The organism is Flavobacterium glucosi (genome assembly GCF_048286535.1).
Lineage (GTDB): Bacteria > Bacteroidota > Bacteroidia > Flavobacteriales > Flavobacteriaceae > Flavobacterium.
In genome coordinates this window covers 631182-675472 of the sequence record NZ_JBLVPK010000001.1, presented here as the reverse complement: position 1 = coordinate 675472, position 44291 = coordinate 631182, and the positions used below count along the sequence as shown (strand labels likewise).

Annotated in this window: 34 protein-coding genes (1 of these 34 only partly in view); 22 read left to right on the top strand and 12 right to left on the bottom strand. The window is 35.0% G+C overall.

From position 1 onward, the window contains the following. From ACNQGD_RS03145 to ACNQGD_RS03135, 3 genes are all read right to left on the bottom strand, one after another. Positions 1-1425 (bottom strand): IPT/TIG domain-containing protein (locus tag ACNQGD_RS03145; RefSeq protein ID WP_417998261.1); only part of this gene is annotated, 1425 nt, incomplete at its 3' end. Between the two features lie 14 nt (positions 1426-1439). Next, the gene (locus ACNQGD_RS03140; protein ID WP_417998260.1) at positions 1440-1979 is read right to left on the bottom strand and encodes a hypothetical protein; all 540 of its coding nucleotides are present in this window, start codon (positions 1977-1979) and stop codon (positions 1440-1442) included. 1177 nt (positions 1980-3156) lie between these two features. Then, positions 3157-4023 (bottom strand): alpha/beta hydrolase, encoded by an 867-nt coding sequence (locus ACNQGD_RS03135; protein ID WP_417998259.1) that lies wholly within the window; start codon positions 4021-4023, stop codon positions 3157-3159. A 351-nt stretch (positions 4024-4374) separates the two neighbouring features. Here ACNQGD_RS03135 and ACNQGD_RS03130 point away from each other — a divergent pair, with 351 nt between their 5' ends. Continuing rightward, complete coding sequence (locus tag ACNQGD_RS03130) at positions 4375-4773, top strand: FimB/Mfa2 family fimbrial subunit (protein WP_417996679.1); 399 nt, start codon at positions 4375-4377, stop codon at positions 4771-4773. A 77-nt stretch (positions 4774-4850) separates the two neighbouring features. Here ACNQGD_RS03130 and ACNQGD_RS03125 read toward each other — a convergent pair whose 3' ends face one another. Beyond that, entirely contained in the window at positions 4851-8303 is a 3453-nt protein-coding gene (locus ACNQGD_RS03125) for a methylmalonyl-CoA mutase family protein (RefSeq protein WP_417998258.1), read from the bottom strand. Between the two features lie 285 nt (positions 8304-8588). Here ACNQGD_RS03125 and ACNQGD_RS03120 point away from each other — a divergent pair, with 285 nt between their 5' ends. Then, the gene (locus tag ACNQGD_RS03120) at positions 8589-9296 is read left to right on the top strand and encodes a DUF4197 domain-containing protein (protein WP_417998270.1); all 708 of its coding nucleotides are present in this window, start codon (positions 8589-8591) and stop codon (positions 9294-9296) included. Between the two features lie 125 nt (positions 9297-9421). Further along, entirely contained in the window at positions 9422-10276 is an 855-nt protein-coding gene (purU, locus tag ACNQGD_RS03115) for a formyltetrahydrofolate deformylase (RefSeq protein ID WP_417998257.1), read from the top strand. Between the two features lie 113 nt (positions 10277-10389). On the opposite strand, the gene ACNQGD_RS03110 is transcribed toward purU, so the two are convergent. Together ACNQGD_RS03110 and ACNQGD_RS03105 are read right to left on the bottom strand one after the other, a co-directional pair. Continuing rightward, a complete protein-coding gene (locus ACNQGD_RS03110; RefSeq protein WP_417998256.1) occupies positions 10390-11046 on the bottom strand; it encodes a VOC family protein in 657 nt (218 codons plus the stop codon). Positions 11047-11357: 311 nt separating this feature from the next. Beyond that, positions 11358-12143 carry an alpha/beta fold hydrolase gene (locus ACNQGD_RS03105; protein ID WP_417996683.1) on the bottom strand — a complete coding sequence of 262 codons (786 nt, stop codon included), beginning with the start codon at positions 12141-12143 and terminating at the stop codon, positions 11358-11360. Between the two features lie 106 nt (positions 12144-12249). On the opposite strand from ACNQGD_RS03105, the gene ACNQGD_RS03100 reads away from it, so the two are divergent. Then, entirely contained in the window at positions 12250-12399 is a 150-nt protein-coding gene (locus ACNQGD_RS03100) for a hypothetical protein (RefSeq protein ID WP_417996684.1), read from the top strand. On the opposite strand, the gene ACNQGD_RS03095 is transcribed toward ACNQGD_RS03100, so the two are convergent. From ACNQGD_RS03095 to prfA, 3 genes are all read right to left on the bottom strand, one after another. Next, entirely contained in the window at positions 12394-13200 is an 807-nt protein-coding gene (locus ACNQGD_RS03095; protein WP_417998255.1) for an ABC transporter substrate-binding protein, read from the bottom strand. The genes ACNQGD_RS03100 and ACNQGD_RS03095 overlap by 6 nt on opposite strands. 72 nt (positions 13201-13272) lie before the next feature. After that, complete coding sequence (gene pyrF, locus ACNQGD_RS03090) at positions 13273-14115, bottom strand: orotidine-5'-phosphate decarboxylase (RefSeq protein WP_417998254.1); 843 nt, start codon at positions 14113-14115, stop codon at positions 13273-13275. 150 nt (positions 14116-14265) lie between these two features. Continuing rightward, a complete protein-coding gene (gene prfA, locus ACNQGD_RS03085; protein WP_379859166.1) occupies positions 14266-15342 on the bottom strand; it encodes a peptide chain release factor 1 in 1077 nt (358 codons plus the stop codon). A gap of 351 nt (positions 15343-15693) precedes the next feature. Between prfA and ACNQGD_RS03080 the strand changes: the two genes are divergently transcribed. The 14 genes from ACNQGD_RS03080 (at position 15694) to ACNQGD_RS03015 (ending at position 35893) form a co-directional block, all read left to right on the top strand. Then, complete coding sequence (locus tag ACNQGD_RS03080; protein WP_417998253.1) at positions 15694-16374, top strand: hypothetical protein; 681 nt, start codon at positions 15694-15696, stop codon at positions 16372-16374. A 332-nt stretch (positions 16375-16706) separates the two neighbouring features. Next, positions 16707-17567 carry an AbiJ-NTD4 domain-containing protein gene (locus tag ACNQGD_RS03075; protein WP_417998252.1) on the top strand — a complete coding sequence of 287 codons (861 nt, stop codon included), beginning with the start codon at positions 16707-16709 and terminating at the stop codon, positions 17565-17567. 319 nt (positions 17568-17886) lie between these two features. Further along, on the top strand, positions 17887-18969 hold the full coding sequence (locus tag ACNQGD_RS03070; protein ID WP_417998251.1) for an L-dopachrome tautomerase-related protein: 1083 nt from the start codon (positions 17887-17889) through the stop codon (positions 18967-18969). Between the two features lie 221 nt (positions 18970-19190). Further along, a complete protein-coding gene (locus ACNQGD_RS03065; RefSeq protein ID WP_417998250.1) occupies positions 19191-19619 on the top strand; it encodes a hypothetical protein in 429 nt (142 codons plus the stop codon). Between the two features lie 243 nt (positions 19620-19862). Next, positions 19863-20447, top strand: a complete 585-nt coding sequence (locus ACNQGD_RS03060; protein ID WP_417996691.1) for a fasciclin domain-containing protein — start codon at positions 19863-19865, stop codon at positions 20445-20447. Between the two features lie 342 nt (positions 20448-20789). Beyond that, entirely contained in the window at positions 20790-23090 is a 2301-nt protein-coding gene (locus ACNQGD_RS03055) for a DNA topoisomerase 3 (RefSeq protein ID WP_417998249.1), read from the top strand. A gap of 170 nt (positions 23091-23260) precedes the next feature. Continuing rightward, positions 23261-23740: a DUF6265 family protein gene (locus tag ACNQGD_RS03050; protein ID WP_417998248.1), complete on the top strand. Its 480-nt coding sequence runs from the start codon at positions 23261-23263 to the stop codon at positions 23738-23740. Positions 23741-23930: 190 nt separating this feature from the next. After that, complete coding sequence (locus ACNQGD_RS03045; RefSeq protein WP_417998247.1) at positions 23931-26078, top strand: TonB-dependent siderophore receptor; 2148 nt, start codon at positions 23931-23933, stop codon at positions 26076-26078. A 61-nt stretch (positions 26079-26139) separates the two neighbouring features. Then, positions 26140-27288, top strand: a complete 1149-nt coding sequence (locus ACNQGD_RS03040) for a PepSY-associated TM helix domain-containing protein (RefSeq protein ID WP_417998246.1) — start codon at positions 26140-26142, stop codon at positions 27286-27288. Positions 27289-27550: 262 nt separating this feature from the next. After that, a complete protein-coding gene (locus tag ACNQGD_RS03035; protein WP_417998245.1) occupies positions 27551-29056 on the top strand; it encodes an ankyrin repeat domain-containing protein in 1506 nt (501 codons plus the stop codon). Positions 29057-29144: 88 nt separating this feature from the next. After that, positions 29145-29627 carry a DUF2271 domain-containing protein gene (locus ACNQGD_RS03030; protein WP_417998244.1) on the top strand — a complete coding sequence of 161 codons (483 nt, stop codon included), beginning with the start codon at positions 29145-29147 and terminating at the stop codon, positions 29625-29627. A gap of 150 nt (positions 29628-29777) precedes the next feature. Further along, positions 29778-31973, top strand: coding sequence for a PepSY domain-containing protein (locus ACNQGD_RS03025; protein ID WP_417998243.1), 2196 nt, complete (start codon positions 29778-29780; stop codon positions 31971-31973). Positions 31974-32215: 242 nt separating this feature from the next. Then, complete coding sequence (locus tag ACNQGD_RS03020) at positions 32216-33217, top strand: FAD:protein FMN transferase (RefSeq protein ID WP_417998242.1); 1002 nt, start codon at positions 32216-32218, stop codon at positions 33215-33217. A gap of 459 nt (positions 33218-33676) precedes the next feature. Further along, positions 33677-35893 (top strand): TonB-dependent siderophore receptor, encoded by a 2217-nt coding sequence (locus tag ACNQGD_RS03015; protein WP_417998241.1) that lies wholly within the window; start codon positions 33677-33679, stop codon positions 35891-35893. Between the two features lie 152 nt (positions 35894-36045). On the opposite strand, the gene ACNQGD_RS03010 is transcribed toward ACNQGD_RS03015, so the two are convergent. Both ACNQGD_RS03010 and ACNQGD_RS03005 read right to left on the bottom strand, forming a co-directional pair. Next, a complete protein-coding gene (locus ACNQGD_RS03010) occupies positions 36046-36423 on the bottom strand; it encodes a hypothetical protein (RefSeq protein WP_417998240.1) in 378 nt (125 codons plus the stop codon). 255 nt (positions 36424-36678) lie between these two features. After that, the gene (locus ACNQGD_RS03005; protein ID WP_417998269.1) at positions 36679-39312 is read right to left on the bottom strand and encodes a valine--tRNA ligase; all 2634 of its coding nucleotides are present in this window, start codon (positions 39310-39312) and stop codon (positions 36679-36681) included. 229 nt (positions 39313-39541) lie between these two features. Between ACNQGD_RS03005 and ACNQGD_RS03000 the strand changes: the two genes are divergently transcribed. Then, positions 39542-39928, top strand: a complete 387-nt coding sequence (locus ACNQGD_RS03000; protein WP_417998239.1) for a DUF1573 domain-containing protein — start codon at positions 39542-39544, stop codon at positions 39926-39928. A 61-nt stretch (positions 39929-39989) separates the two neighbouring features. Here ACNQGD_RS03000 and ACNQGD_RS02995 read toward each other — a convergent pair whose 3' ends face one another. Continuing rightward, positions 39990-41321 (bottom strand): PDZ domain-containing protein, encoded by a 1332-nt coding sequence (locus tag ACNQGD_RS02995; RefSeq protein WP_417998238.1) that lies wholly within the window; start codon positions 41319-41321, stop codon positions 39990-39992. A gap of 127 nt (positions 41322-41448) precedes the next feature. Between ACNQGD_RS02995 and ACNQGD_RS02990 the strand changes: the two genes are divergently transcribed. From ACNQGD_RS02990 to cysS, 3 genes are all read left to right on the top strand, one after another. Beyond that, positions 41449-42654 (top strand): pyridoxal phosphate-dependent aminotransferase, encoded by a 1206-nt coding sequence (locus tag ACNQGD_RS02990; protein ID WP_417998237.1) that lies wholly within the window; start codon positions 41449-41451, stop codon positions 42652-42654. Between the two features lie 231 nt (positions 42655-42885). Continuing rightward, entirely contained in the window at positions 42886-43557 is a 672-nt protein-coding gene (folE, locus tag ACNQGD_RS02985) for a GTP cyclohydrolase I FolE (RefSeq protein ID WP_417992675.1), read from the top strand. A 124-nt stretch (positions 43558-43681) separates the two neighbouring features. Next, a protein-coding gene (cysS, locus tag ACNQGD_RS02980) for a cysteine--tRNA ligase (RefSeq protein ID WP_417998236.1) crosses the window boundary here: on the top strand, positions 43682-44291 show its start. The gene runs 869 nt beyond the window's last position; only the first 610 of its 1479 coding nucleotides appear in the window; its start codon is at positions 43682-43684; its stop codon lies beyond the right edge, outside the window.

The following is a 44291-nucleotide window of genomic DNA, read 5'->3' as shown; positions in this document are numbered from 1 at the left end:
GGTTCTGGTTTGTGAACGTAGACAACCGGTGATTACCACTGTTGCATCGGTGAATGTTGGACTTACTGAACCACAATTATCCGTGGCGGTGGCTGTTCCTAGCGCTGCAGTAATAGCGTCTGCTGTTGGATTACAACCCAAGGTGCCGTTGGTTGGAGTTCCGGTAGCCATGATCACAGGTACTGCTGTATCTGGTGTTACCGTAAAGGTACTTGTACAAGTCTTAGTTGCTTCGCAGTCACTGGTCACTGTCCATGTAACTGTCGTAGATCCTCCACATTTACCTGGTGCTAAAGGAGTTATAGGACTCCTTGTTAATACAGGATTAGCACCACCACTTGTACTAAAAGTTGCAAGCCAGGCATTAAATTTTGTATTAATTTGGTCTTGTGTCTGACAACCCGTTTCAGTTACAACTGTTGGGCAATTAAATAGTACCGGATTTGAAGGAGGCCCTTGAATCGTAAGATTTGCTTCCGCTTTACATCCTAGGTCATTACCCTCTACAGTAACTGTATAGTCACCAGCTACAAGATTTGGAAAGGAAACTGTTGTAAATGGCGTGAAATTTATAACTATATCAGGATTAGTTGACCCCACTTGATGCAGTGTATATTTATAAGAGGTATTACCACTTGAGGTTGCATTAACTACAAGATTAGTAGTACCTCCAAAACATGTAATAGGAAGAAATGATGTTGTTACATCTACGTCTGTTATTACGATAGAGGCACTACATTCAGAACTACCTCCAGGAGCATTAACTCGTAAAACACCCAGGATTTTCCCCGTGGTTGTTCCCGGAAACAATACTGCTGTTAAAGTTCCTGAATTTGTAACAGGATTATAAACAAAAGGCGTATTAGATATAATCATTGCTCCATTTGTAGTGTTATCCGGCCCCGGAGGGAATGTTAAGATAAGCTCAGGAACAGGAGGTGTTGATGTTTGATCATTACCACTATTTGCAATTTCTACTGTAAACGTCAGATTTGTACCAAAACACGCTTTAAGAGGACCCACTATGTTACATGATGGTGGTGGTAAAAATACAAAATTAACGATTTCAGCAGTTCCTGCAGCAGTAGTTACAAAAATCCTACCGCTCTCACCTGATGACGAGACTACAGCTGTAATAGTACTGGAATTCACAACGGTAAATGAGGTGGCCGCTTGTGTCCCAAATTTAACTGATGTAGCACCCGTAAAATTGGTTCCTATAATGGTAACCGTTGCTCCCGCTTTGGCAGAAGCCGGCGAAAAACCTGTAATAGTGGGAACTTGCGCATAAACCATCTGAACTGATGTCATCAGTAAAAACAGCACCATCGAAAAGAATCCCACTTTATTATTATTTTTTTTATTTGAATGATCTGATTTTTTATAACAGTCACCCAATTCTTCAATTTTGTTAGAAATTTCCATAATGTAATTTTTTATCATTTATATTTTAAATTTCGACTTACAGTAACTGATTTAGTGCAGGTGCAAGATTCACTTAAACCTCCATCTAAACCAGGATTTGTGACGGTAAGCTTTATGGTAAAGCTTCCTCCTTTAGTACCTGCTTTCACCTGAATATTTGACGTGTCCTTACCTGAAACTATAGTAGCCTCAGGTACGTTTTCATCAATTTTCCAAGAATAAGTAGTGGTAGGAGCAGAGTTAAAAACATCAGAATTGATGCTTACTATGCTGCCTCCTCCAGAATCAAAATACCCCCTTAACGAACCTGAAAGATTACAGGAAGGTTGTTGAGCATACAGAAAGCTCGTAAAAAGAAAAAGCATAACAAGTAAAAACATACTTGAAATAACATTTTTATTCTTAAAAGTTTGCTCAAAAAAATATTTACTTGTATTAGTCAGTGAATAATTCACTCGACTTAAACCCATCTTAAATCCATTTTCATCCGCAATCAAGACATCATCCCGATTACTGAAAAAAGCTAAAAAATTTAATAAAACATGTTTTTCCATAATAATATTATTTTAAAGTTTTAAAACCACACTATTAATTAAAAAGTTAGGACAGTAGAAACAGGGCTACAGAAAATAGAATGTGTTTTTTAATCACGTATGTATCTGATACCATTGTTATTTAGGCAAGGTAGGTCTGCAGATACAGATCGAGGTAAAACACTAAAAGGAAATAACATAAACACCCCTCAGAAGAATTCTGAAGTTTTCAATCAGCCAAAGAATATTTTATAGAATTGAACTATAACTAAATCCTTTAAATAACCAGACAGTCGCTTAAAAAGCAACCCTAAAACTCTAATCTAAAACAACTAGCATTGAAATTAAAAAATAGGATGAAACAAAAGTTTTCAGACTTGGGGAGAAAACTTGCAGAAAACGAAACACCTTCATAAACGTATTAATGAAGTACTCCATCGTTCAAGGGATTTTTATTGCGGGGAACAATAACTAAACTCTTTTAATAACCGGACAATTGCTAAAAAAGCAACCTTAAAATTCTAATCTAAAACAAGTAGCATTGAAATTAAATTAATAAAATAGGTATGAAACAAAAATTTTCAGATTCGGGGAGAAAACTTGCAGAAAAACGAAACACCTTCAAAAAAAATTTACAAAGCACCCCATTATCCAAAGGATTTTTTATTACGGGGTAACAAAAAATTCTATTGTTAACCAGAAAGTTACTTTATAAAAAAAACTTAAATCATATAACTTTTTTACTGAATCAAAGTTAAGTATTGCATCAAAAAAAGGAAAAAAAACAACCCTAAAAAAGACAACATTCTCTTATTATCGACAAGAGACACTATTGGCTAAGAAAAGGTTTACAACTATGATATATTAACACTTAATTACTCGTTAACTAATTGATAATTAATTAATTAAGTTTTTTATTGTTTAATTTTTGTTAAAAAAAAATAATGTTAAAAAACAATAAAACACTTTAACACATGGATTATTAGTATTGATTTTTTACCCAAAATTGTATTAAAATATTCCTAATCGTAGAGTCTTAAAAATGATTCCTGTTTTGAAGTTTCAGAAACTATATAAAGGCTTTAAAACATTGATTTTTATTCTTCAAAACAATTTAGCAATCTAAAAAACGACAAAGAAAAAGACCCTCCATTGCTGAAAGGTCTTTTGTATAAAAATTACAATTGAATTCTAATTCCTACTTTACAACAACGGTATTGTTTCTTAAAATTTTACTAAAAAATAATACATGTGAAGGCAACGCATTTTCCCAATATTCCCAAGTATGCGCTCCTGGACGTTCCGTATAATCATGGGAAACTTTATTATAAACAAGTCTTCGGTGTAATTCTCTATTGGATTCAATCAAAAAATCATCTACTCCACAATCTATAATCAATTCCAGTTTGTTACTTTTTATTTTATCAATCATATTTAAAACCGCATTTGAGGCATACACTTCCTGTGACACTCCCTCAATTCCAAAAACAGGTTCCATTAATTTAGTAACTCTTTCCTTAGATTCCGGATTAATCATGCTCCCCATATCTACTGCTCCGCTCATACTGCCCGCTGCACAAAACAGTTCCGGGTGTTTTGTGGAAAGATACAATGCCCCGTGACCTCCCATAGAAAGTCCTGTAATTACGCGTCCTTTTCTGTCGTTTATTGTCCGATAGGTATTATCTACTTTCTGAATTACTTCTTTGGTGATATACGTTTCAAACTGACTTCCTTTATTAATAGGACTATCAAGATAAAAACTGAAAGTTTCCCCTTCCGGCATTACAATTATGATATTATATTGATCGGCTAAATTGTGCAATAAATTCTTATCGGGAGTTTTAGACAACCAATCATTAAAATGTCCATAAGCACCATGCAACAAATAAAGCACGGGATAACTACCCTTGCTTTTAGCATAAGAACTGGGCAATACTACCGCAGCTTTGTAGGTTTTATTCATAGCTAAACTCGGGATTTGTAACGTATCGGCTTTAGCACCATAAGATAATGCAGCGTGCCCAAGAAGGAAAAATAAAAATAGAATCTGAAGTTTTTTCATTTGAAAGTTTTTTTGGTGATTGAAAAGTAAATATACACTTTTTCAGAAATACCTGCTTTATCGTTTAAAAATCGAATACACTTTAGAAAAAAATTGATTCCTTTAGAAATGCGTACTATAATATTGATGTGTTTTTATGAAACAATTTAATTCCTAATTAACGCTCCATTAAAGATTAAACAATATATACTTTTTTAACACAAATAGATCTTTAAGTTATTGAATTTCAAGCACAAAGAAATCATAATGACAAAATAGCATCTAAATCAGAAAATCCAGTTCTATTCTTGAAGCGATTCTTACTATAATTTTACAATAGAAATTTTAACTATTAATTTAAAAACTAGAATTATGAAAAACATTTTAAAATTAAGTTTATTGTTGATAGTAACAATGACTAACATGAGTATGTATGCAATTGATAAAGATTTTTTACTTAATGTAAAAAAAGGAAAAGGAAATGAAATTAGCTTTACTGTAAACCAAATTAAAAAGGCTAATGTTTCTATTTATGATGATGCCAATAATTTAATCTACACCGAAAAAGCTACCGGTGAAAAAGGAATCTCAAAGACCTATAATTTAGATGAATTTCCCGTGGGAACGTACTATTTGGTTGTCGAAAACAGCCTAAAAAAAGTAAAATACGAAATTACTATCTCGGAACAAAAAACAATTTTAACAACAAAAGCAATCTCGGAAGTGTACAAACCGACAATGAAAAATCGAAATTTGGCAACTATTAATTAGTCCTCTGTCAGAATAGTATTAAAAAAGGCTGTCTTTTGGGACAGCCTTTTTCATTGATTATAAATATGAATTACATACTACATATTTCTTCTATACTGCCCACCTACTTCAAACAAAGCCGAAGTGATTTGTCCCAAAGAACAAACCTTAGTTGCTTCCATTAAGTGTTCAAATAAATTTTCGTTTTTAATGGCGGCTTCCTGAAGCGTATTTAAATGTTCCTTCACTACATCCTGATTGGACTGGTGTAAATGGTTCAACATATCAATTTGGTATTGTTTTTCTTCTTCTGTGGCACGAATTACTTCGGCTGGGATTACTGTTGGAGAACCTTTAGAACTCAAGAACGTATTCACGCCAATAATTGGAAATTCACCCGTATGTTTCAAAGTCTCATAATACAAACTTTCTTCTTGAATTTTACTGCGTTGATACATGGTTTCCATAGCACCAAGAACGCCACCACGTTCAGTAATACGATCGAATTCGAGTAAAACTGCAGCTTCCACTAAATCCGTTAATTCTTCGATGATAAAAGCTCCTTGAATTGGGTTTTCGTTTTTGGCCAATCCTAATTCTTTATTGATGATCAACTGAATCGCCATGGCACGACGCACTGATTCTTCCGTAGGCGTTGTTATTGCTTCATCGTACGCATTGGTATGCAACGAATTACAATTGTCATAAATGGCATACAACGCTTGCAAAGTGGTACGAATATCATTGAAATCTATTTCCTGTGCATGCAAAGAACGACCTGACGTTTGAATGTGGTATTTCAACATTTGCGCGCGTTCATTAGCGCCGTATTTATTTTTCATGGCTTTCGCCCAAATCTTACGTGCCACACGACCGATAACTGCATATTCCGGATCAACTCCATTCGAAAAGAAGAACGATAAATTGGGTCCAAAATCATTGATACTCATCCCACGGCTCAAATAATATTCCACATACGTGAAACCATTCGAAAGTGTGAAAGCCAATTGCGTAATCGGATTTGCACCAGCCTCAGCAATGTGATATCCTGAAATAGAAACCGAATAAAAGTTCCTGACATTCTTAGTAATGAAATATTCCTGTACGTCACCCATCAATCGCAACGCAAATTCCGTAGAGAAAATACAGGTGTTTTGGGCTTGGTCTTCTTTCAAAATATCAGCCTGAACGGTTCCACGTACTTGAGACAACGTTCTTGCTTTTATTTCGTTATACACCTCCAAAGGTAAAACCTGATCCCCGGTTACGCCCAAAAGCATCAACCCTAAACCATTATTCCCTTGAGGTAAATCACCTTGATAATGCGGCCTTTCAACTCCTTTTGCTGCATAAATTTTGTTGATTTGTACCTCAACTTCTTTTTTAAGACCATTTTCTTTGATGTAAAACTCACATTGTTGGTCAATCGCCGCATTCATGAAAAAACCTAACAACATGGGCGCTGGCCCATTGATAGTCATACTCACCGAAGTCATCGCATGAACCAAATCAAAACCAGAATATAATTTCTTCGCATCATCCAAACAGCAAATAGAAACTCCGGCATTACCGATTTTTCCATAAATATCAGGACGTACATGTGGATCGTTTCCGTATAAAGTTACGCTGTCAAAAGCTGTTGACAATCGTTTTGCAGGTAATCCTGCACTCACATAATGAAAACGCTTGTTCGTTCTTTCCGGTCCGCCTTCTCCGGCAAACATACGAGATGGATCTTCTCCTTCCCGTTTGAAAGGATATAAACCAGCGGTAAAAGGAAATTCTCCAGGAACATTTTCCTGCAGACACCAACGTAAAATATCACCCCAAGCTTTGTACTTTGGTAGCGCAATTTTCGGGATTTGAGAATGGGAAAGCGACTCTGTATGCGTAGCCATTTTTATTTCCCTGTCACGAACTTTAAACGTATAAACTGGATTCTTGTACTTGTTTACTTTCTCTTCCCAAGTCAAAATAATTTCCCAATTGTATGGATCCAAATCCATTTTTACTTTATCAAATTGATTCAGTAAAAGATTCAAAAATATTTTGTCCTCAGCAGCACCTGGTTTCTCAGATTCCAAAGCACTTGGTAAAACTGAATCGTCATTAATTCCTGCTTTGTTTATTTCAGGTATTTTTTTGGTTACCGTTTCAATCGTTTTGAAAATTCCATATAATTTCTGTGCTACTTGTTCTTGAGTTACCGCAGTAACATCATATTTTCGGTTGCTTTCGGCAATTTCAGATAAATAACGCGTTCTGTGTGGCGGAATAACGAAAATCTTTTCGCTCATTTCACGCGTGATTTTGAACGTAGATTTCAAATCAGAATCCGTTTTTTCATGGACTTTATCCATTATCGCTTTGTACAGCGTATTCATTCCCGGATCGTTAAACTGCGAGGCAATCGTCCCGAAAACCGGAAGTGTATCTAAATTAGCATCCCATAAATTATGGTTGCGTTGGTATTGTTTTTTAACGTCTCTTAAGGCATCCAGAGAACCGCGTTTGTCAAATTTGTTTATTGCTACCAAGTCGGCAAAATCAAGCATGTCGATTTTTTCCAATTGCGTTGCCGCACCAAATTCCGGTGTCATTACATATAAGGATACATCAGAGTGATCCATGATTTCCGTATCCGATTGACCGATTCCTGAAGTTTCCAGAATTATGATGTCATAATTTGCCGCTTTGATCACTTGAATCGCATCGGCAACATATTTAGACAAAGCCAGATTTGATTGGCGTGTGGCCAATGAACGCATGTAAACTCGAGGACTATTGATGGCATTCATTCGGATTCTATCACCTAACAAAGCACCGCCTGTTTTTCGTTTTGATGGATCGACAGATATTAATCCGATTGTTTTCTCTGGGAAATCGATTAGAAAACGACGTACTAATTCATCCACTAATGATGATTTTCCAGATCCACCGGTTCCCGTGATTCCAAGAACGGGAGTTTTACAATCCAGATTCTTTTTTTGGATGGTTACCAAAGTTTTGGCAGCAACATCCGGAAAATTCTCTGCTGATGAAATGATTCTGGCAATTGCTTTTGGATTTTTTTGTTCCAAATGTTTTATTTCATCTGTAAGTGTATCTCCAACAGGATAATCGGATTGTTGTACTAAATCATTTATCATACCCTGCAATCCCATAGCACGTCCGTCATCTGGCGCATAAATTCTGGTGATTCCATACGCTTGTAATTCGGCTATTTCTGAAGGCAGGATTACTCCGCCGCCGCCGCCAAATATTTTAATTTGCCCTGCTCCTTTTTCCTGAAGCAAGTCGTACATGTATTTGAAATATTCGTTGTGACCTCCTTGATACGAAGTTATTGCAATTGCATTCGCATCTTCTTGAATCGCTGTATTGACAACTTCTTCCACACTGCGGTCGTGGCCCAAATGGATTACCTCAACACCGGTAGACTGAATGATTCTACGCATAATATTGATTGCGGCATCGTGACCGTCAAAAAGAGCTGCAGCGGTTACAATTCTTACTTTATTGTTAGGGATATATGGTATTTGTTGTTCCATTTTATGAATATGATAATTTAAGACTGCAATTTACAATTTTATTTTAAAAATTATTTGATGTTCTTGCTGGTTGTTGATAAATTAGGCAGAATTTTGTTATTTAGCCCCGATTGCAGCGGCATCCCTCGCTTTTTTTGGCGAGGATACAGCAAAAAGCGGGACAAAACGTGATTAATAAACTAAAGTTTGTGCTCCTAAAGAATAGTTGGCTTTGTTTTTGAATAAGTAGTATTTTTACAAAAGCCAAAGGGCAAACACACGACGTAAACTAATAAAATAATTATGATGAAGAAAATTTTAATTTTAGCGGTAGCAATTTCGCTTTCGAGTTGTGCCGAAATGCAACAAGTCATGAATCAATTTCCACAAACGCAAGGAATTGGCAGTGTTGATATTGCAGGCGGATTGAAGGAAGCGTTGAATAATGGAATTTCTAAACAAGTAACCAAATTGACAGCCACCGATGGTTTTTTCAGAAATGAAGCTGTAAAAATTTTATTGCCAGAAGAATTGAGAAAAGTAGACGCTGGTTTAAGAAGAATTGGATTGAGTTCATTGGCTGATGAAGGGTTGAAAGTATTGAATCGCGCTGCTGAAGATGCGGTGAAGGAAGCGACTCCAATATTTATAGACGCCGTTAGAAATATGACTTTCATGGATGCCAAATCGATTTTGATGGGAAATGAAAGTTCGGCGACGAATTATTTACAGAACAGTACTTCGACCGCTTTGTATGGGAAATTTAATCCGGTGATTAAAAATTCATTTACTAAAGTAGGTGCAGATAAAGTTTGGACGAACATTATTACCAAATACAACAGTATTCCTCTTGTAAATAAAGTAAATCCTGATTTGACGGATTATGTGACCAATCAAGCGTTGAATGGCGTTTTCAAAATGGTTGCTGTTGAGGAGAAAAACATCAGAACCAATTTGAGTTCCAGAACTTCTGTTTTATTGCAGAAAGTTTTTGCAATGCAGGACAACAGATAGATTGAAATTGGGCTGTTTTTTTTTAAACATAAAACAGCCTAATTCAACTTTTATATAAAAATAAATACATTTAGTTTTGAAAAATATTATTCATTACTACCAACAAAGCTGAAAACAGAACGCTAATGCAGAAAATTACAATCCTAATCCATTGCAAAGATCAAAAAGCAATTATTGCCTCCGTTACGAATTATATTTCTGCTATTGATGGTAATATTATCTATTTAGACCAACATGTTGATGCCGATGAAAATGTATTTTTCATGCGTTTAGAATGTGAATTCAGTGCCAAAAATTGGAATATTGAAGCGATCAAAACTGATTTTCAAGCTAAGTTAGCGACTCCGTTTAATATGTCGTGGGAAATGTATACCCAAGACGAAAAACCAAGAATGGCTTTGTTTGTTTCTAAATACGACCATTGTTTGTATGATATTTTAGGACGCTACAGCGCTGGTGAATTGCCTCTTGAAATTCCTTTGATTATAAGCAACCATGAGGATTTGAAAGCAGTGGCGGAACGTTTTTCTATTCCATTTCATTATGTTCCTTTCACGAAAGACATTAAAACCGAAGGTGAACAAAAACAGTTGGATTTATTGAAAGAATACAACATTGACTTTATTGTTTTGGCGCGCTACATGCAAATTATCACTCCCAATTTGATTGCGCAATACCAGAATCAAATTATCAATATTCATCATTCCTTTCTTCCCGCATTTCCTGGAGCAAAACCGTATCATTCTGCTTTTAAACGCGGTGTAAAAATCATTGGTGCTACCAGTCATTATGTGACCGAAGGATTGGATGAAGGCCCGATCATCGAGCAGGATATTGCCCGAGTTTCGCACAGCCATTCTATAGAAGATTTTATTATGAAAGGGCGCGATCTGGAACGTATGGTTTTGGCTAGGGCCATAAAATTGCATGCCGAGAGAAAAACAATGGTGTATGACAATAAAACGGTGGTGTTTTCTTAATATCCTCACCCCAACCCTCTCCAAAGGAAAGGGGGCCGAAAACCCATAAAATTAAATAATTTATTCATATGTAAATGCTCACTTTGATGAGCATTTTATATATATCGTATTTTTTAACCTGAAACTTCAATTTCCTTCGTTTTCCCATTATTGTCAAATACCACTTTGGTCCAAAACGATTTTGCTTTTTGATGCGTTGGATACCAATCCCGGTTTTCTTCCACAAGGATAAAAAGCCCTGTATCAGTTCCCAAAACGATGAACTTTTCTAGTTTTGGTTGTTTTGAAAATACCGAAAGACCGTATTTATTAAACATTTCATCACTGAGTTTGAAAACATTTTTAGTAACAAAACCTATTTCGCTTACAGAAAGAATTGACGAACCATCAAATGGTTTTTCTGAAGCATTATCCAAACTGAGACGGGCAATGAATTCTAAAATATTTCCATTATTGTCATAGAAATAAAAAGACTTGGCATTCCAATTATAGAAATCGGCAATTTTTTCTGGTGGAACAACCTCTAGAATTTCTGTTTTCTTTTCTATCCAAGCAAAGGCTTCCAATAGTTTATTATTGGGTATATCAAAAGCAAAATGATATACTGGCTTGATGTTCTCAGAAGATCGAAACGTTAGTTGTGTGGCACCGGCTGCAAAGGAAACACTCGAATTGTTTTTCGAAACTGTTTTCAACCCGACTATGTTGTTATAAAACAACTCTGTTTCCGTTATACTATCTGTCAATAATTCCAGTTCGAGAATATTCATCGTGTTCAAATAAAGTAATTTATCTTTTTAACAAATACACCTAAACGTCCAGCAGCTAAATCACTATGAATTTCTAATGGTATTCTTTAAACCCGCAGAAACTCTATAGCCTCAGATGGCGTCAAAATCCTTAAGTAAATGCTCTAGAAATAAAGTTATAAAACTTAACTTATGTACAACAAAGTAATAACAAAATCTTAACAGCAAAACATTCCCTTATGGGTGATCTTTGCAGAGTAATAAACTGGTTATTTATTATTTTGGTTTTGGTTAGTTAAAGAATTGCCTGCATTTATAATGCAGGCATTTTTTTATTTAGCCGTATTTATAAAAGAAAGAACTGCGTCATTGAAAGCATTAGGTTGCTCCACATTTACTACATGTCCACATTTTTCTATTACAAAGAGTTTTGACGATTTATAATGATTTTCGACAACTTTCCTAACCGATGGCAAAAACATATAATCTTCTTCACCCATAACATAAAGCGTCGGAATATTCAACTCAACCTGACGGAACCATTTCAGCACTGGATTTATTTCGGCGGTGAGTTTAAACCACTTGATAAATTCTTTCTGGTATAATTTCTTGGCCTCATTAATAAAAAGAACACGAGATTGCTTGTGACTTTTTTTAGGCATAATGACAAAGGCAAAAAACTTATATAGAACCAAATAAGGCAATACATATTTAAACATATTTCCCAATCGCATCAATACTTGAGAACGGAAATTCATTTTCAGGATTGCACCGCCAAGAATCATGCTTTGCACGCGTTCCGGATACATTTCTGCCAATTGCCGGATGAGTATGGTACCCAAAGAAATCCCTATAAAATGTGATTTTTTAATTTTTAGAAAATCTAAAACTTCCAGAATATCATTGGCCAAAGCCGAAAAAGTATATTTCTGTTTGAAAGCCGTTTTCAAAGTGGGTTTTGATTCCCCGTGACCTCGTAAATCCAATAACAATACATTATACTGCTTTTTAAAATCCCGAATTTGCTTAAACCAAATAGAAGAACTTCCTCCGGCACCATGAACAAAAGTTACCCATTCATCGGTATTTTTATTTTCGTAAATGGTATAATTAATCACGTGTTTTTTTTGTAAAAATAGGATTTTAATTTTAAATCTCAATCTTAACAAAAAATAATGCTAATTTAAAGATTGTATACCGTAAATTTGCAAAAAAATTACACCGATGATTGGATTATTGAAAGAGAAAAGTGAAATAGAAAAGCTTAAAAGAGAATATCAAATACTTGCTGAACTAAATTTCAACATAGAAAAAAATACTACAAAGCCTACCGTAGCAACAGAAGAATTAATTTTAGAGGAATCCGAATTATAATTTTTGATGCATTTTTTTAAAATAGTCAAACGCTTTTAACAGTCTGCTTCCATACCAAGAAAACATTTCGCCATCAACAAAAACCGTTTTTGCATGATGCGTATGTCTTCCTATTTCAAAAGCATCTTCCTCTTTAAAAGGATACGGCTCTGAGGAAAGAAAAACCAAATCCGGATCACCTTCTAAGCGCATCTTTTTGAGTTCGATTTCCGGATAACGCCCCGAAATCTCAGGATTTTTATCGTAAATATTCTGAAAATGATTCAGTTTCAGTAATTCATTGATGAAATTATTGGAACCCGCAACCATAAAAGGGTTTTTCCAAATGAAATATGCTGCCTTTTTTACGGGTATATCTTTGACGAATTTTTTAAAATCGCTCAAGGCAAAAGCCAATTTATCGTTCCATTTCTGGGCTTCGGTTCTGCAATTGAAGAGCTGACCAAAGTCAGTAATCATTTGAAAATTATCTTCAATCGTGATGATATTCGTCACCCAAACCGGGCAAATTTTACGCAGTTCCTCCACAATTTCTTGTGTATTTTCCTCTTTATTACAAATGATGATATCCGGTTGCAACAATCTGATTTTCTCAAAATGCACTTTTTTGGTTCCGCCTACAATTTTCTTAGTTGACTTAAAATGATACGGATGCACGCAGAATTTGGTAATCCCAACAATTCGGTCTTCCAAACCTAAATCATACAATAATTCCGTTTGAGATGGTACCAGCGAAACAATCCTCTTAGGTGAAGTTTCAAAATGATGCGAAGTCCCGATTTGGTCAATTAGCGTTTTCATGTTTTTTGTTTAAAGGTTAAAGGTTTAACGTTCAAAGTGGAGCAACTTTAAACGTTAGACTTTAAACAATCATTAACCTAATATTACTGCCATTTCCTGTTGCATGTTCAACGCTTCTGCTCTTGCTTTTTCAACAAAATCAGTCCCGTTTGAAGCATAAATAATCGCTCTGGAAGAATTAATCAGTAATCCTACATTGGCATTCATACCGTATTTACAAACTTCAGATAAACTTCCGCCTTGCGCGCCCACTCCGGGAACAAGCAAGAAACTATCAGGGACAATTTTACGAATTTCAGTAAAATATTCGGCTTTGGTAGCTCCTACAACATACATCAGGTTTTCGCTGTTTTTCCACGTTTTAGACGTTTCTAATACCTGTTTGTACAATTCTTTAGCTCCGCTCCGTTCGGCTTCGCCTCGGGTTCCACCTACGTTTAAGGTCTGAAAATCAAACGCACCTTCATTGGAAGTCAAAGCCAGCATAATCGTGTGTTTGTTTTCGAAAGCCAGAAATGGCTCCACCGAATCTTTCCCCATATAAGGAGCAACAGTAACGCTGTCAAAGTTTAAATCCTCAAAAAAAGCTTTGGCATACATCGAAGACGTATTACCAATATCACCCCGTTTAGCATCAGCAATCGTGAAGATATCCGGATAAGTTGAGTTGATGTAATGGATTGTTTTCTGCAATGACATCCATCCTTTTAAACCATTCGCTTCATAAAAAGCAATATTGGGTTTGTAAGCCACCGTTAAATCATGGGTCGCATCAATTATCGCTTTATTGAATTCGAAAATGGGATCTTCCAGTTCCAATAAATGTTGTGGAATTTTATTCAAATCAACATCTAAACCTACGCATAGAAACGATTTCTTGATTTTGATTTGGTCAATAAGTTGTTGTGTAGTCATTCAAATGAAAAGTTTAAAGTTTAAAGTTTCAGGTTGCTCCACTTTGAACCAAATTATACTCTTTTGTTCGTTTTAATATTAAAAAAAATGCCAACACTTAAACTCAGTATGGCATCTTTTCTTTAATCTTTATTCTTGCTTCTATTTTCTTTAGAAAACTTCGCTGGCTTCTTTCAATTTTTCCATGTTGTTGACTAACGCTAACTCGTCAACAATTTTCTGAATGTCACCATTCATGATATTTCCTAAATCGTACAAAGTCAATCCTACACGGTGATCGGTTACACGACCTTGTGCATAATTATAGGTACGGATTTTAGCCGAACGGTCCCCAGAACTTACTTGAGAAGTACGTGTAGTAGCATCTTCCGCTTGTTTTTTGGCTAATTCCTGTTCGTATAAACGGGAACGCAAAACGCCAAATGCCTTGTCTTTATTTTTATGTTGTGATTTTTGATCCTGACATTGCGCCACTAATCCGGTTGGAATATGCGTCAAACGTACCGCTGATTTGGTTGTATTTACCGATTGTCCACCTGGACCTGACGAACAGAAAAAATCCACACGCACATCATTCATATCGATTTGTACATCAAATTCCTCTGCTTCCGGCAATACCATAACAGTCGCTGCCGAGGTATGCACACGTCCTTGCGTTTCCGTTTGCGGTACCCGTTGTACCCGGTGAACACCAGCCTCAAACTTCAAGGTTCCGTAAACATCTTCACCGGTAACTTCAAAAATCACCTCTTTGAAACCACCCGAAGTTCCTTCATTCATATCCACAACTGAAGTTCTCCAACCTCTGTTCTCACAATATTTGGTGTACATACGGAATAAATCCCCTGCAAAAATACTCGCTTCATCCCCACCCGTTCCGGCGCGAATTTCCACCATGACATTTTTGGCATCTTCGGGATCTTTAGGAATCAACATAAATTTGATTTCTTCCTCTAATTCCGGCAATCTTTCTTTCGCTTCATCGAGTTGCATTTTGGCCATTTCGGTCATATCTGCATCACTGTTATCCGCAATTATTTCGTTTGCTTCATCCATATTTGCCATGAGAAGCACGTATTCGTCGCGCTTTTCAGCCAAAGCTTTCAAAGTTTTATACTCTTGATTCAATTGCACATAACGTTTCTGATCCGAGATCACATCCGGCTGAATGATCAAATCCGAAATCTCATCGAAACGTTGTTTTACTATTTGAAGTCTGTCTAACATTTTCTTAGTCCTTTATTTAGAGTGCAAAATTAGTGAAATATTTCACATTTTGCAAGGTTCCCGCTTGAGATTGTTATAGCGAACAATGAGGGACGGATTGTATGGCAATGAGGAGCTATTTCCTGCTATTCGCTGTATCTTTTTCTGGTCTCGTTAGAAAAAACGAGACCAGGAAAAGGATGCCGCTACTATCAGGGCTAGGGCATTTTTGTTAAAAAGATAGCGTTTACGGTTTTCCGTAAAATCCCTGAATCAAAAGGAGTTAGTTTTGAAAATATCTAAAATCACAATAAAGAACTTACTTTATTCTTAAACACAAATAACTATAAAATCAACAAATTTCACAAAACTATGAAAAAATTAACCGTAAAAAATCTGATTAAATTTCGAGAAAAAAATAACCGAACGAAGATTACATTCGTGAATAATCTTAAAAAAGAGAAAATTAAGTCAGATGATAATTCTGACGGTGGTGATTATTGGATTAGTTGCTTAAGTGCAGTTAGAAATACTTTCAAATTTGACAATGCAAATTTATTGGATGAAAAAATTACTTTTTTACGAGATAAAATTAAATTTTCAGAAATTAACCGAATAAAAGACCAATTTCAAAGAAACATTGACATTATAAGTAATTTTAAGGATTACGATTTTCAGCATTTAAAACCAAATGTTAATTTGACTTTTCTAACACAACAAAAGTATCAAGCGATACTTGATATTAAAGGCCTTCCAATTGAAGCAAAACCATGTCATATTTTCACGTTTCCCAGCAATAATAGTGAAGAAATAGGAGGGATTTGGTTTGTAGCACAATTAAAAGGTTTTCCAAAAAGTGAATTGGGAATGTTTACCGATATCCTTTATAGATACTTAGATAAACATCACTCAAAAGATTTTTACGTCAATCCAGAATATTGTATTGCAGTTGACCTATATAATGGGCAAGAAGTAAATTACACGGAAATTCAAAATGGCAAAATCCCTATACTAATTGATTCTACATTGGATGATTTAAAGAACTATAACTAATAACAGGGATTCTTTTGATCGTTTTATAATCAATATAAAAAAGCAGGCTTCTGCTTATAGGCTTTCTATTATTATCTGGGCTAAAACATTTGTGCTAAAAATATAGCGATTAAGGTTTTCCGAAAAATCACTGATACAGAAATAGTAAGGTTTAACAATGAGGTTTAACTTACTACATTTTTATAAGTATTTTCGGAATAAATTTATATATTTTAAAACAAATTAACACTGACGTTTATTAGACAAAGCGACACAATTTTGGGTCAATATATATGATAAACGTCATTACTATATATTAGTTAGCAGTAACCATCAAAAATGACACATATAAAATGAGATTTTCACAAAGAATTGGACAAAAACCAGAAAAAAAAGAAATTCAAATTGAAGATATCGATTTAGAGCTACGTATTAGATTATGGAACATTATAACAATCTTTATTTTTGACCAATTGGACGATAATGGTAGAAATGAAGAAACAACTTTCAGAACTTTTTCAAAAACTATTTATCATGATTTTTTTAAATATCCACTTGACGCATTACCAATTCAAAAAAGGGAAATAATTGAAAGATTAAAAAAATATTTTTTTGACTTCAAATGGTATGAAGTATATGATTTTATTGAATTTATTATAAGCTTTGATGAAAATGATTTAAACATTGAATTTGATGTTTTTATAGACTCATGTAATAACACATTCGAAAGTGAATTTTCTGCTTATAGAATAGTTGACAATCAAATTGCCCCAATTACAAATGAGATCGAGATTATGCAAATTGAAACTGCAATTGAGAAAACACATCAATATACTTCATATGTTGGTTCAAATATTCATTTGCAAAAAGCTTTAGAAATGTTGTCAAATAAAACTAATCCAGATTACAGAAATTCCATTAAAGAATCGATATCAGCTGTTGAATCGATTTCGAAAATAATTTCAAATAATAATAAAGATAGTCTTGGTGGTGCTTTAGATAAAATTAAAGGTAAACTAAAAATTCATCCATCATTAGAAAAAGGTTTTAAACAATTATATGGCTACACTAGTGATAGCGGAGGAATAAGACATAGTTTAATGGATCATCCTGATTGTGCATTTGAAGATGCTTTATTTATGTTAGTTTCAAGTAGTGCCTTTATAAATTATTTAATTGCAAAAACAGAAAAAGCAGGAATAAAAGTCACATAATGGCTACCCGATCGCTCGGATATCCACAATCTTTAGCGCAGTTTTGCAAACTGTGTCCACAACAATGAGCATGTAAAATAATAGACCAACTGGATGAGATTGCTTTGTTCCTCGCAATGACTTATCCCAATCGCTCACAAATAAACTCAGGCAGCAAAAAAGCACTAACCCAATCGCTCGGATATCCACAATCGTTAGCGCAGTTTTTGCAAACTGTGCCCACAACGAGAATCAACTAAAATAATAGTCTAACTTTGTGGCATTGCTTCGTCCCACGCAATGACTCAATGCAATCGTCCCACAAATAAAACCATCTAAAATGAAAAAGATCCTTATTATATTTTCAATAGTTACATTCTTTGTTTCTTGTAAAGAAACAACTAGCAAAAAAACCGTCGAAGTAAAAAATCAACAAGTTGACAGCACAGCAAATCAAGTGATAGAAGTTGCTGCGTTCAAGGGGCAACAAGTTACCGGAGTCACACTTACTGATGCCGGGCGTGTTTTTGTAAACTTTCCGAGATGGAGAAAAGGAGTTGATAATTCCGTCGTGGAAATAACAAATACTACCATTCAAAAAAGTTATCCGGATGAAAATTGGAATTCTTGGGAGATTGGACAGCCAGTTGTGGCCAACAAATTTGTTGGAGTGCAATCAGTAGTTGCCTTTGAAAACCAATTGTATGTTTTAGATACCAGAAGCCAATTATTCGAAAATGTACTGGATGCGCCTCGTCTTTTTGTTTTTGATCTAAGAACTGATAAATTAGTTAAAACCTATATTTTAGATAAAAACAGCTACCACGCTGATTCTTATATCAACGATCTTAGGATAGATAAAAAAACTCAAAAAATCTATCTTACTGACTCAGGAAACTCTGGTATTGTCATCATAGACATTAAATCAGGTCGTTTCAGAAGAGTTTTAGACAACCACAAATCAACAGCTGCCGAACAAAACTTTTTAACCTTTGGAGACAAAAAATGGAAAAACACCATTCATTCTGATGGAATAGCCTTAGACACTGTAAACGACCGACTTTATTTTCATGCCCTTACAGGATACAGCCTCTATTCAATTGCAACAAATATGCTTAACCCTGAAGATGAAAAAAGCATGGAAGAAAGCGTTCGATTTGAGGCAAAAACTGCCGCACCGGACGGCATGCTATTTGACGACAACGGCAATTTATATTTTGCCGATTTAGAAAATAATAAAATCCAGTATCGAAAACCAGATGGCAGTATTCACACTTTGGTAGAAGGCGATAAAATAAAATGGGCAGATACATTTAGTATATATAACAACTACTTGTATTTTACAAACTCAAGAATAAATGAGGTTACAGCTGATATTTCAAATTTGAATTTTACTTTAAACAAAATCAAATTAGCCAAATAGTAAAAAAAGTTTCTAACCAAATCCAGCATTTGTTATGGATACAAAGTTTACTGATTTGAAACAATCGTTTATAGTTTCAATCTATGATATAAATGGGTTTGGTTTTTCGTATCCATTTTTTTTATCTAATACAAAGCAAAGGCAGAATTGCATTCTGTGCCCATGAACGAGGGCAGTTAAAACAAGTCAGAAAGTTATAAAAACATTAAAAAACCAAACTGATGAAATTACTACTTACCACCTTAATTTTAATATTCAACCTGACTATATTCGCGCAATCGAATGCATTTATTGGTGATTACAATCGCAACTTTAGCAAAGAAGGCGATCATTTTATTGAATATAAATTGATCTTACGCCATGATGGCACATTCGTATTTCATTCGTATTCTAAAATCAAAAACGGATTCCCACCTGAAGTAAATAAATACGGAAAAGGAAAATGGACTGCGAAAGACAACGTCATTACTTTTTCTTCGAACAAACAAGAAGATTTTGATGCAAAATACACATTGGATTTCAACAATTCCAAGGCGAGATTTATTATTAAAAATCCCAGAGATAAAAGTGACCGCATCATCAAGACCAAACTTACATTTGTAGAGTCCGAAATTCCTTGGGTGCAAAGACTGGATTTTTTTAAAATATAAATACACATTACCAATCCCCTACTAGCATTCGTTTGCGACGACTGCCAATTGTATTTTTTTATTTGATCTCTAGATAATTTCAAAAAATGAGTTGCAGCACTCCAGATTCATAAAAAAAAGTCTCCATTGTTACTAATAACGCTATACTTTATTTTTTGTTTAATTAATTGTTAAAAAGTTTAAACAATAGTTTTTAATGTGTATATTTGAATTATAATATTTTTTAATCATAAAACATTGACTATGAAATTAGTAAAAACAATTAGTGCATTCGTATTATTAGGAGTTATAACAACTTCTTGTGGAGAGAAAAAACAAGCAGAATCTACAGAAATGGCTGATTCTACTGCAGTAGCCATGGATACTGTAGTTGCAATGGAGCCATCAACTATTGTAGATGTAGCGGCAGGAAATGCAGATTTTTCCACATTAGTTACTGCTGTAAAAGCAGCAGGGTTAGTAGAAACGTTAAGTGGCGCGGGCCCTTTTACGGTTTTTGCTCCAAACAACGCCGCATTTGCAAAACTTCCGGCAGGAACTGTTGATAGTTTGCTAAAACCAGAAAGTTTAGACAAACTGAAAGCAGTATTGACGTATCATGTTGTAGCAGGAAAATTTGATGCTGCTGCAGTAATTGATGCAATAAACAAAAATAACGGAAAATATACCGTTACAACTGTTCAAGGTGGTACTATTGTATTAAGCTTGAAAGACGGAAAAGTGATGTTGACCGACGCTAAAGGAGGAACTTCAACTGTTGTTCTTGCTGATGTGGCGGCTTCAAACGGAGTAATTCATGCAATTGATACTGTTGTTATGCCAAAATAAGGTTTTAATTCATTAATTCAGAAACCGTTGCAATTTTGTAACGGTTTTTTTTATGGGTTGTAACCAACAAATAACAGCTACATTTTTTGCAACACAATATCGCCTTTAACGTACTTTAGAGTTCAATATTTTTTTTTAACCCGACTGCTATGTTATATACAATCGTCAGCGCAATTTAATAAACTGTTTTCAACAATGACCAACTAAAACAATACACAAACTGGGATGTGATTGCTTCGTTCCTTGTAAAGCCTCACTCCTATCCGTTCATAACTCCTACCGATTTTTTTTTAATACCAAGTTCTAAATTCCTAATTTGCGCCCTTAAATTAGAAGGAGAAAATGAAGGTCTGTATTGCCGAGAAACCAAGTGTAGCACGCGAAATCGCATCCGTTTTGGGAGCCAATACCAAGCGAGATGGGTATTACGAAGGTAATGGTTATGCCGTAACCTACACTTTTGGGCATTTATGCACCTTAAAAGAACCGAACGATTACAAACCGCACTGGAAAAGTTGGGATTTGAACAACCTGCCCATGCTTCCCGACAAATTCGAAACCAAAGTGGTGGAAAATTCGGGTATTCAAAAGCAATTCAAAATCATAAAAAGTCTATTTGACAAAGCGGAGTTAGTCATTAATTGCGGGGATGCGGGACAAGAAGGAGAACTCATACAGCGCTGGGTCATGAACGAAGCCAAGTACAAAGGCGAGGTACAACGCTTGTGGATTTCATCCTTAACCACCGAAGCCATCAAAGAAGGTTTTGAGAACTTAAAACCGTCCGCAAACTACGATAATTTATACTACGCAGGCTTTTCAAGAGCCATTGGCGACTGGTTACTTGGTATGAATGCTACCCGTTTGTACACCGTAAAACATGGTGGATACAAACAAGTATTGTCCATTGGAAGGGTGCAAACCCCAACCTTGGCCATGGTTGTCGACCGATTCAAGGAAATCGAGAATTTTAAACCGCAGCCGTACTGGGAGTTGCAAACTTTATATAGAGAAACGCTTTTCAGCTATGAGGAAGGACGTTTTTTGAAAAAGGAAGATGGCGAGCTTTTGGCCAATAAAGTCAAAGAAAGTGAGTTCGAAATTGTTTCTGTCGAAAAAAAGAATGGCAATGAGTTTGCTCCAAAACTTTTTGATTTAACGGGATTGCAAGTGTATTGCAATACTAAGTTTGGGTTTACGGCGGATGAAACGCTTAAAATTGTTCAGACTTTATACGAACAAAAAGTAGTTACCTACCCTAGAGTTGACACCACATTTTTACCAAACGACATCTATCCTAAAGTTCCCGGCATTCTGCAAAAATTGACGAATTATGCCGCTTTGACCCAACCACTTTTAGAAAAAAAGATTAAAAAATCACCCAAAGTTTTTAACGATAAAAAAGTTACCGATCACCATGCGATTATTCCAACAGGGATACAATCCAATTTGCAATACAATCAGCAACAAGTGTATGATATTATTACAAAGCGTTTTATTGCGGTGTTTTATGACGATTGTTTGGTAGCCAATACCACAGTAATTGGAAAAGCAGCCGATGTCGCTTTCAAAACCACTGGAAAGGAGATCCTGAAAAAAGGATTTCGCGTAGTTTTTGAAGATCCTAACGTCAAAGAAAAAGAAGCCGATATATTGCCACGTTTTGTTGTTGGTGAAAAAGGACCACACGAACCTTCGTTTTTAGAAAAGGAAACCAAACCACCCAATCAGTTTACGGAAGCCACCTTATTGCGCGCCATGGAAACCGCGGGCAAACAGGTAGACGACGAAGATTTACGAGAATTGATGAAAGAAAATGGGATCGGACGTCCCTCTACGCGAGCCAACATTATTGAAACGCTTTTTAGACGCCAATACATCGTTCGGAACAAAAAACAAGTATTGCCAACGTCCACCGGAATTCAGCTGATTGACACTATTCAAAATGATTTGGTCAAGTCGGCAGAACTTACGGGTTCCTGGGAAAAGCAATTAAAAGATATTGAAAAAGGAACCTTTACCGCCGCTGCGTTTATTAACAATATGAAACGCATGATCGAAGTTTTGGTGTATGAAGTGCGAAGTGAAACTAGGCGCGCCAATATCTCGCATGCAGGAAATATTCAAAAAGAAGTAGCTAAAGTTGAGAAAAAGAAAGCAGCAGGAATTTTGGCGGAAGCCTGTCCAAAATGCAAAAAAGCGACACTCATCAAAGGAAAATCTTCTTATGGCTGCAGCGATTATAAAGCGGGTTGTACGTTTCTATTGCCGTACACTTTTGCGGAGAAAAAAATATCCGAGAACCAATACCTGCGATTGCTTCAAAAAGGATCTACCGTAAATTTAAAAGACTTTAAAACTGATGCTGGCGCTGTGGAAGGTTTGCTCCGCTTTGATGAAAATTTTAAACTCAAATTAGAACCTAAGAAAACGGAGGTGAAAGCAATACTGGATGCATTAGCCTGTCCGAAATGTCAAAAAGGAACGGTTCTTAAGGGGAAAACTGCTTATGGTTGCAGCAATTATAAATTGGGATGTGATTTTAAGGTGACTTTTGATGTGGTCAGAGCGAAATTAAAAGATCAAAAACCCACCAAAGAATTGGTTCATACTATTTTGAAAGAAGGCGGAAATAATTGCTAATTTCTGATTAACGATTAACGATTTTTGATATGACATACCTCATAAAATCGACAATCATACTATTTATCAAAACTAAATCAAAAATCATTAATCTTCAATCTAAAAAAAGGCACACTATTCTATTTTTTCATACTTTAGCTTATTCAAATTAAAACTTAATATCTATACCGATGTTTCAAAAAACGACTCTTATACTGCTTTTATTAGTCATTGTTTCCTGCAAAAATTATGATTCTAATAAAAATGAAAAAATCAAAGCGGCAAGTTGGCTTTTGGGGAATTGGGAAAACAAATCAGCTGATGGCAATCTTTCCGAAATTTGGAAAAAAGTAAATGACAGCACCTTTCAAGCAGAATCTTATTTTATAAAAGAAAAAGATACCTTGCATTTTGAAACCATAACATTACAACAAAAAGGAGAAGAATTGACTTATAATGCAGCCGTAAAAGGACAAAACAATGACAAACTGGTTTCTTTTAAATTAACAACTGCGACTGATAAACAATTGGTTTTTGAAAATCCAAAACACGACTATCCTCAAAAAATCAGTTATACCCAAATTACTCCTGAAAATTTGGCGGCTAAAATTACAGGAATCCAACAAGGAAAACCAAGCTCCGAACAGTTTTCAATGAAAAAAATCAACTAAAATTTTAACATTTTAGTTATTATCAAAACCTTGCTTTAAAAAAAGCAAGGTTTTTTTATGCCTTTAAAATACTGAATTTCAAATAGCTAAAAATTAATGTGTGTTATTATTTTTAATTAATCTAAATAAGTTTTGTTAAAACAAAAAGGGCAGTTATATTTGCAATATTATTTTTAATTAATCTAAATAAATGAAATTTACAAATACATTTTGCCTGTCCGTTTTATTAATTAGCATAACAGCTGGTGCTCAAGAAAAAAAAGAGCAAGAAAAAGATTCTGTAAAATCGCTGAAAGAAGTTATTATTAACACCAATAAATACAAGTACAAAAGAGAAAAGAGCACTACGGTTTCTAAAATGCCTTTAAATAATATTGAAAATCCTCAAGTTTACAATACCGTTACCAGCGAATTATTGAAAGAGCAAGTGGTGACTAATTTTAATGATGCTTTAAAAAACGCTACTGGTATAACGCGTCTTTGGGAATCAACAGGACGTGGCGGTGATGGTGGAGAATATTTTTCTATGAGAGGGTTTGCAGTTCAGCCAACCATGATAAATGGACTTCCCGGCATCAATAATGGAAGTATCGACCCGGCAAATGTTGATAACATTGAAGTAATAAAAGGGCCATCGGGAACATTATTTGGAAGCAGTTTAATTTCTTACGGAGGTTTAATAAACACGGTGACTAAAAAGCCCTATTCAACATTTGGAGGTGAAATAAGCTATATTTCAGGATCATACGGATTGGACCGAATTACGGCCGATGTAAACTTACCTTTAAATTCAGATGTTTCTGTACGAATAAATACTGCATACCAAAAAGAAAATTCGTTTCAAGACGCAGGTTACGGTAAATCATTTTTCTTTGCGCCCTCATTGAATTATAAAGTAAATGATAAACTTTCGTTTTTAATAAATACAGAATTCACTAACAGAAATTCTTCAAATGCACCCATGCTTTTCATGAATAGAAATTCTGCTCTGTCCTTTGATTCAATGGAATTATTCGAAAGGAATTATAAAAAATCATTTACTTCAAACGAATTATCAATCAGCAATCCAACCTATAGTTTACAAGCGCAAATGTTTTACAAGTTGTCAGATCAATGGACTTCCCAAACGGTATTATCGCGAAGCAACAGTAAAACCAGTGGCTATTATTCGTATTTATTTGACGCGTCAAACGGAAATGATTTTTCAAGATACATTTCTAAAAGAAATGGAGAAACTCTAGCTACTGATATTCAGCAGAATTTCATTGGAGACTTTAAAATTGGAAGTTTGAGAAACCGATTAGTTGCTGGTATCGATTATTATAAATCAAATATTATAAACGGAAGTACAGGTTGGGTTGGAAACGGAATTGTTTCCTTAATCGATGGATCTGATACCGGAGATTTGACCCAAGCTGGAGTTGATAACCTTTTAGTAGGTTCGTTTGAAGGAAATTCAACTGCTGAAGTTGAAGTAATCAGTGCGTACGCTTCGAATGTGTTGAATATTACCGATAAATTATCTGCCATGGTAAGTTTAAGAATTGATAACTTCAAATCTACAACGGCAACCGAAGAAAACAGTCAAGCAGCCGTTTCTCCAAAATTTGGTCTGGTTTATATGCTGGTTAAGAATAAAGTTTCTGTGTTTTCAAATTACATGAATGGTTTTGTAAATGTAACTCCAAGAGAAGTTTCTGAAGTAGATGGTTCTAATCCCAGGATGGAATCTTTTGACCCGGAGCAAGCCAATCAATATGAAATTGGGTTCAAAACAAACTTATACAAGGATATTATTTCGGCATCTGTTAGTTATTACAACATTGATGTAAAAAATAGAATAATGACTGATCCTAATAATATCAACAACTCCATTCAAGGCGGTGAGGTAAACAGTAAAGGTGTTGAGGTTAGTTTTACAGCCAATCCAATGAAAGGATTTAATATTATCGCCGGATTCAGTAACAATAAAAGCGAAGTAACAAAAGACAATCCCGGAGATGGTTATTTAGGATTAAGACCCGAAGAAGCAGGACCGGAAACCTTAGTCAATTTTTGGGCTAATTATACGCTGACTTCCGGAAAACTGAAAGGTTTCGGAATAGGATTTGGTGGAAACTATGCCAGTGAATACAAAACTTTAAACAGAGCGAATATCGGAACATTTGCCTTACCAAGTTATACCGTTTTAAATTCGGCTTTGTCGTATTCGAGTGATAAATTTAATATCTCATTGAAATTGAATAATGCTTTAAACGAAAAATATTATTCCGGTTGGTCAACCGTAACACCTCAGCGTTTGAGAAGTGTAACGGCCGGTTTAACCTATAAATTTTAAGTTTTGTATTTGTTTTTTTAACTAAACACTTCATTTCGGTGGGGAGTTTTATCCTTTATACATGAAAAATAATAACTTCAAAAAAGCAATTCTAAAAATCCATCTTTGGCTTGGTTTGTCCTCTGGTTTAATTATTTTTATAATCGCCATAACAGGATGTTTGTATGCCTTCCAGGAGGAAATACAGAACATCACAGAAGAATATCGTTTTGTGGAAACGCAAAATAAACCCTTTCTGCCTCCATCTCAGCTGGAAATCATCGCCCGAAAAGAAGTTCCAAATAAAGTGCTTCACGCCATCAAATACAATGAAAAAAATAATGCTGTTGAAGCTATCTTTTTTCATTACGAACCCAGTTATCATTATACTACTTACCTGAATCCTTATACCGGAAAAGTACTGAAAACAATCAATAATGAGGAAGGTTTTTTTCCTTTTATACTTGACGGACATTTCTATCTTTGGTTGCCGCATGAAATTGGACAAACAGTTGTGGGATCAGCGACAATAGTATTTCTGATAATGCTGATTTCTGGATTAATTCTTTGGTATCCAAAGAATAAAAGCGCGGCAAAACAACGCTTTTGGTTCAAATGGAAAAAAGGAACAAAGTGGAAAAGAAAAAATTATGATCTACATAATATTACCGGCTTTTATATTCTAATAATAGGAATTATTTTCGCCACTACAGGATTAGTATGGGGATTTCAATGGTTTGCATATTCGTATTATAAAGTGTCCGGTGGTGAAAAATCATTAGTATACGAAGAACCGCTTTCGATAAAAAACCAGAAAACTGCACCTACAATCGTAAAACCATTAGATGCTGTTTGGCTTCAAATGCAAAAAGAATACCCTCTAGCTAAATCTATTGAAATTCATCCGCCTGAAACGAATGCATCACCGATAGCTGCAAATGCAAATAGCGACAAAGGAACATATTGGAAAATTGATTATCGGTATTTTGATCAATACAGCTTGAAAGAAATGAGTGTTTCCCATATTTGGGGCAGAAAAACAGCGGATAAAATTGCTGATAACCTCATGAAAATGAATTATGATATTCACACGGGAGCCGTATTAGGTTTCCCCGGAAAAATATTTGCCTGCTTATTTAGTTTACTCATTGCAAGTCTGCCAATATCAGGATGCTACATTTGGTGGGGACGAAATAGAAAAAAGAAAAACACAACAACAGCTTCGGAATAAATTAAATTAAAAATTTATGCACCGGCTTTAAACCTTTCCATTATTTTTATATCTAAATAAGATAATTGAAAATTTTGATTGATTTTCTGAAACAGAATAGTACAGACCAGCATAAAAAACAGTAAAAATTTCTGTTTAATAAAATAAATAATGATTGATAATATATTATTTATTTTTACATTTGTGTTATTCTTATTTATTCTAAATAACTGAATCAAATAAACAAACCGCTACTATTTATAAGAACCTTGATAAAAAATTTATGAAAAAGAATCTTTTTATTTCTTTTGCCTTAATTGCTACCTTATTTGTGAATGCACAGCAAAAAAATACACTGTTGGAGCAGTCTTTTTGGAAAACAGCACCCGATGTAAACGCAGTTAAAGCAGAAATAGCAAAAGGGAACAGCCCATCCGCTTCAACTCCAAATGCTTTTGATGTAACCGTTATGGCTATTAATAATGATGCGCCTGAGGCTACAATAAAATTCTTATTGGAACAACCCGGAAATGAAGTCACTAAATCTACTCACGACAATCGTATTTATTTACATTGGGCCGCTAATAAAGGAAATGCAGCAATCGTAGAATATCTTATAGCCAGAGGATCAGACATTACCCTAGAAGATAGTCAAGGGTATACCCCAATTACTTTTGCAGCCAACAACGGGCAAAACAATACCGCTGTATATGAGGCTCTTTTTAAAGCCGGAATAGACCCTAAGAAAAAATACAAAGACGGTATAAACCTGTTGCTTATGGCGATACCGTCGGACAAAAACCTGACACTTACTACCTATTTTGTTACTAAAGGACTATCGCTTAAGGACATGGATAATGATGGCAATACTGCCTTTAATTATGCGGCCAGAACTGGAAATGTTACCCTTTTAAAAACACTGTTAGAAAAAGGAGTAAAATACACTGACAATGCACTAATTATTGCTGCACAAGGTTCGCGTAGAGACGCAAACACTATTGAAACCTATAAATACTTGGTAGAGGAATTAAAAATAAAACCAACAGTAACCAGCAAAACAGGTGAGACAGTACTTCATTTTCTTGCAGGCAAATCCAACCAGACCGAAATCATCAATTACTTTTTAGCTAAAGGAGTAGATGCCAACAAAGCCGATAACGACGGAAATACTGCATTAATGGTTGCTGCTGCGTCCAGAGAAATAACCGCACTAGAACTGTTATTGCCAATTGTAAAAAACAACAATCTGCAAAACAGCAAAGGAGAATCAGCATTAACGATGGCGGTGAAGTCAGGAACTCCTGAAGCAGTTGCACTTCTTTTGAATAAAGGCGCTGCTGTAAATGTTTTAGATAAAGACGGAAACAATCTGGGATACTACCTAATACAATCCTACAGACCAATGGGTCGTGGACCGGAAGCGTCAAATGGACCAAAACAAGATCCTTTTGACACAAAAATAAAATTGCTTCAAGATAAAGGATTAAACGTAGTCACTCCTCAAAAAGACGGAAGCACCCTTTATCACTTTGCTATCACAAAAAACGATATGACTTTGCTAAAGAAAATCACCGATTTAAACGTCGATGTAAACGCAAAAAACAAAGATGGTTTAACAGCATTGCACAAAGCCGCTATGATTTCTAAAGACGATACTATCTTAAAATACCTGATCTCTATTGGTGCCAAAAAAGAAATCACCACTGATTTTGACGAAAGCGTATACGCCTTGGCAAAGGAAAATGAGTCTTTAATAAAAAACAACGTATCCTTAGAATTTTTAAAATAATAGTATGAAATCGCCATGATACAAAATCACAAACAATAATGAAGAATGGCGATACCATATTCCTTTAAAAAATAAATATTATCTACATATGAAATCAATACTAAAAATAGGCTTGACAGCTGTATTACTTTGCCTTTTCTCTTTTCAAATTTCCGCACAAACCAGTAAATATAAATGCATGCTCCAAATGTCAAACTACATGGGAGAAGGCGCTTATATTGTCGTTTCAGTAGTAAATGCTAAAGGCGAATATGTCAAAACGCTATATGTAATGGGTGACGATAAAAAATGGTACAAAACCCTGAAAGAATGGCACAAATTCTACTCTAAAAAACCAGAAAACATCAGTGCTAAAACTGGAGCTTCTGTAACTGGAGGTGACCGCAGTATTACAACAATAGAAATTGAAGACGCTAAAATCAATAAAGGATTTAAATTGCGATTTGAAACGGCAGTAGAAGATCATAAATATTACACTGCTGATTTAGAAATTCCGCTCACAACCGAGGGAATTGCAGCAAAAACAGAAGGTAAAGGTTATATTCGTTACGTAAGATTGAACAAAATTTAAATATTAAAATTCCAACACTGATTCCACAAATTTACATTGAAATTTCACAGGTTTTAAAGCCTAGAATGCCAACAAAAAATCAGTCCAAATTTGTAGAATTCGTGTTAATTATTTAAGAAACTTATTATTTAAAAAATACTATTACAATCAATGACTCTTTCTTTTTGGCGTTACTCACACTTGGCTTTGGCTGTATTTTCTGCAGCATTTTTAGTACTGGCATCCGTAACTGGTGTCATACTCGCAGTCGATGCCATACAAGAGAAAACACCGCCATTCAAAGTAGAAAATTTCAATAAAATAACACTTGGAGAAACTTTACCTGTATTAAAAAAAGCCTATCCTGAAATAACGGAATTGAGTGTTGACCACAATCAATTTGTGACGCTGCAGGGTATCGATCAGGAAGACAATGATGTCAACGCTTATATTGATCCAAGAACTGGAAAAATACTAGGAAAACCCATCAAAAAAAGTGAGTTTATCCAATGGACAACAGCGCTCCATCGTTCTTTATTCCTTAAAGAAACGGGGCGTTTTTTTGTTGGTTTTATTTCCTTTTTGTTAGTATTGATTTCTATTTCGGGTTTTGCTTTGATACTCAAGCGCCAAAAAAGTCTACGCAGTTTATTTTCTAAAATTGTAAAAGAAAATTTTGCCCAATATTACCATGTTTTTTTAGGACGATTATCGCTGATTCCGATTCTGATCATCGCACTCTCGGGAACCTATTTAACCTTGGAAAAGTTTAATTTTTTCCTCGAAAAAACGGATTCAGAAGAAAAAACTGAAATAGCCGCAACTACGCCTGTTTCAAAAAAAGAGACTACTCCCGTTTTTAAGAATACACTTCTTGTTGATGTTCAAAAAGTTGAATTCCCTTTTTCGGAGGATCCCGAAGAATATTATAGCATTACATTAAAAGACCGAGAAATAGAAGTCAACCAAATTTCTGGTGCTATTGTACGTGAAACCCCTTTTCCGTTGCAAACTTTAGTATCGGACTGGAGTCTTGATTTGCATACTGGGAGAGCAAGTATTTTTTGGGCGATCATTTTAGCAATAACGAGTTTGAACATTTTGTTTTTTATCTACTCGGGTTTTGCCATGACTTTGAAACGAAGATCGAGCCGCATTCAAAACAAATACAAACCCGAGGACAGTACATACATTTTACTGGTAGGTTCTGAAAATGGAAGTACGCTACTTTTTGCCAATGCCATTCAGAAACAATTGCTTGCCAGCGGAAAAAAAGTTTTCCTTACCGAGTTGAATAATTATTCGGTTTATCCAAAAGCAGAGCATCTTATCGTATTTACTTCAACCCACGGATTGGGCGACCCTCCTTCTAATGCGAGCAAATTTATAGCACTGGTCAACAAAACCAAACAAAAGCAAAAAATTAATGTTTCGGTGGTTGGTTTTGGTTCAAAGGCCTATCCTGATTTTTGTGGTTTTGCGCATGACATTGATGTCTTATTGGCAAAACAGGATTGGGCGGAGCACTTTTTAGAATTACAAACTGTAAATGATAAATCGGTTGAAGAATTTGTAGGTTGGATAAAATTATGGCGTGCCAAAACAGGAATTCCTCTTTCGGCTACTCCATCCCTATACAATCATGTTCCAAAAGGGTTGCAAAAACTGATGGTATTGGATAAAACTGCCATTTCTGATACGGAACATACTTTTTTACTCACTTTACAGGCTGGAAGGAGCGCTAAATTTACGTCGGGTGATCTCTTGGCTATTTATCCTGCAAATGATACCCGAGAACGCTTCTATTCTATCGGAAATCATAACGGTAACATTCAATTAGTAGTAAAACTGCATCCTTCTGGTTTGGGTTCAGGATATTTATATGCTGTTGAACCGGGTTCTGTTATAAAAGCACGAATCCTCAAGAACGCTGCTTTTCACTTCCCGAAAAAAGCATCTGAAGTGGCGCTAATTTCAAATGGAACCGGTATTGCTCCCTTTCTGGGAATGATGGAACAAAATAAGAAAAAGACAGCCATTCATTTGTATTGTGGTTTTCGAAAAGCAACGGAAACTGTTTTAGGGTATGAGAAATTTGCTGCCGAAATGATTCAGAAGCATCATCTTAAAAGTTTTCATGTGGCTTTATCTCGCGAAGCAAACCATCACTATGTAATGGATCTAATCAAACGAGATGCTGGTTTTTTTATGGATTTACTGTCACAAGGAGGTGTTATAATGATTTGCGGTTCGCTTGCCATGCAAAAGGACGTAGAATTTGCACTTGATGAATTATGCATTGAAAGAACAACGATGCGTATTGCAGACTATAAAACTAATGGACAAGTCCTGACGGATTGTTATTAAGTCCTTTCCATCCCGAAACTTCAGGACTCTCCAAAGGAGAGGGAGCCGAAACTGGATAAAAATAACATCATTTTTATATATGGATTGGTTATTGCTCCGCGTGAGTGATGGCAGTGGAGCTCTTTTTAGGAGTGGCTTTTTCAGCCACTCATAAAAAAGCGGGAACGTATAGCACGACCTGAAGTCTCGTCTTTTGGGACGAGACGGAGGGTCACGCCCAAATTATTTTAATACTGAATTTTATGTCTAGAAAATACTTCTTTTTATTAATTACGATACTTTTTGTGAGTCAAGGAAGTATTGCACAAACACTGCGAAAAAGAACCACCTTACTTATGGGTGGTCGATTTGACATCACCATTGTAGCAAAGGATTCATTATCGGCAGAACAAAATATAGATGCCGTTATTGCAGAAATCACACGAATAGAAAATTTGATATCCGACTGGAAACCGGACTCGCAGGTATCAGAAGTGAACCAAAATGCGGGCATTCGGCCAGTGAAAGTGGATAGAGAAGTTTTTGAATTAACGCAAAGAGCGATTCGGTTTTCTGAAGTGACCCATGGCGGTTTTGACATCAGTTTTGCTGCAATGGATAAAATTTGGAAATTTGACGGTTCCATGACGGCTATACCTTCGGCGGAAGCCATTCAGAAATCGGTTGAAAAAGTGGGGTATAAAAATATAATCTTGGATAGCGTTCAATCCACCATTTTTCTGAAACTAAAAGGGATGAAAATTGGATTTGGCGCATTAGGAGAAGGATATGCCACCGATAAATGCCGGGATATGATGCTTGCAAAAGGGATTAAAGCCGGGATTATAAACGGCTCAGGAGACATGAGCACTTGGGGAAAACAGCCTAATGGAAACCCTTGGAATATTGGCATTACGAATCCTTTTCATCCTGAAAAACTTTTAGCGGTTGTACCATTACAACAAGATGCGGTAACGACATCGGGCAGCTATGAAAAATTTGTTGTTTTTAATGGCAAACGCTATTCGCATATCATTAATCCAGCAACGGGTTATCCTGCTACGGGTTTATGCAGTGTGACCGTTTTTGGGCCTAATGCAGAAACGGCAAATGGTTTGAGTACTTCGTTAATGGTTTTAGGAAAAACAGCAGGACTGCTTTTGCTCAACAAATACCCTGATTATAGCTCCGTCATGATTACGGATGATGGAAAAGTATTGAAATCAAAAAACTTCCGAATCAAGAAATTTAAGACCAAGCTTTAATATTCAAAAATTAACGACGGTTACCGCAAAGACAAACTTCGTATTTGTGGTGCTGAATGATTACTTGCATTACTCTATTTTGACACGAATTATGCAAATCAAGGATTTCTCTTGAAAATCTATGCTGCTTTTTTAAATCTAAACTCTCAAAAAGTTATCTCAAAGCGGTGCCATTTGCATTATTCCTTTAACAAAATTTAACATAAAAGATCTTCGAACAACTTTAGGAGATAAAATCAAATTATTAATAGGCTCAAAAAACCAATATTAACCCAAAAAAGGTCAAAAAAAGGGAATTATCTACTAAAAAAAATGCTTTTAAAAAACATAAAACATTAAAAAACAAATAGTTAAATAAATTTTTAATTTTTATTAATATTTAATCTAAATAAGTTTTGCAAATCCATACTTCAGTTTTATATTTGCATCGTTATTTTTAATTATTCCAAATAAACAATTATGAAATATATTTTCCTTCCAACATTAACACTTTTATTTAGTCTATCGTGTTTCGCACAAGAATCAGCAAATGCTTCTGAAACTAAAAATTATAATGAAACTACTTTTTCAGAGGTTGACACTATAAAAAACAAAAAAGGCGGACTGCTTAAAGAAGTTATTATTACAGTCAATAAAGATAAAAAGCCAGTTTCTGCATTGAGATCAGGTTTAAAACCAATGGATACTCCACAAAGTGTACAAGTTATTGGAGCTGAAATTATAGCGCAACAACAAAGTATTCGTTTAAGCGAAGTACTGAAGAATGCAAATGGTGTCTATGTAAGTTCCGCACGTGGTGGGGCTCAAGAATCCTTTTACTCAAGAGGTTATGACATGTCTGCCAACAATATGTTTAAAAATGGTTTTCGTTATAATGGAGGATCAATGCCTGAAGTTTCCTCTTTAGATAAAGTAGAATTCCTAAAAGGTAGTGCGGCTTTATTATTTGGAAATGTTGCACCAGGAGGAATTTTAAATCTAGTTACCAAAACACCTTCTTTCACGAGTGGTGGAGAAATTTCTATGCAAGCAGGGAGTTTTGCTTACTACAAACCATCAGTTGATTTTTACGGACCATTAAATAAACATATTGCATATCGTTTTACAGGTTCATACGAAAATGCAGAAAGCTTTAGAGATGTTGTAAAAAACGAACGTTTATACATCAACCCTTCTTTCCTTTTTAATGTAAGTGATAAAACTCAAATTACGGTACAAGGAGATTACTTGAAAAGCAATTGGACACCAGATTTTGGAACTGGAGTAATTGGAAAAGAAATTGTAGAGGTACCTCGCAGTAACTATTATGGTGCACTTTGGTCAAATGGAGAAACAAAATCAGCAAGTGCTTCAGCATTACTTAATCACAGTTTTAATGACAACTGGAAATTAAACTTCAATGCTTCTTTTCAAAATTACGACAGAGAATCAAAAGCTACAGAACGTATTGTGATTTCCCCTACAGCGAATCCTTATGGAAACTTCAATAGACCATTAGGACAGAATAAAGGTACAGAGCAAATTTTTGGAGATCAATTAAGCATACAAGGAAACTTCAATACCGGAAAAATAAAACATCAATTATTTACTGGTGTCGATTTTGAAAACTCTTTTGCACAAGCGTATACTTTTGCCTTTAGTCCTGCCACTTATGATACTGTAAATATCTTTACTTTTGACCCAGCAACACAGCGAACAGATGAACCAAACGCTACCCTTAGCCGAATAGTAAGTACTGATACAAATCGTTTTGGGGTTTATGCACAAGATTTGATTTCTTTTACAGAAAAAATTAAGCTTTTGGCAGGTATTCGTTGGTCTTGGCAAGAAGCAGAAGTAATCAATAATAGCTTGACTAAACAAGCTCCAATCCGTAAGGACGAGGCATTCTCTCCAAAATTTGGATTAGTGTATCAACCAACAAAAGAGATGTCTTTGTTTGCAAGCTACTCTAACTCATTTACACCAAATACCGGAACAACTGTTGATTTACAACCAATAAAACCCTCTATAATAGATCAGTATGAAGCTGGAATTAAAAAAGATTTCTGGAGAGGTATTTTGAGTACAAATATTACTGCATACCAAATTACGAATAGCAATTTGGCACAAACTGCCGAATTTAAGGCTGATGGCTCAAACAATACTGACACAACTATAAAAGTCTTGAATGGAGAAACTAGAAGTAAAGGTATCGAAATCGATATTACAGCCAGACCAATGGAAGGGTTAAACATCATTGCAGGTTATAGCTACAACGATATGCGCTATACGAAAACATCAGGATTAAACGGAAGTACTATAGAAGGAGATCGTGTAGTGAGAACTCCAGCCAATACTGCTAATTTAAGCTTTTTCTATACCTTGCCAGCCGGAGCATTAAAAGGGGTTTCTTTTGGAGCAATCGGGAATTATATTGGTGACCGTCTTGGAGGTTGGAACAATCTAGTTGTAATAAATCCTACTACTGGAGTTCAAACAATCAATGACAGAGAAATTCCTATGAGTGGTTATACTACTATTGATGTATCTGCGGGTTATACTTGGAAAAAAATATCAATCTTATGTAGGTTGTCAAACATTACAAATGAGTTGAATTATACGGTACACGAAAACTACAGTATCAATCCAATCGCTCCGCGTCAAATATTAACAAGTTTAAAATATAAATTCTAAAACTTAAGTTTAGTTTTATTTTATCGAAAACTTTTTCTGCCAATCATTTTTTTTGAAAAGCAGAAAAAGTTTTTTTTGTTTTAAGAAACTAAAAATCATAAAAAAAGTCCGTGTTCGCACGGATTTTTGGTTTTCGCTATTTGGAAAAAATCTTAATTTATTTGAATGCCGTTCTTTTCAAGTAAATCAAAAAGAGCAATACTTTGATTTGGCTCGTGTTTTTCTACACCACTTTGATACCATTTTGCGATCAAATTCATCTGATATGAAGTATAGCCTTCGGTATCGATACTCAAGGCCAGTAAACCCGCCATCAGAAAATCTTCCAGAATTTTATTAGTGACAATACATTGTGGAATTCCATCACTAATGCATCCGTTCATCCGTTCATAATCTGACCGTCCAGAATCAAATCCAGTAATAAAAGCTTCATTACTTTTGGCAGAATTAAATTCCAGAAATGGATTTAAACCCATTGAATATCCTTCAAAGTAATGTTCTCTATACGCTGGGCTAAATATTTTTTTCATTTCTACACTAAACTATTAATTGAGAATCGAATCACAAACATATCAACAATACTTCAGTAAGTGCACAAAAATCGTTTAAAGGACAAAATACTCTTTAAATCACAATACAATTGACGTTTATCGATAAAATACTATCAAATTAGAATAAATCGCAAGTATTCCACTTTTACCAAAGACGAATTATTTACTTGATTTTACAAAAAAAATCCCATTCGCAGCGGCGAATGGGATCTTGAATGTTATAAAAGCTACATCTTATTTTAATCCAGCCAAACTGTGCTCGATAGTTTCAATTTTAGATAAAGCATCCGCTTCTTTTTGTCTTTCGTTTGCCAAAACTTTCTCTGGCGCACCCGCCACAAATTTCTCATTAGCCAGTTTGTTTTGAACTGATTTTAAGAAACCTTGCGTATACACCAACTCGGCAGTCAATTTAGCAATTTCTTCCTCCACATTTACATTTCCGGTAATCGGGATGAAATATTCATTCGATTTTACACGAAAAGACAAAGCGCCGTCCACTTTATCCGAAACATATTCTAACGAAGTGATATTCCCTAATTTAGTCACTACCGAATCAAAATAAGTCGATGCTTTGTCATTGTTCACCGCTTTCAATTCGATTGTATCTTTAAACGGAATGTTCTTGTCCTTACGAATCGTTCTAATTCCAGAAATCACTTCAATTGTATTTTCAAAATCAGCAATTATACCTGCGTTAAACGGTTTCATTTCTGGCCATGTCGAAACGATTAATGCTTCTTCTGTAGTTCTTTCGGCAAGAATTTGCCAAATTTCCTCGGTCAAGAATGGCATAAAAGGATGCAATAATTTCATGTTATTTTCTAGCATTTCTATGGCTTTCGCCAAAGTCACACTGTCAATTGGCTGCTGGTACGCCGGTTTTATCATTTCTAGGAACCAAGAACAGAAATCGTCCCAAACCAATTTATAAATTCCCATCAAGGCATCGGAAATTCTATATTTTTCAAAATTGTCTTCAATTTCTAAAAGTGTTTGTTGCAATTTGGCTTCGTACCATTCAATTGCCACTTTGGATGATTCCGGTTGCGGAATTGTATCTGAAACTTCCCATCCTTTTATCAGTTTGAAGGCATTCCAAATTTTATTGGTAAACGCCTTTCCTTGATTACACAATTCTTCATCAAACATAATGTCATTCCCTGCAGAAGCGCTCAAAAGCAATCCTACACGAACTCCATCCGCGCCAAATTTTTCGATCAAATCTAAAGGATCTGGTGAATTTCCTAATGATTTAGACATTTTACGTCTTTGTTTGTCACGAACCAAACCAGTTAAATATACATTTGTAAATGGTTTTTTGCCTGTGTATTCATATCCCGCAATAATCATTCTCGCTACCCAGAAAAACAAAATATCTGGACCGGTAACCAAATCATTGGTTGGGTAATAGTATTTAAAATCTTCACTTTCTGGATCCATAATTCCACCAAAAACAGACATTGGCCACAGCCAAGAAGAAAACCAAGTGTCAAGAGCATCAACATCTTGTTTTAAATCTTTTGTTTCAAGTTTAAAGTTTAAAGTTTTGGCTTTTGCCAATGCTAAAGCTTCTTCGATAGATTCAGCAACTACGAAATCTTCTTTTCCGTCACCATAGAAATAGGCTGGAATTTGTTGTCCCCACCATAATTGACGCGAAATATTCCAGTCACGGATATTATTTAACCAATGTGCGTATGTATTATTAAAACGGGCTGGATGCAATTTAATTTCGCCATCTTCTAAAACAGATTTAATAGCTGGTTTTACCAAATCTTCCATTTTCAAGAACCATTGGTCTGATAAACGAGGTTCGATAACCGCTTTGGTCCGTTCCGAAGTTCCTACTTTATTTAAGTGTGTTTCTGTTTTGGCTAAAGCACCAATTGTTTCTAATTCTTTGGCAATTGCCTCCCGAACTACAAAACGATCTTGTCCTTGGTAGTGCAATCCAAAACTATTCAAAGTTGCATCTTCGTTGAAAATATCAATAATCTCCAAATTGTGCTTCTCTCCTAGCGCTTTGTCATTCATATCATGAGCCGGAGTTACTTTCAAACAACCTGTACCAAATTCGATGTCAACATATTCATCTTCGATAATTGGAATTACTCTTCCGCAAATAGGTACAATCGCTTTCTTGCCTTTCAAATGGGCAAAACGTTCGTCATTTGGATTAATACAAATCGCGGTATCTCCAAAAATAGTTTCCGGACGTGTGGTTGCAATCGTAAGAAAGTCTTCAGTTCCTTCGATTTTATATTTTAGAAAATACAATTTTCCTTGTTGCTCTTCATAAATTACTTCCTCGTCAGACAAAGTAGTTTTTGCTTCAGGATCCCAGTTTACCATTCGGTATCCGCGATAAATCAGTCCTTTGTTGTATAAATCCACAAAAGAACGAATTACCGATGCTGACATATCAGGATCCATCGTAAACTTGGTTCGTTCCCAATCACAAGAAGCGCCCAATTTTTTCAATTGATCCAAAATTACACCACCATATTTGTCAGTCCATTCCCAAGCATGCGCCAAAAATTCTTCGCGAGTCAAATCATTTTTATTGATTCCTTCGGCTTTTAATTTAGCAACTACCTTAGCTTCAGTGGCTATTGAGGCGTGATCCGTTCCTGGAACCCAACAAGCGTTAAATCCTTTCAGACGTGCTCTTCTGATTAATACATCTTGAATGGTATTGTTCAACATGTGTCCCATGTGCAAAACCCCGGTAACATTAGGCGGAGGAATTACTATGGTATATGGTGTTCTATGGTCTGGTTCTGAATGGAAATAATTATTCTTCATCCAGTAGTCATACCACTTATTTTCAATGGTTTTAGCGTCAAATTGTGCAGGAATTGTCATTTTGTTGTGGATTCGTTTCATCGTTAAATTCGATTGTTTGTTTGTTCAGTTAAACAAATAACCAAATCAACAAATAACCTTTAAAAATTTGGTCTGATATTTGTAATTCTAATTGGGAACAAAAGTAAATAATTAAGTACACTATAAAAAGAGAAATAAAAAGAGAAATAAAAATTTGTACGTTAATTAAAAGGAAGTAAATTTACTAAATGAATTTAAATATACGAAAATGAAAAAAACAATAGCTTTATTCGCATTCGCATTAATCAGCAGTATCGGTTTTGCTCAAAATGGCCCGAAAATTGAATTTGCAGCCAAGGACAATACAATTGATTATGGAAAGGTTACTAAGAATGAAAATGGCGCTCGTGATTTTATCTTTACAAATACCGGTAATGCTCCATTAATCATCTTTAATGTACTGTCTACTTGTGGTTGCACGGTTCCTACAAAACCAGATGAACCAATCATGCCGGGAAAAACAGGAAAAATAACTGTGAAATACAATATGGCACCCGGACCAATCAGAAAAACGTTAACGGTGGAGTCAAATGCAGTAAATTATGAAGCTGGAAGAGTCGCTTTGAAAATTAAAGGAGAAGTGATTTCTAATTAATTTCAGAATTAAAATAAATAAAATAATGCTTTTGGATACTCTTTCCAAAAGCATTTTTAATTTATAAGATATTGTACAATTGAAACCTGAATTTTAAGATTTCGCTTTTACGTTCTACTTCTAAAGTAATCCATTTTTCTTCTTCTGCCTTAAAAAGGGTATTAATTTCTTGCAATGAAAGTTTATGGATGGGATTATTATTAATCAAAATAATTATATCCCCTTTTTGTAACCCTGCGTTAGCTGCTGGAGAATTTTGTCTCACATGGGCAATCTCATAGATCGGCTTTAATTGAAATTTATATTTAAAGTCATTGGTAAATACTCTAATACCTCCAGAGTTATTGTCTTTTGTAGACAACGGAACCGTTTCCATTCGCACGGTTTCCTGAACCCACTGTAATCCATTTTGTTGTATCTCAACCCCACTTTTATTGTAGCTGAAAGGAGCACTGTAATCACTATTCTTTTTTAAATATATTTGGTTATTTTTATAATCAAAAACAACTGTAAAGCGCTTCATAATTTCTCCCCCTACTGAGCCTTTTCGATCTGGCACCATATTTACATTCCTAATGGATACCGAATCTGGATAGGCTACTACAGGATTATTAAATTCAAAATCTCCCATCTCAAATTTTTTAATTATAGCTCTTCTGCCTTTTACATCACCGCTAAAGCCTCTTCCCAAGAAGTCTTCGAAATTTTTTTCGGGAACTTTAATCAACTCTGAACGATCTTGAAACAGCCAAACTGCATCGCTGTTCCCAATATCTATCAATAACTTTACAGGAATTTCTTTATTATCATGAATAATGGTACTTTTTAAATAAGGCTTGGATTTTTCAACAGTAATCGGAATTGTTTGATAACTTTTTTCAATTTTTTTTCGGTTTTTATCATTGTCTTTATAAACTATAACTCTCTTTTTCCTGTAATTGACTTCTACTAAATTATTTCGGAAAAACTGATACCCAATAATCCCGTTGACCGGAATTCCAACATGTGACGATAAATTAAATTCAGGGTCCAAAATAATATAAAGCATATGATTACTATACTTCATACTATTGAATTCTAAAATATTATTGGTTGATTTCAGTCCTTCAACGGCTTCCTGACTTCCTAATCCTTTCAGTAATATTTTCTCGGCATTAAAAAACCGAACTTCCTTTTTATCTTCTAAACTAAATAATATCGTTTCGGCAACACCGGTATCCAATAAAAAATTCAATTCTACTCCATTTACCTTTATAGGCACAAAGACTAAATTATTAATCAGTTTAAAAGGAACGCTAATTTTATTCATGTCTTTTTCAAACTGAAATCCTTGTTGTGCAAAAAAAGGGCGAGTAAATAGGCTAATGAGAATTAAAACTATTGTTTTTTTCATTGTCAATCTTTTACATAAAAATACTAAATAAATCATATCAAAAATGCAGATTTAACAATATATACGCCTATTGATTATTATAAATTCGGAAAAAAAATTGCAAATTTGCAATTCAATAATTAAGACTATGCCAAAAATATCAAACAAAGGCAAACAAATGCCTGAATCGCCAATACGCAAATTGGTCCCATACTCAGAAATTGCAAAGAAAAAAGGACATAAAGTATACCACTTAAACATTGGTCAACCGGATATCAAAACTCCCGAGGTTGCCATGAACGCCGTGAAAAATATTGATTTAACTATTCTGGAATACAGCCATTCTGCGGGAAATGAAAGCTACAGAAAAAAACTATCTGCCTATTATATCAATCAAGGCATTTCGGTAAATATTGAAGACATCATTATCACTACTGGTGGATCAGAAGCACTTATGTTTGCGATGGGAAGCACAATGGATCACGGAGATGAAATCATTATCCCAGAACCGTTTTATGCTAATTACAATGGATTTTCAACAGCTTCAGGCGTTACTGTTGTTCCAGTAATTTCGACTATTGAAACTGGTTTTGCTTTACCGGCTGTAGAAGATTTTGAAAAACTGATTACTCCAAAAACAAAAGCCATTCTAATTTGTAACCCCGGAAATCCAACTGGATATTTATATTCGAAAGAAGAAATTATGCAACTGGCAGCTTTGGTCAAAAAACATGATTTATTCTTGATTTCTGACGAAGTATATCGTGAGTTTACCTATGATGGTGACATTCATTATTCAGTAATGAATGTTCCCGGGCTTGAAGAACACGCTATTATGATTGATTCAGTTTCTAAGAGATACAGCATGTGTGGCGCAAGAATAGGATGCATTGTTTCTAAAAACAAGGAAGTCATGGCTACCGCTATGAAATTTGCACAAGCAAGATTAAGCCCCCCAACAATTGAACAAATTGCAAGTGAAGCTGCCCTTGATACTCCAAAAAGTTATTTTGATGAAGTCATTTCAGAATATAGAGCGCGTAGAGACACTTTAATAAATGAGTTGAATAAAATTGAAGGTGTCATAGTGTCTAAACCAAAAGGTGCTTTTTATTGCATTGTACAACTTCCTGTTGACAATGCTGATAATTTTGCACAATGGCTTTTAGAAACCTATGATTTGAATGGTGAAACCGTTATGGTAGCTCCAGCAGCAGGGTTTTATTCGACTCCAGGAATGGGATTGAATCAGGTACGAATTGCTTATGTATTGAAGAAAGAAGATTTAATTAGTGCGGTATCAATTTTGAAAGCAGCGATTCCAGTTTATAATGCTACTCAATCAAAAAGCTAATTTAAGCTTTGCTTTTTAGTGCTAAACTCACGCTCTAAAACATTTGTTTTATATCAAAAGGCAATAACGCAATAGTTACTGCCTTTTGGTTTTTATAACCAATAGAAACAAGCCATTGACTTTGTAACCTATAAAGTCATCATTAAATAGTATGCGCTTTAGAAATTCTTTAATTTTTATTATTTATCTTTACGGCTTAAATATTTACACCCACAATAATAGTTGCTTTTAATGATAAAAAACGAAGAATTTCAAGACGAAATAGGAGATAATCATTTTAGTTTATCCGCAAAAAATCCAGTAAGAGATGATGCATTTGACATTACTGATGATGAAAAAATTGAGAAAATAAAAAAAGACGTTGAGAGCATTCTAATCACACTTGGAATGGACTTGACTGACGATAGCTTAAAAGGCACGCCCAATCGTGTTGCAAAAATGTTTGTAAAAGAGATTTTTGGAGGTTTAAATCCTGCAAAAAAACCAAAAGCATCTACATTTGACAATAATTATAAATATGGCGAAATGTTAGTTGAAAAAAACATTATCGTTTACTCTACTTGCGAGCATCATTTATTGCCAATCATAGGAAGAGCGCATGTCGCTTATATTTCTAACGGGACCGTTATTGGCTTATCTAAAATGAATCGTATTGTAGAATATTATGCCAAAAGACCTCAGGTTCAAGAGCGTTTAACCATGCAAATTGTTCAGGAATTACAAATAGCATTAGGGACTGAAGATGTTGCGTGTGTGATTGATGCCAAACACCTTTGTGTTAATTCAAGAGGAATCAGTGATATTGAGAGTAGTACTGTGACATCAGAATTTGGTGGAAAATTTAAAGACAATGTAACTCGCAGAGAGTTTTTGGATTATATCAAATTAGAAACAAAGTTCTAAAATAGAAATAAATTTCATAGTACCGAAAAGCCCTAGCCCTGATGGAAGCGGTATCCTTTTTATGGCTTTTTTGCCATAAAAAAGATTAAGCGTACAGCAGGAATAAGCTCCTAAAAAATAAAAAATGCCATTATATAGTAGCCAAAATCTAAAAATATACAATTCTCTTTCGGGAGAAAAAGAAATTTTCACACCTATACATGAAGGAAATGTTGGAATGTACGTTTGTGGACCTACGGTTTACAGTAATGTGCATCTTGGGAATGTGCGAACATTCATGTCCTTTGATGTGATTTTCAGGTATTTTTTGCATTTAGACTACAAAGTGCGTTACGTTCGAAACATTACGGATGTGGGTCATATAGTCGATGATGTGGATGAAGGTGAAGATAAAATTGCAAAAAAAGCGCGTTTAGAACAACTGGAACCTATGGAAGTAGTGCAACGCTACACGGTCGATTTTCATGATATTTTGAATGAATTCAATTTTTTACCGCCAAGTATTGAGCCTACTGCTACAGGTCATATTATTGAACAAATAGAGATTATTAAAACCATTATCGACAAAGGAATTGGTTATGAAGCCAATGGATCTGTTTATTTTGATGTAGTAAAGTTCAATGAAACTAATCATTACGGAAGATTAAGCGGTCGGAATATTGAAGATATGCTTGCCAATACCCGAGATCTTGACGGTCAAAGTGACAAGAGAAATCCACAGGATTTTGCGCTTT

Excerpts from the sequence above, each read along its gene's own strand:
- ACNQGD_RS03140 (WP_417998260.1), bottom strand. The coding sequence starts at position 1,979 with ATGGAAAAACATGTTTTATTAAATTTTTTAGCTTTTTTCAGTAATCGG.
- ACNQGD_RS03135 (WP_417998259.1), bottom strand. The coding sequence starts at position 4,023 with ATGAAAAAACTTCAGATTCTATTTTTATTTTTCCTTCTTGGGCACGCT.
- ACNQGD_RS03130 (WP_417996679.1), top strand. The coding sequence starts at position 4,375 with ATGAAAAACATTTTAAAATTAAGTTTATTGTTGATAGTAACAATGACT.
- ACNQGD_RS03125 (WP_417998258.1), bottom strand. The coding sequence starts at position 8,303 with ATGGAACAACAAATACCATATATCCCTAACAATAAAGTAAGAATTGTA.
- ACNQGD_RS03120 (WP_417998270.1), top strand. The coding sequence starts at position 8,589 with ATGAAGAAAATTTTAATTTTAGCGGTAGCAATTTCGCTTTCGAGTTGT.
- purU (WP_417998257.1), top strand. The coding sequence starts at position 9,422 with ATGCAGAAAATTACAATCCTAATCCATTGCAAAGATCAAAAAGCAATT.
- ACNQGD_RS03110 (WP_417998256.1), bottom strand. The coding sequence starts at position 11,046 with ATGAATATTCTCGAACTGGAATTATTGACAGATAGTATAACGGAAACA.
- ACNQGD_RS03100 (WP_417996684.1), top strand. The coding sequence starts at position 12,250 with ATGATTGGATTATTGAAAGAGAAAAGTGAAATAGAAAAGCTTAAAAGA.
- ACNQGD_RS03095 (WP_417998255.1), bottom strand. The coding sequence starts at position 13,200 with ATGAAAACGCTAATTGACCAAATCGGGACTTCGCATCATTTTGAAACT.
- pyrF (WP_417998254.1), bottom strand. The coding sequence starts at position 14,115 with ATGACTACACAACAACTTATTGACCAAATCAAAATCAAGAAATCGTTT.
- prfA (WP_379859166.1), bottom strand. The coding sequence starts at position 15,342 with ATGTTAGACAGACTTCAAATAGTAAAACAACGTTTCGATGAGATTTCG.
- ACNQGD_RS03080 (WP_417998253.1), top strand. The coding sequence starts at position 15,694 with ATGAAAAAATTAACCGTAAAAAATCTGATTAAATTTCGAGAAAAAAAT.
- ACNQGD_RS03075 (WP_417998252.1), top strand. The coding sequence starts at position 16,707 with ATGAGATTTTCACAAAGAATTGGACAAAAACCAGAAAAAAAAGAAATT.
- ACNQGD_RS03070 (WP_417998251.1), top strand. The coding sequence starts at position 17,887 with ATGAAAAAGATCCTTATTATATTTTCAATAGTTACATTCTTTGTTTCT.
- ACNQGD_RS03065 (WP_417998250.1), top strand. The coding sequence starts at position 19,191 with ATGAAATTACTACTTACCACCTTAATTTTAATATTCAACCTGACTATA.
- ACNQGD_RS03060 (WP_417996691.1), top strand. The coding sequence starts at position 19,863 with ATGAAATTAGTAAAAACAATTAGTGCATTCGTATTATTAGGAGTTATA.
- ACNQGD_RS03055 (WP_417998249.1), top strand. The coding sequence starts at position 20,790 with ATGAAGGTCTGTATTGCCGAGAAACCAAGTGTAGCACGCGAAATCGCA.
- ACNQGD_RS03050 (WP_417998248.1), top strand. The coding sequence starts at position 23,261 with ATGTTTCAAAAAACGACTCTTATACTGCTTTTATTAGTCATTGTTTCC.
- ACNQGD_RS03045 (WP_417998247.1), top strand. The coding sequence starts at position 23,931 with ATGAAATTTACAAATACATTTTGCCTGTCCGTTTTATTAATTAGCATA.
- ACNQGD_RS03040 (WP_417998246.1), top strand. The coding sequence starts at position 26,140 with ATGAAAAATAATAACTTCAAAAAAGCAATTCTAAAAATCCATCTTTGG.
- ACNQGD_RS03035 (WP_417998245.1), top strand. The coding sequence starts at position 27,551 with ATGAAAAAGAATCTTTTTATTTCTTTTGCCTTAATTGCTACCTTATTT.
- ACNQGD_RS03030 (WP_417998244.1), top strand. The coding sequence starts at position 29,145 with ATGAAATCAATACTAAAAATAGGCTTGACAGCTGTATTACTTTGCCTT.
- ACNQGD_RS03025 (WP_417998243.1), top strand. The coding sequence starts at position 29,778 with ATGACTCTTTCTTTTTGGCGTTACTCACACTTGGCTTTGGCTGTATTT.
- ACNQGD_RS03020 (WP_417998242.1), top strand. The coding sequence starts at position 32,216 with ATGTCTAGAAAATACTTCTTTTTATTAATTACGATACTTTTTGTGAGT.
- ACNQGD_RS03015 (WP_417998241.1), top strand. The coding sequence starts at position 33,677 with ATGAAATATATTTTCCTTCCAACATTAACACTTTTATTTAGTCTATCG.
- ACNQGD_RS03010 (WP_417998240.1), bottom strand. The coding sequence starts at position 36,423 with ATGAAAAAAATATTTAGCCCAGCGTATAGAGAACATTACTTTGAAGGA.
- ACNQGD_RS03005 (WP_417998269.1), bottom strand. The coding sequence starts at position 39,312 with ATGACAATTCCTGCACAATTTGACGCTAAAACCATTGAAAATAAGTGG.
- ACNQGD_RS03000 (WP_417998239.1), top strand. The coding sequence starts at position 39,542 with ATGAAAAAAACAATAGCTTTATTCGCATTCGCATTAATCAGCAGTATC.
- ACNQGD_RS02995 (WP_417998238.1), bottom strand. The coding sequence starts at position 41,321 with ATGAAAAAAACAATAGTTTTAATTCTCATTAGCCTATTTACTCGCCCT.
- ACNQGD_RS02990 (WP_417998237.1), top strand. The coding sequence starts at position 41,449 with ATGCCAAAAATATCAAACAAAGGCAAACAAATGCCTGAATCGCCAATA.
- folE (WP_417992675.1), top strand. The coding sequence starts at position 42,886 with ATGATAAAAAACGAAGAATTTCAAGACGAAATAGGAGATAATCATTTT.